Origin of the sequence: Lentzea sp. NPDC003310 (assembly GCF_040610935.1) — a bacterium.
Lineage (GTDB): Bacteria > Actinomycetota > Actinomycetes > Mycobacteriales > Pseudonocardiaceae > Lentzea.
Genome location: NZ_JBEXNC010000002.1, coordinates 1 through 57,671, shown reverse-complemented (window position 1 = coordinate 57,671; position 57,671 = coordinate 1). Strand labels below are relative to the sequence as shown.

The 57,671-nt window shown below is 69.6% G+C and carries 47 protein-coding genes, 1 pseudogene and 1 riboswitch (1 of these 49 running past the window's edge); of the genes and pseudogenes, 25 read left to right on the top strand and 23 right to left on the bottom strand.

The window, feature by feature from the left end; translation table 11 throughout:
• Positions 1-984, top strand: the 3' portion of a protein-coding gene (locus ABZX02_RS02905) for an acyl-CoA dehydrogenase family protein (RefSeq protein ID WP_355294408.1). 552 nt of this gene lie to the left of the window's left edge; 984 of the gene's 1,536 nt are visible here — the last part of the coding sequence; the start codon falls outside the window, past its left edge; it ends in the stop codon at positions 982-984.
• A 71-nt stretch (positions 985-1,055) separates the two neighbouring features.
• On the opposite strand, the gene ABZX02_RS02900 is transcribed toward ABZX02_RS02905, so the two are convergent.
• The 4 genes from ABZX02_RS02900 to ABZX02_RS02885 all read right to left on the bottom strand — a co-directional run bounded on the left by ABZX02_RS02900 (position 1,056) and on the right by ABZX02_RS02885 (position 6,646).
• Complete coding sequence (locus ABZX02_RS02900; protein WP_355294407.1) at positions 1,056-2,210, bottom strand: acyl-CoA dehydrogenase family protein; 1,155 nt, start codon at positions 2,208-2,210, stop codon at positions 1,056-1,058.
• A gap of 5 nt (positions 2,211-2,215) precedes the next feature.
• The gene (locus tag ABZX02_RS02895; RefSeq protein WP_355294406.1) at positions 2,216-4,129 is read right to left on the bottom strand and encodes an acetyl/propionyl/methylcrotonyl-CoA carboxylase subunit alpha; all 1,914 of its coding nucleotides are present in this window, start codon (positions 4,127-4,129) and stop codon (positions 2,216-2,218) included.
• 2 nt (positions 4,130-4,131) lie between these two features.
• Complete coding sequence (locus tag ABZX02_RS02890) at positions 4,132-5,721, bottom strand: carboxyl transferase domain-containing protein (RefSeq protein WP_355294405.1); 1,590 nt, start codon at positions 5,719-5,721, stop codon at positions 4,132-4,134.
• A 139-nt stretch (positions 5,722-5,860) separates the two neighbouring features.
• Positions 5,861-6,646 carry an SGNH/GDSL hydrolase family protein gene (locus ABZX02_RS02885; protein ID WP_355294404.1) on the bottom strand — a complete coding sequence of 262 codons (786 nt, stop codon included), beginning with the start codon at positions 6,644-6,646 and terminating at the stop codon, positions 5,861-5,863.
• A gap of 345 nt (positions 6,647-6,991) precedes the next feature.
• Between ABZX02_RS02885 and ABZX02_RS02880 the strand changes: the two genes are divergently transcribed.
• Positions 6,992-7,564, top strand: coding sequence for a TetR/AcrR family transcriptional regulator (locus ABZX02_RS02880; protein WP_355294403.1), 573 nt, complete (start codon positions 6,992-6,994; stop codon positions 7,562-7,564).
• On the opposite strand, the gene ABZX02_RS02875 is transcribed toward ABZX02_RS02880, so the two are convergent.
• The 3 genes from ABZX02_RS02875 to ABZX02_RS02865 are packed head-to-tail and all read right to left on the bottom strand — an operon-like array spanning position 7,561 to position 10,420.
• Positions 7,561-8,181 (bottom strand): response regulator transcription factor, encoded by a 621-nt coding sequence (locus tag ABZX02_RS02875; protein WP_355294402.1) that lies wholly within the window; start codon positions 8,179-8,181, stop codon positions 7,561-7,563. The genes ABZX02_RS02880 and ABZX02_RS02875 overlap by 4 nt on opposite strands.
• Positions 8,178-9,296 (bottom strand): sensor histidine kinase, encoded by a 1,119-nt coding sequence (locus ABZX02_RS02870; RefSeq protein WP_355294988.1) that lies wholly within the window; start codon positions 9,294-9,296, stop codon positions 8,178-8,180. Before ABZX02_RS02870 ends, ABZX02_RS02875 begins: the two co-directional genes overlap by 4 nt.
• 5 nt (positions 9,297-9,301) lie before the next feature.
• Positions 9,302-10,420, bottom strand: coding sequence for a DUF418 domain-containing protein (locus ABZX02_RS02865; protein WP_355294401.1), 1,119 nt, complete (start codon positions 10,418-10,420; stop codon positions 9,302-9,304).
• A 100-nt stretch (positions 10,421-10,520) separates the two neighbouring features.
• Between ABZX02_RS02865 and ABZX02_RS02860 the strand changes: the two genes are divergently transcribed.
• On the top strand, positions 10,521-12,545 hold the full coding sequence (locus ABZX02_RS02860) for a phospholipase A2 (protein WP_355294400.1): 2,025 nt from the start codon (positions 10,521-10,523) through the stop codon (positions 12,543-12,545).
• Here the strand turns inward: ABZX02_RS02860 and ABZX02_RS02855 are convergent.
• The 4 genes and pseudogenes from ABZX02_RS02855 to ABZX02_RS02840 form a co-directional block, all read right to left on the bottom strand.
• Positions 12,508-13,290: pseudogene (locus ABZX02_RS02855) on the bottom strand (acyltransferase family protein); the annotation flags it as partial. The gene ABZX02_RS02860 and the pseudogene ABZX02_RS02855 sit on opposite strands and share 38 nt — an antisense overlap.
• Positions 13,291-13,355: 65 nt before the next feature.
• Positions 13,356-14,066 carry an alpha/beta hydrolase gene (locus ABZX02_RS02850; RefSeq protein WP_355294399.1) on the bottom strand — a complete coding sequence of 237 codons (711 nt, stop codon included), beginning with the start codon at positions 14,064-14,066 and terminating at the stop codon, positions 13,356-13,358.
• Between the two features lie 52 nt (positions 14,067-14,118).
• Positions 14,119-14,772: a response regulator transcription factor gene (locus ABZX02_RS02845; RefSeq protein ID WP_355294398.1), complete on the bottom strand. Its 654-nt coding sequence runs from the start codon at positions 14,770-14,772 to the stop codon at positions 14,119-14,121.
• Entirely contained in the window at positions 14,769-15,887 is a 1,119-nt protein-coding gene (locus ABZX02_RS02840) for a histidine kinase (RefSeq protein WP_355294397.1), read from the bottom strand. The genes ABZX02_RS02845 and ABZX02_RS02840 overlap by 4 nt, the downstream gene beginning before the upstream one ends.
• A gap of 120 nt (positions 15,888-16,007) precedes the next feature.
• On the opposite strand from ABZX02_RS02840, the gene ABZX02_RS02835 reads away from it, so the two are divergent.
• Positions 16,008-16,514 carry a hypothetical protein gene (locus ABZX02_RS02835; protein WP_355294396.1) on the top strand — a complete coding sequence of 169 codons (507 nt, stop codon included), beginning with the start codon at positions 16,008-16,010 and terminating at the stop codon, positions 16,512-16,514.
• Here ABZX02_RS02835 and ABZX02_RS02830 read toward each other — a convergent pair.
• On the bottom strand, positions 16,486-17,613 hold the full coding sequence (locus tag ABZX02_RS02830; protein ID WP_355294395.1) for an erythromycin esterase family protein: 1,128 nt from the start codon (positions 17,611-17,613) through the stop codon (positions 16,486-16,488). The genes ABZX02_RS02835 and ABZX02_RS02830 overlap by 29 nt on opposite strands.
• A 79-nt stretch (positions 17,614-17,692) precedes the next feature.
• Here ABZX02_RS02830 and ABZX02_RS02825 point away from each other — a divergent pair, with 79 nt between their 5' ends.
• Entirely contained in the window at positions 17,693-18,373 is a 681-nt protein-coding gene (locus ABZX02_RS02825; RefSeq protein WP_355294394.1) for a TioE family transcriptional regulator, read from the top strand.
• Here the strand turns inward: ABZX02_RS02825 and ABZX02_RS02820 are convergent.
• Entirely contained in the window at positions 18,300-19,349 is a 1,050-nt protein-coding gene (locus tag ABZX02_RS02820) for a homoserine O-acetyltransferase (protein WP_355294393.1), read from the bottom strand. The genes ABZX02_RS02825 and ABZX02_RS02820 overlap by 74 nt on opposite strands.
• On the bottom strand, positions 19,349-20,635 hold the full coding sequence (locus ABZX02_RS02815; RefSeq protein WP_355294392.1) for a bifunctional o-acetylhomoserine/o-acetylserine sulfhydrylase: 1,287 nt from the start codon (positions 20,633-20,635) through the stop codon (positions 19,349-19,351). Before ABZX02_RS02815 ends, ABZX02_RS02820 begins: the two co-directional genes overlap by 1 nt.
• Positions 20,636-20,830: 195 nt before the next feature.
• Here ABZX02_RS02815 and ABZX02_RS02810 point away from each other — a divergent pair, with 195 nt between their 5' ends.
• Complete coding sequence (locus ABZX02_RS02810) at positions 20,831-21,838, top strand: Gfo/Idh/MocA family oxidoreductase (RefSeq protein ID WP_355294391.1); 1,008 nt, start codon at positions 20,831-20,833, stop codon at positions 21,836-21,838.
• On the opposite strand, the gene ABZX02_RS02805 is transcribed toward ABZX02_RS02810, so the two are convergent.
• Positions 21,835-22,512, bottom strand: a complete 678-nt coding sequence (locus tag ABZX02_RS02805) for an NUDIX domain-containing protein (protein WP_355294390.1) — start codon at positions 22,510-22,512, stop codon at positions 21,835-21,837. The two genes, ABZX02_RS02810 and ABZX02_RS02805, sit on opposite strands and share 4 nt — an antisense overlap.
• A 104-nt stretch (positions 22,513-22,616) precedes the next feature.
• On the opposite strand from ABZX02_RS02805, the gene ABZX02_RS02800 reads away from it, so the two are divergent.
• Positions 22,617-23,564 carry an SPFH domain-containing protein gene (locus ABZX02_RS02800; RefSeq protein WP_355294389.1) on the top strand — a complete coding sequence of 316 codons (948 nt, stop codon included), beginning with the start codon at positions 22,617-22,619 and terminating at the stop codon, positions 23,562-23,564.
• Positions 23,561-24,412 (top strand): hypothetical protein, encoded by an 852-nt coding sequence (locus tag ABZX02_RS02795; protein ID WP_355294388.1) that lies wholly within the window; start codon positions 23,561-23,563, stop codon positions 24,410-24,412. Before ABZX02_RS02800 ends, ABZX02_RS02795 begins: the two co-directional genes overlap by 4 nt.
• Here the strand turns inward: ABZX02_RS02795 and ABZX02_RS02790 are convergent.
• The gene (locus ABZX02_RS02790; protein WP_355294387.1) at positions 24,344-25,621 is read right to left on the bottom strand and encodes an MFS transporter; all 1,278 of its coding nucleotides are present in this window, start codon (positions 25,619-25,621) and stop codon (positions 24,344-24,346) included. The two genes, ABZX02_RS02795 and ABZX02_RS02790, sit on opposite strands and share 69 nt — an antisense overlap.
• Positions 25,622-25,708: 87 nt before the next feature.
• On the opposite strand from ABZX02_RS02790, the gene ABZX02_RS02785 reads away from it, so the two are divergent.
• The 3 genes from ABZX02_RS02785 (at position 25,709) to ABZX02_RS02775 (ending at position 29,018) form a co-directional block, all read left to right on the top strand.
• The gene (locus tag ABZX02_RS02785) at positions 25,709-26,578 is read left to right on the top strand and encodes an SGNH/GDSL hydrolase family protein (RefSeq protein ID WP_355294386.1); all 870 of its coding nucleotides are present in this window, start codon (positions 25,709-25,711) and stop codon (positions 26,576-26,578) included.
• A gap of 106 nt (positions 26,579-26,684) precedes the next feature.
• On the top strand, positions 26,685-27,050 hold the full coding sequence (locus ABZX02_RS02780) for an SSI family serine proteinase inhibitor (protein ID WP_355294385.1): 366 nt from the start codon (positions 26,685-26,687) through the stop codon (positions 27,048-27,050).
• A 90-nt stretch (positions 27,051-27,140) separates the two neighbouring features.
• A complete protein-coding gene (locus ABZX02_RS02775) occupies positions 27,141-29,018 on the top strand; it encodes an AarF/UbiB family protein (protein ID WP_355294384.1) in 1,878 nt (625 codons plus the stop codon).
• Here the strand turns inward: ABZX02_RS02775 and ABZX02_RS02770 are convergent.
• Positions 29,015-29,419 carry a hypothetical protein gene (locus tag ABZX02_RS02770; protein WP_355294383.1) on the bottom strand — a complete coding sequence of 135 codons (405 nt, stop codon included), beginning with the start codon at positions 29,417-29,419 and terminating at the stop codon, positions 29,015-29,017. The genes ABZX02_RS02775 and ABZX02_RS02770 overlap by 4 nt on opposite strands.
• Positions 29,420-29,489: 70 nt before the next feature.
• On the opposite strand from ABZX02_RS02770, the gene ABZX02_RS02765 reads away from it, so the two are divergent.
• The 3 genes from ABZX02_RS02765 to ABZX02_RS02755 all read left to right on the top strand — a co-directional run bounded on the left by ABZX02_RS02765 (position 29,490) and on the right by ABZX02_RS02755 (position 33,820).
• On the top strand, positions 29,490-30,140 hold the full coding sequence (locus tag ABZX02_RS02765; protein ID WP_355294382.1) for a VTT domain-containing protein: 651 nt from the start codon (positions 29,490-29,492) through the stop codon (positions 30,138-30,140).
• 491 nt (positions 30,141-30,631) lie between these two features.
• Entirely contained in the window at positions 30,632-33,388 is a 2,757-nt protein-coding gene (locus ABZX02_RS02760) for an LAGLIDADG family homing endonuclease (protein ID WP_355294381.1), read from the top strand.
• Positions 33,389-33,466: 78 nt separating this feature from the next.
• Positions 33,467-33,820: a helix-turn-helix domain-containing protein gene (locus ABZX02_RS02755; protein WP_355294380.1), complete on the top strand. Its 354-nt coding sequence runs from the start codon at positions 33,467-33,469 to the stop codon at positions 33,818-33,820.
• 1 nt (position 33,821) lies between these two features.
• Here ABZX02_RS02755 and ABZX02_RS02750 read toward each other — a convergent pair whose 3' ends face one another.
• Entirely contained in the window at positions 33,822-35,186 is a 1,365-nt protein-coding gene (locus ABZX02_RS02750; protein WP_355294379.1) for an L-serine ammonia-lyase, read from the bottom strand.
• A gap of 28 nt (positions 35,187-35,214) precedes the next feature.
• Positions 35,215-35,598, bottom strand: coding sequence for a glycine cleavage system protein GcvH (gene gcvH, locus ABZX02_RS02745; protein WP_355294378.1), 384 nt, complete (start codon positions 35,596-35,598; stop codon positions 35,215-35,217).
• 62 nt (positions 35,599-35,660) lie between these two features.
• Positions 35,661-35,754, bottom strand: a riboswitch (glycine riboswitch).
• Positions 35,755-35,979: 225 nt separating this feature from the next.
• Here gcvH and ald point away from each other — a divergent pair.
• Positions 35,980-37,092 (top strand): alanine dehydrogenase, encoded by a 1,113-nt coding sequence (ald, locus tag ABZX02_RS02740; RefSeq protein ID WP_355294377.1) that lies wholly within the window; start codon positions 35,980-35,982, stop codon positions 37,090-37,092.
• Between the two features lie 54 nt (positions 37,093-37,146).
• Here ald and ABZX02_RS02735 read toward each other — a convergent pair whose 3' ends face one another.
• Together ABZX02_RS02735 and ABZX02_RS02730 are read right to left on the bottom strand one after the other, a co-directional pair.
• Complete coding sequence (locus tag ABZX02_RS02735) at positions 37,147-37,827, bottom strand: TetR/AcrR family transcriptional regulator (RefSeq protein WP_355294376.1); 681 nt, start codon at positions 37,825-37,827, stop codon at positions 37,147-37,149.
• 9 nt (positions 37,828-37,836) lie between these two features.
• Positions 37,837-39,285, bottom strand: coding sequence for an MFS transporter (locus ABZX02_RS02730; protein WP_355294375.1), 1,449 nt, complete (start codon positions 39,283-39,285; stop codon positions 37,837-37,839).
• Between the two features lie 347 nt (positions 39,286-39,632).
• On the opposite strand from ABZX02_RS02730, the gene ABZX02_RS02725 reads away from it, so the two are divergent.
• The 9 genes from ABZX02_RS02725 to ABZX02_RS02685 all read left to right on the top strand — a co-directional run bounded on the left by ABZX02_RS02725 (position 39,633) and on the right by ABZX02_RS02685 (position 54,070).
• Positions 39,633-39,815, top strand: coding sequence for a hypothetical protein (locus ABZX02_RS02725; protein WP_045312139.1), 183 nt, complete (start codon positions 39,633-39,635; stop codon positions 39,813-39,815).
• Positions 39,815-40,252, top strand: coding sequence for a hypothetical protein (locus tag ABZX02_RS02720; protein WP_355294374.1), 438 nt, complete (start codon positions 39,815-39,817; stop codon positions 40,250-40,252). Before ABZX02_RS02725 ends, ABZX02_RS02720 begins: the two co-directional genes overlap by 1 nt.
• A gap of 22 nt (positions 40,253-40,274) precedes the next feature.
• The gene (locus ABZX02_RS02715) at positions 40,275-41,228 is read left to right on the top strand and encodes an ABC transporter ATP-binding protein (RefSeq protein WP_355294373.1); all 954 of its coding nucleotides are present in this window, start codon (positions 40,275-40,277) and stop codon (positions 41,226-41,228) included.
• Positions 41,228-42,103, top strand: a complete 876-nt coding sequence (locus tag ABZX02_RS02710) for a hypothetical protein (RefSeq protein WP_355294372.1) — start codon at positions 41,228-41,230, stop codon at positions 42,101-42,103. Before ABZX02_RS02715 ends, ABZX02_RS02710 begins: the two co-directional genes overlap by 1 nt.
• A gap of 26 nt (positions 42,104-42,129) precedes the next feature.
• Positions 42,130-45,876 carry an ABC transporter ATP-binding protein gene (locus ABZX02_RS02705; protein WP_355294371.1) on the top strand — a complete coding sequence of 1,249 codons (3,747 nt, stop codon included), beginning with the start codon at positions 42,130-42,132 and terminating at the stop codon, positions 45,874-45,876.
• A 317-nt stretch (positions 45,877-46,193) separates the two neighbouring features.
• A complete protein-coding gene (locus tag ABZX02_RS02700; protein ID WP_355294370.1) occupies positions 46,194-47,027 on the top strand; it encodes a hypothetical protein in 834 nt (277 codons plus the stop codon).
• A gap of 294 nt (positions 47,028-47,321) precedes the next feature.
• Positions 47,322-51,026, top strand: coding sequence for a multifunctional oxoglutarate decarboxylase/oxoglutarate dehydrogenase thiamine pyrophosphate-binding subunit/dihydrolipoyllysine-residue succinyltransferase subunit (locus tag ABZX02_RS02695; RefSeq protein ID WP_355294369.1), 3,705 nt, complete (start codon positions 47,322-47,324; stop codon positions 51,024-51,026).
• 81 nt (positions 51,027-51,107) lie between these two features.
• Entirely contained in the window at positions 51,108-51,287 is a 180-nt protein-coding gene (locus ABZX02_RS02690) for a DUF6104 family protein (protein WP_285643817.1), read from the top strand.
• A 53-nt stretch (positions 51,288-51,340) separates the two neighbouring features.
• Positions 51,341-54,070: an NACHT domain-containing protein gene (locus ABZX02_RS02685; RefSeq protein WP_355294368.1), complete on the top strand. Its 2,730-nt coding sequence runs from the start codon at positions 51,341-51,343 to the stop codon at positions 54,068-54,070.
• Positions 54,071-54,232: 162 nt separating this feature from the next.
• On the opposite strand, the gene ABZX02_RS02680 is transcribed toward ABZX02_RS02685, so the two are convergent.
• The gene (locus ABZX02_RS02680; RefSeq protein ID WP_355294367.1) at positions 54,233-55,225 is read right to left on the bottom strand and encodes an aldo/keto reductase; all 993 of its coding nucleotides are present in this window, start codon (positions 55,223-55,225) and stop codon (positions 54,233-54,235) included.
• 52 nt (positions 55,226-55,277) lie between these two features.
• On the bottom strand, positions 55,278-56,162 hold the full coding sequence (locus tag ABZX02_RS02675; RefSeq protein ID WP_355294366.1) for a hypothetical protein: 885 nt from the start codon (positions 56,160-56,162) through the stop codon (positions 55,278-55,280).
• A 178-nt stretch (positions 56,163-56,340) separates the two neighbouring features.
• Between ABZX02_RS02675 and ABZX02_RS02670 the strand changes: the two genes are divergently transcribed.
• The gene (locus ABZX02_RS02670) at positions 56,341-57,513 is read left to right on the top strand and encodes a S8 family peptidase (RefSeq protein ID WP_355294365.1); all 1,173 of its coding nucleotides are present in this window, start codon (positions 56,341-56,343) and stop codon (positions 57,511-57,513) included.
• The last annotated feature ends 158 nt before the right edge of the window (positions 57,514-57,671 follow it).

Below are 57,671 nucleotides of genomic sequence, written 5' to 3'. Positions count from 1 at the left end.
CCCGTCCCGGACGGGTACGTGCTGACCGGGCACAAGTGGTTCACCTCGGCACCGATGTCGGACGTCTTCCTGACCCTGGCCCAGGCCCCCGGCGGCCTCACGTGCTTCCTGGTGCCGCGGGTGCTCCCGGACGGCACGCGCAACCGGTTCTTCCTGCAGCGCCTGAAGGACAAGCTGGGCAACAAGTCCAACGCCTCCGCCGAGATCGAGTACGACGAGGCGTTCGCGCACCGCGTCGGCGACGAGGGCCGCGGCGTGAGGACGATCATCGAGATGGTCAACATGACCCGGCTCGACTGCGTCCTCGGCACGGCGGCGGGCATGCGCCTCGGCCTGCGCCAGGCGGCGCACCACGCCGCGCACCGCAAGGCGTTCGGCAGCTACCTGGTCGACCAGCCTGCCATGCGCAACGTGCTGGCGGACCTCGCGATCGAGTCGGAGGCGGCGACCACGACCGCCATGTGGCTCGCCCAGCACTGCCCCCGGCTCGCGCTCGCCGTCACGAAGTACTGGGTCTGCAAGCGCGGCCCGGTGCACGCGGCCGAGGCGCTGGAGTGCCTGGGCGGCAACGGCTACATCGAGGACAGCGGCATGCCGCGGCTCTTCCGCGAGTCGCCGCTGATGTCGATCTGGGAGGGCTCCGGCAACGTCGCCGCGCTCGACGTGCTGCGCGCGATGAAGAAGGAACCCGAGTCGGTGCAGGAGTTCCTCGCCGCCGTCAGCGGGGTGGACCGGCGCGTCGACAGGGCGTTGAACGAGCTGGGCACCGCGCTGTCCGATGTGGACGAGTCGCAGGCACGCCGGGTCGTCGAGAAGATGGCCCTGATCCTGCAGGGCGCGCTGCTGGTGAAGCACGGGCACCCCGCGGTCGCGGACGCGTTCCTCGGCTCACGGCTCGGCGGCGACTGGGGAGTCGCGTTCGGCACGCTCCCCAGGTCGACCGACTTCGCCTCGATCATCGACCGGGCCGTGCCGAAGGTCTAGGACCCGAGCGGGCGCGGCGGCGGAGCAGGCGGGTGTCCTGAGCTCAGGGCGTCGGACACCCGCCACGCCGTCTAGCTCAGGCCGAGCTCGCGGGCGATCAGCATCTTCTGCACCTCGGAGGTGCCCTCGCCGATCTCCAGGATCTTGGCGTCGCGGTAGAACCGGCCGACCGGGTACTCGTTCATGAAGCCGTAGCCGCCGAAGATCTGCGTGGCGTCGCGGGCGTTGTCCATCGCGGCTTCGGAGGAGACGAGCTTCGCGATGGCCGCCTGCTTCTTGAACGGCTCGCCGCGCAGCATCCTCGACGCCGCCTCGTAGTAGGCGAGGCGCGCGGTGTGCACGCGGGCCTCCATCTCGGCGATCTTGAACTGGATCGCCTGGTACGTCCCGATCTTGTTGCCGAACGTCTCGCGCTCGTGGGCGTAGCGCAGCGACTCGTCCACGCAGCCCTGGGCGAGGCCGACGGACAGCGCGGCGATGGCGACGCGGCCCTCGTCGAGCGTGCGCAGGAACTGGGCGAAGCCGCGGCCGCGGGTGCCGAGCAGGTTCGCGGCGGGCACCCGGCAGTCCTGGAAGGACAGTTCGCGGGTGTCGGAGGCGTTCCAGCCGACCTTGGAGTACTTCTTCGACACCGTGAAGCCCGGGGTGCCGGACGGGACGATGATCGAGGAGATCTCCTTGCGGCCGTCGGGCAGCGTGCCCGTGACGGCGGCGACGGTGACCAGGCCGGTGATGTCCGTGCCGGAGTTGGTGATGAACGCCTTGGTGCCGTTGATGACCCACTCGTCGCCGTCGAGGCGCGCGGTGGTGGTCAGGCCGCCCGCGTCGGAGCCGGAGCCGGGCTCGGTGAGGCCGAACGCGCCGAGCTTCTCGCCGGACGTCAGCGAGGGCAGCCACTCGGCCTTCTGCTCGTCGGTGCCGAAGCGGTAGATCGGCATGGCGCCCAGGGAGGTCGCGGCCTCGACCGTGATCGCGACGGACGAGTCGACGCGCGCGAGCTCCTCCAGCGTGACGCACAGGGCGAAGTAGTCGCCGCCCATGCCGCCGTGCTCCTCGGGGAACGGCAGGCCGAGCAGGCCCATCTGCCCCATCTTCGCGACGATCTCGTACGGGAACTCGCAGCGCTCGTAGAAGTCGCCGATGACCGGGGCGACCTCGTCGCGCGCGAACTCCTCGACGGTCTTGCGCAGGTCCTCGTACTCGCTCGGGAGCCTGAAGTCCAACATTGCGGTCACTCCTCGTGAGAGACGACGAGGGCCAGTACCTGGTCGAGTGCGACCTGCTGGCCTGCTTGCACGTTCACTTCGGCGAGCACGCCGTCGACCGGTGCGGTCACGGTGTGCTCCATCTTCATGGCCTCGACCACGAACAACGCTTGACCGGCGGTCACTTCCTCGCCCTGCTGCGCCCGCACGACGAGCACGGTGCCGGGCATCGGCGACTTCACCGGGCCACCGGAAGCCGCGGCACCGCCGGCCGCGCCCACCAGGAACTCCGCCTCGACCAACGCCCAGGAGGCGCCGTCGTGGCCCAGCCACAGGACGTCACCGTCGCGGGCCATCGCATAGCGGCGCGAGCCGACGAGCAGGTCGGCGCCTTCCCGACGTGCACGGGCACGAACCGGTTCTCCAGCGCCCACGACGACTTCCTCGCCGCGCACGCGCACGTCGACGTCGTTGATCCGCCACGTCGTCCAGGCGTGCTCGCCGACGCGCCAGCCGCCCGGCTGGTCCCACGGGTCGTCGCCGTGCGGCTGCAGCGAGCGCTCCAGGCCGGCCGCCACGTACACCTCGTCGGGGACCTCGGCGGACGTCAGCGCGTCCAGCTTCCGTTCGACGAGACCGGTGTCCAGGGCGCCCGCGCGCACGTCGGGATCGCGCAGGAGCGCCCTCAGGAACGGGATGTTCGTCGTGACGCCGAGCAGCACCATCTTGCCGAGCGCGTGGTCGAGCTTGCGCAGCGCCTCTTCGCGAGTGCGGCCGTGCGCGATCACCTTGGCGAGCATCGGGTCGTAGTCCGAGCCGACGACGAGTCCCTCGTACAGACCGGAGTCCACGCGGACGTCGGCCGGTTCGCTCAGCGCGAGCACGCGGCCGCCGGTCGGCAGGAAGCCGCGCGCCGGGTCCTCGGCGTAGACGCGTGCCTCGACCGAGTGCCCCGTCAGCTCAACGTCGAGGTCGAGCGGTTCGCCGGACGCCACGCGGAGCTGCCACTCGACCAGGTCGACGCCCGTGACCATCTCGGTCACCGGGTGCTCGACCTGCAGCCGGGTGTTCATCTCCATGAAGAAGTAGTCGCCCGAGGCACCGTCCACGATGAACTCGACGGTGCCCGCGCCGACGTAGCCGACGGACTTCGCGGCGTCGACGGCGGCGGAACCCATGGCCTCGCGCACTTCCGGCGTGAGGAACGGCGACGGCGCTTCCTCGATGATCTTCTGGTGGCGGCGCTGGAGGCTGCACTCGCGCTCACCGAGGTGGATCACGTTCCCGTGGCGGTCGCCGAGGACCTGGATCTCGATGTGGCGCGGGTTCGTGATGAACCGCTCGATCAGCAGCGTGTCGTCACCGAACGACCCGCGAGCTTCCCGCCGTGCCGACTCGATGGCCTCGCGCAGCGCCGATTCCTCGTGCACCAGCCGCATGCCCTTGCCGCCACCGCCTGCGGAAGGCTTGAGCAGCACGGGAAAACCGATCTCCAGGGCCGCTTCGACGATCTCGTCGTCGGACATGCCCGAGCGGGTGCGGCCCGGCACCACGGGCACGCCCGCCGCCGACACCGTCAGCTTCGCGCGGATCTTGTCGCCCATCGCGTCAATCGCCGACGCGGGCGGCCCGACGAACACGATCCCGGCCTCGTCGCAGGCCGCGGCGAACGCCGTGTTCTCGGCGAGGAAGCCGTAGCCGGGGTGGATCGCCTGCGCGCCCGTGGACACGGCGGCCGCGACGATCTTCTCGATGGACAGGTAGCTCTCGCGGGCCGCGGCGGGTCCGATCCGCACGGCCTCGTCGGCGAGCTTGACGTGCAACGCCTCGGCGTCCGCGTCGGAGTACACGGCGACGGAACGGATCCCGAGCGACCGCAGCGCGCGGATCACCCTGACCGCGATCTCCCCGCGGTTCGCCACCAGAACGCTGTCGAACATGATCACATCCGGAAGACGCCGTAGGAAACATCGTCGATGGGGGCGTTGGCCGCGCTGGACAACGCGAGGCCGAGCACCGTGCGCGTGTCGCGCGGGTCGATCACACCGTCGTCCCAGAGCCGCGCGGTCGAGTAGTACGGGTTGCCCTGGTCCTCGTACTGCTGGCGGATCGGCGCCTTGAACGCCTCTTCGTCCTCTGTGGACCACTCGTCGCCGAGCTGGTCGCGCCGCACGGTCGCGAGCACGGACGCCGCCTGCTCGCCGCCCATCACGGAGATGCGGGCGTTGGGCCACATCCAGAGGAACCGCGGCGAGTACGCCCGGCCGCACATCGAGTAGTTGCCGGCGCCGAACGAGCCGCCGATGATCACGGTGAACTTCGGGACGCGCGCACACGCCACCGCCGTCACCATCTTGGCGCCGTGCTTGGCGATGCCGCCCGCCTCGTACTCGCGGCCGACCATGAACCCGGTGATGTTCTGCAGGAAGACCAGCGGGATGGACCGCTTGTCGCACAGCTGGATGAAGTGCGCGCCCTTCACCGCCGACTCGCCGAACAGGATGCCGTTGTTCGCGACGATGCCGACCGGGTGGCCGTGGATGCGCGCGAAACCGGTGACGAGCGTCTGCCCGTACTCCTTCTTGAACTCCTGGAACTTCGAGCCGTCGACGATCCGCGCGATCACCTCGCGCACGTCGTAGGGCGTCCGGGAGTCCGTGGGCACGACGCCGTAGAGGTCGTCGGTGACCGCGGGCGGCTCGGACTTCGTGACGTCCCAGGGGCGTTGGGCGCGCGGGCCGAGAGTCGAGATGATCGAGCGCACCATCCTGAGCGCGTGCGCGTCGTTCTCCGCCAGGTGGTCGGTGACGCCGGACGTGCGCGAGTGCAGGTCGCCACCGCCGAGGTCTTCAGCCGACACGACCTCGCCGGTCGCGGCCTTCACCAGTGGCGGGCCGCCGAGGAAGATCGTGCCCTGGTTCCGCACGATGATCGCCTCGTCGCTCATCGCCGGCACGTACGCGCCACCGGCGGTGCACGAGCCGAGCACGGCCGCGATCTGCGGGATGCCGCGGGCGGACATCGTGGCCTGGTTGTAGAAGATCCGGCCGAAGTGCTCGCGGTCGGGGAACACGTCGTCCTGCCTCGGCAGGAACGCGCCGCCGGAGTCGACCAGGTAGACGCACGGGAGGTTGTTCTGCAGCGCCACTTCCTGCGCGCGCAGGTGCTTCTTGACCGTGATCGGGTAGTAGGTGCCGCCCTTGACCGTGGCGTCGTTCGCGACGATCACGCACTCCCGGCCGGACACGCGCCCGACACCCGTGATGATGCCCGCGGCGGGCGCCTCGTCGCCGTACATGCCGTTGGCGGCCAACGGCGACAGCTCGAGGAACGGCGAACCGGGGTCGACCAGCGTGTCGACGCGCTCGCGCGGCAGCAGCTTGCCGCGGTCGACGTGGCGCTGACGGGCCTTCTCGGGTCCGCCCAGCGCGGCGGCGGCCAGCTTGCTCCGCAGCTCGTCGACGAGCGCGGTGTGCTCCTTGGCGTAGCGGTCCGACGGCTCGGCTGCGCTGCGCAGGACAGGTGCGTCCATGCTCCCCAGACCTCAGGTTAGCGGGCGTTAACAAGGCCATGTTAACGCCCGCTCACCTAGCGGTCCACAGGAACGCCTCGAGAGTGACCCGAACGCAGGTCAAGCAGTGGTTCAGACACTCTCACGTTCCGGAATGGGTTCAGCCGACGACCGCCCGCAGAGCGGGCAGGTAGCCGCTCTGGTGACCGGCGCGGTTCGGGTGGTACGACTCGTCGACCGGCCAGCTCAGGCTGTTGAGCCACCAGCTCGACGAGCAGATCTCGTGCCCGGTGAACGCGCCGCGCACGTCGACGTAGGTGAAGCCGGCCGCACCCGCCCGCGCGCTGATCGTGTTGTGCAACGCGTCGCTGCCGGAGTTGATGGCCGCGCGCTTGGTGTCGCTCAGGCCGACGTTGCAGGAGCCCGGCACCTTGTAGATGCGCGGGTAGCCGAGCACGACCACGCGTGCCGACGGGGACTTCGACCTGATCGTGCCGTACACGTTGGTGAGCAGCCCGGGAAGGGTGTTGGCGGCGTAGGTCTTCGCCTGGTTCACCCGGTTGACGCAGTCCTGGTCCGAGCCGAACGTGCAGGTGGTGATGACGTCGGTGAAGCCGGCGTCGTTGCCGCCGACCTGCACGGTGATCAGGTTGGTGGCCGAGGTGAGGGTGTTCGACTGGGTCAGGACGTCCCCTGTTCGCGCACCGGAACAGGCCACGGACCTGAAGCTCGCGGGCGCTGTCGCCGCCGCGTACAGGGCCGGGTACGCGTACGGACCGCGCTTGCAGCCGCCGCTCGACCCGTCGTAGCTGCCGGTGCCGAGCCCGGACGCGTAGGAGTCGCCGAGCGCGACGTAGTTGATCGGGGCGGCGCTCGCGGGGTTGGCGAGTGCGATGACGGCCGCGGCGGCGGTGACCACCGAGGCGAGGAAGTGGGCAGGACGCATCGAAGACTCCCGAAGGGGCCGCAGGGGTGATGCAGTGCACAGCAATGGTTACTCACGGGTAAGAGCTGTGTGAAGTATTGGTCAATAGTCAACATTTGGAGCTCGTACCTGCGGAAATTCCACCCAACGGAGGACTGCGGGAGCCGGGCCGGCGTGCGACGCGGGTGCGCGGAGTGGGTGTGGGCGCGCGGCGGTTGGCCCGACTGGAGGAGCGGTGCTCCGATGGCGGCAGGGCCGGGTGACGAGCGGACGCGCCACGGCGGCGCGGTTGTCCGCCGCGAGCGCCGTGTCCGGCCGGGATTTTCTGGGACACGACGTCAGGTAAACGCCTGCTAACCTCCTTCCGTGGTCGAGAAACCCTCACGTCGGGACCAGATCCTCAACGCCGCGGCCGAACTCTTCGCGCGCCACGGCTTCCACGGCGTGGGCATCGACGACATCGGCGCGGCCGTGGGCATCTCCGGTCCCGCCCTCTACCGGCACTTCCGCAGCAAGGACGCGATGCTCGGCGAGATGCTGACGTCGATCTCCGAACGGCTGCTCGACGGCGGCCAGGCGCGCGTGGACGCTGCGTCGGACGCCGAGGAGGCGTTGCGCGAACTGGTCGGCTGGCACGTCGACTTCGCGCTCGACGACCCCGCGCTCATCACCGTGCAGATGCGCAACCTGGCGAACCTCACTGACCCGGACCGCCGGCGGGTGCGCGCGTTGCAGCGGCGCTACGTCGAGGTGTGGGTGGAGACGATCCGCCGCACCGTGCCGGACTTCGACGAGCCGACCGCCCGTGCCGCCGCGCACGCCGTGTTCGGGCTCATCAACTCCACGCCGCACAGCGCGCACCTCGACCGCGACCAGATGGCCGCGCTGTTGTCGCGGATGGCGCTGGCGAGCCTCACGCCCTCGGTGGTCGTCTCCTAGATCAACCCCCGCCGGAGCGCGGCCGACACGGCCGACGCCCGGTCCGGCACCTCCAGCTTCGCGTAGACGTGCTGCAGGTGCGTCTTCACCGTCGCCTCGCTGATGTGCAACGCCGAGGCCACCTCGCGGTTCGTCCTCCCAGCAGCTACCAGCGTCAGCACCTCGCGCTCGCGGCTGCTCAACGCCGACACGGGCACCGGCGTGCGCACGCGTCGCACGAGCCGCGCGGCCACCGACGGCGACAACACGGTCTCGTCACGCGCCGCCGCACGCACGGCGCGAAAGAGCTCCTCGCGCGGTGTGTCCTTGAGCAGGTAACCGATGGCTCCCGCCTCGATCGTCGGCAGGACGTCCGCGTCCGTGTCGTGGGTCGTCAGCACCAGCACGCGGGTTTCCGGTGCGCGCGAACGGATCTGCCGCACCAGGTCGGCACCGCTCGGGGCGGGCAGGCGCAGGTCGGTGACGGCCACGTCGGGACGCACGGCCGCGATCACGGTCAGCGCCTCGGTGCCGCTCGCCGCCTCGCCGACCACCTCGAAGTCGTCCTGCGTGCCGAGCATGCCGCGCAGGCCGTCGCGCACCACCGGGTGGTCGTCGACGACCACGACGCGGATCACCGGGCGTCCAGGGTGACGTTCACGGCGGTGCCGTGTCCCGCAGAGGACTCCACGGTCACCGTGCCTCCCAGCAGCGCCACCCGTTCCTCCATCGCGGTCAGGCCGAAGCCGCGCGCGGACGGGTCGAAGCCGGTGCCGTCGTCGACGACGTCCAGCACGACCAGGTCCTCCATGTACGACAGTGTGACGTCCACGCGGGACGCCCGAGCGTGCCTGCCCGCGTTGGCCAGCGCCTCCTGCGCCGCCCGCAGCACGGCCACCTCGGTCTCGGCGGACAGCGGGCGGGCGTCGCCGGTCACCGTGCACGTCGCGGGCACGCCGTGCTCCTCGCGCCACGCTGCCACGGCCCGTTCCACCGCCTCGCCGAGCCGTGCGTCGCGCAACGGGCCCGGCCGCAACGCCTCGATCGACCGGCGCACCTCGACGAGGCTGTCCCGCGCGAGCCGCCGGGCGGTGGCGATGCGGCCGCGCACCGGTTCCTCCGGACCCAGCTCCTCGGCGACCTCCAGCTGCGTCACGATGCCGGTGAGGCCCTGCGCGACCGTGTCGTGCATCTCGCGCGCCACCCGCGCCCGTTCCGCCAGCACCTGCAGCCGGGCGTTCTCGGCGGACAGCGCGGTGAGCCGCTCGTTCATCTCCCGGCGGCGGATCACCTCGCGCTCCATCACGCGGATGATCCAGCCGATCAGGACCGCCATCGGGGTGGTGACGCCGACGTTGACGAGCAGGGTCCCCACGACGTCGGTGCCCGGCGGCACCAGCCACAACCCGCTCACCACGACCACGCCCGCGTACGCGAGCCAGCCGGGCAGCGCGAGGAACGCGAGGCCGTAGCAGGCCGGTACGAAGATCGCGAACGCGCCGTCGTGCAGCAACAGCACGGCCGTCCCGGCGAGCACGCCGCCGAAGTACAGCAGCATCAGCCCGGTCCGGCGCTCCCACCACGACGGGTGCGCGATCACGAACCACCAGTGCCACCCCGCGAGCAAGGCCACCACGACCGGCGGCACCCACTCCACCGGCCGCGTCACCAGGTAGACGCCCGTCGCCACGGCCAGCAGGCCGTACGGCGCGAGCGCCCACACCAGGTTCCACCGGCGTTCCTGCTCGACCATGGACGTCACGCCGGTGAGCTTTGCAGCTTCCGCGCGCGCCGGAGCAGGGTCTCCGCCGGTCCGCGCACACCCCGGCGCCGCAGGAGGTCCGCCAGCAGCACCGAGACGAGCCACGTCGCCAGCGCCACCAGCGCGGTCGCCGCCGACCCGAGCACCGCCCCCAGCCCCAGGGTGTAGGGCGCGAACAGCAGCACGAACACGACCGACTGGAACAGGTAGCAGCTCAGCGACCGCTCCCCGCACGCCGCGACCGCCCGCACGACGGCACCGGACTCCCTGACCCGCAACGAGATCAACGCGATCAGCGCGGCGTACCCGAGTCCGCCCGCGACGCCGGTCACCGCGTGCAGCGCCGCGAGACCCCACAACCCGCCGGGCTCCCAGAAGTGCGCGACCGCGAGACCGCTGGGCAGCCCGCCGAGCACCGCCAGCGAGATCCCCCCGACGGCGACGGGCCGCAGCAACCGCCGGTGCCGGTCGGGAGCAGCCAGCACGTCGCGCCGGGCCGCCCACACGCCGACGAACGCCGCGGCACCGACCCCGACCAGCCCGAACGGGACGAGCAGCCACTCCAGGGGGCGCAGCGCCAGCGCGGCCAGCGGGTCCGCCGTCTCGAACGACAGGAAGAACGCCCGCTGCCCGTTCGGCGGCGTCGCGTAGGCCTGCCCCTGCACGAGCGCGGTCACCACGAGCCACAGAGCGGCGCTGACCAGCAACGTCCTGTCCTTCAACCGGCTCATCGCGATCACCGCGAAGCCGAGCAGCCCGTACAGGCCGAGCACGTCGCCGGGGAACAGCAGCAGCGCGTGGCAGAACCCGAACACGATCAGCCAGACGTTGCGCGACCTCGCCCGTTCCGGCGCCATGCGGGCGACGCCGTACGCGAACAGGAACGCGAACATCGGGTACGCGCGGGCGTCGACGAACGTCACGACGAACGCGCTGACCAGCCGGTCCAGCAGGTCCGTCTCGACGATGTGCTGCCGCACGCCGTAGGGGCGGTCGTAGAGGTAGACGGCCGAGTTGGCCAGCGCGATCAACGCGAGCATGCCGCCGCGGGCGAGGTCTGGTGTGAGCAGGCGCTTCATGATCCGAGCGTCGTAGCGGCGGGGGAAGCGCGGCATCGTCCGCATCATCGGCCCGCATCCGCCGATCGACGGATGGCGTGCGCCTGACCTGGCGAACTGGCGATCAGCCGAGACCCTTCCGTAACCTGACGCGCTAATGGGTGCGCGCAAACTCCTCCTCCGACTCCCGGCCTGGTTCCGGTTCACGGTGATCACGCTCGCGGTGTTCGTCTGCGGGGTCGTCGCCTCGCGTCCGGCCACCGGCGACAGCGGGATCCCGCCCAGTGCCGACGTGATCGCCGCGGCCAACGCCGTCGACGCGTTCGCGGCGCCGTCCCCGACACACGACCCGTACCTGAACCTGCCGTCGGACTTCGCGCGCGAGACCGGCCGCGACCCCCAGACCGTGACGGCACCGGACGGCACGCTCCGGGTCGTCGACGCCGGTGGCGGGTGCTCGGGTCCGGCCGGGGACACGGAGTGGGACTTCAGCGTCGCGTGCCGCGCGCACGACCTCGGCTACGACCTGCTGCGCTACGCCGACCACAAGGGCGACCCGCTCGGCCCGCAGGCCCGCAAGGCGCTGGACGACCGGCTCACCGAGGACCTGCACGCGCAGTGCCGGCTGAACCCGCGCGGCTCCGAGGGGAGCTGCCACGCGGTCGCCGAGACCTACGCGATGGGCCTGAAGTTCAACTCCTGGCGGCAGCGCTGGAGCGCGCCGGGCCACGAACCCGTGGTGGCGTGGGCGTTCGGCAGCGCGGTGGTGGTGTTCCTCCTGCTGGCCCGGCTGCACGGACGGCGCCGCGACCCCGACGAGTCGTTGCCGCCGGTGCTGGCCCACGCCGAGCAGGACCGGTACGCGACGTTCCTGCGCCTGTTCAGCCTCGCCCTGCTGGTGCTCGGCGAGACGGTGGCGACGCTCGCGCACCTGCACGGCTCCGGCACGCCGTGGCTGTGGGCGTTGCAGGCCGTGCCGTTGTTCTTCTTCGCGGGCGGGCACGCGAACCTGCGCAGCTGGCAGGCGCACCAGGGCGGCTTCGGCTGCTGGGTGTCGAGCCGGACGTCCTGGCTGCTGCGGCCCGTGCTCGCGTTCGTGCTGCTGTGGGTCGTGCTGTTCGCGGCGCTGAACCTGCTGGACGTGAAGGTCGACGCGTACAGCCGGTTGATCACGCACCCGTTGTGGTTCCTCGCGGTCTACCTGTTCGCCGTGGCCGCGACACCGGCGGCCGCGTGGCTGCACCGGCGCTACCGCCGCACCACGCCGTTCGTGCTGGCGCTGGTGACACTCGGCGTCGAGGTCGCGCGCACGTCGACGGACTGGCAGACGGGCGGGTACGCGAACCTGGTCGTCGGCGCCCTGCTGATGCAGCAGATCGGTTTCTTCTACGCGGACGGCACGCTGACCCGGCTCTCCCGCCGGCTGCTGGCCGCGCTGGGCGCGATCACGCTGCCGGCGCTGGTGTTCTTCAGCGACTACCCGCGTTCGATGATGGTGCTCGGCGTGGCCCAGGTGTGCCTCGCGCTGCTGGCCCGCGGCCGGCTCACCGCGTGGCTCGACGGCCGGTCGTGGCACGTCGTCGACTTCGCCCGCCGCGCGCCGATGACGGTGTACCTCGCGTACCTCGCCGGGGTCGGCGCGCTGGTCGGACTGCTCGGGCTGACGCAGGCGCCGGTCTGGCTGGTGGTCGCGCTGGTGCCGCTCATCCTGCTGTTCCACCGCTTCGAACGGCGCCTGGTCAAGGTGCGCAGGCTCGCGCACGAGTCGCACCGCACCCGGCTCGCGACCGCGATGGGCGTGTCGTTCGGGGTGCTCGGCGTGCTCGGGTTCGTGGTGAGCGGGTTCCTCGGCGACGGCGTGCTGGTGCTGCTGCCGGTCGACCCGCTGCAGAACCTGATCCACCTGCTGCTCGGCTGGTACCTGATCCACACCGCCCGCACCGGCAGCTGCGACACCCGGCTGCCGTGGCTGCTCACGGCACTGGCGTGCGTGCCGCCGATGCTGGCGCTGGACCCGGCTCCCCCGGTGGTGGCGCTGCACGCCGCGGCGATCGGCCTCGCAGTGCTCGGAGCCATCCCCAGGTCACGGCCGCGCACACCGGCAGCCACAGCACCCGCTGCCACACCCAGTCCGGATGATCTGGTGGCTGCTGGAGCCCCGGCAACGGCCCCCACGCGCTGAGCGTCAGCGCCACGGTGATCAGCGCGCTCTGGTGCGCCAGGAAGATCCCCAGTGCGCGCTTGTTCAGCCACACCACGGGTTTCGCCGTGCCGAGCCGGGTCAGCAGCGGTGCGATCGTGAGCACCAGGCCGATCTGCGCGAACGCCAGCGCGAGCGTCGCGTAGTTCGGCGGGTTGAGGTTCGAGACGGCCGCGCCGGGGATGCCGACGGCCGCCGGCGGGTAGCCGCCGAACGTCGTCAGCAGCGCGTACCCGAGCACGCCGAGGACCAGCAGCGGTGGCCCGGGAATCCGCCTGCGCGCCAGCGAGTGACCGAGCTGCCAGGCCGCCCACCACACCGCGTACGGGACGAAGAGCACGAGCACGACCGGGACGAGCACACCCCACGAGTACTCGTCCAGCCTGCGCACCAACGGTTTCATCGCCAGCAGCACCAGGTAGACGCCGAAGAACCACAGCGGCGTCGTGACCAGGAACCCGATGTTCCAGGCGGTGCCCTGGTCGACACCGCGCAGGACCAGTCCGAAGAGGACAGCGGCCCAGCAGCCGAGCATCAGCAGTGTCGGGACCGCGAGTTGCCGCAGCCTGGCGAAGAACGGCGTCGTCGAGTGCGCGGCCGCGTACCCGCCGGCGAAGAAAAACAGGCCGAGGGTCTGCAGCACCCACGAGACGGGGGTGAGCGACGGCAGGTGTTTCAACGGGCTGTCGACGTACATCCCGGTCGGGGTGTCGACCAGTGCGGTCACCAGCCAATGGCCGAGCACGACGGTGACGACGGCGAGAGCCCGCACGGCATCGATGAACGGATTCCTCACAGCTTCTCCCCAGAGTTCGCAACGATCCCCACGAGCGCCTTCAGCGTCTCGGTGCCGGGCTCGTAGTAGGTGTCGTGCTTGCCGCCCTCGAACCGCAGCACCGTGGCGCCGAAGTCGTCGGACGCCGGATCGGTGCCGTGCCCGAGGTCGAACAGCCGCGCGTTGGGCACGAACCGCATCCAGTCCTCGCTCGACCGCAGCGCCCACACGCGGGCGCTGGTCCCCAGTTCCGCTACGGAATCCGCGCGCACGCCGGGACTTCCGGTGAACACGACGTCCGCCACGTCGAGCTGGTGCGCGGCGAGCCCGACCACGACCGACCCGTAGCTGTGGCCGAAGACGTGGATCCGCCCCGGCGTGTCCAGCGCCCGCACGAAGTCGACGAGCGCGACCGCTCCCTGCCGTGCCAGCGACCCGGTCACCGCGTCCACGCCGAGGCCCTGCGGTGTCCGGTAGCCGAGCCACGCGATCACCGCGAGGTCGTCGCGGTGGGCTTGCTCGTAGAGGTTGCCGGCCATCCGCCCGACCGTCCGGTCGAACCGGTCGACGTCCACGTCGGAGCCGGGCACGACCACCACGACGTCGCGGGCGGTCGCGAGGTCGCCGACGACCGCGACCCGGCGGGCGACGTCGGTGCGCCACTGCGCGATCGACGGCGCGATCGACGGCAGGGCGATCAGCAGGAGGAACAGGACGGCTCGGCGCATGAATCGAAAGCTAGGGAGGTGACGACCACCGGATCGTCACCCCGCGGAGCCCTTACCCCGGTACCACGAGCCCACTCTCGTACGCGGCGATCACGGCCTGGGCGCGGTCGCGCAGCCCGAGCTTCATCAGCACCCGGCTCACGTGCGTCTTGACTGTCTGCTCGGCCAGCACCAGGTGCGCGGCGATCTCGGCGTTCGACAGGCCCTGCGCGATCAGCACGAGGATCTCGGTCTCGCGGTCGGTGAGCGCGCCGAGCTGGGCGGGCCGCACGCGTTCCGAACGCCGGGCCCGCACGAAGTCCTCGATCAGCCGCTTGGTGATCGACGGTGCGAGCAGCGCCTCGCCGGCCGCCACCACGCGCACGGCGTTGAGCAGCTCGCGGGCGGGCGCGTGCTTGAGCAGGAACCCGCTCGCCCCGGCCTGCAACGCCTCGTAGACGTAGTCGTCGAGGTCGAACGTGGTCAGCACGAGGACCTTCACCTCGTCGGAACCGTCCAGCAACAACCTCGTCGCCGTCAGACCGTCCATCTCGGGCATCCGGATGTCCATCAGCACGACGTCCGGTCTGACCGTACGCGCCAGTGCGACGCCCTGCACGCCGTTGCCCGCGGAGCCGACGACCTCGATGTCGTCCTGCGCGGCCAGCAACGCGGAGAAGCCCTCGCGCACCATCTCCTGGTCGTCCACCACGACCACCCTGATCACTTGTCCCCCAACGGAATTCTCGCCCGCACGACGAACCCGCCGTCCTCGGTCGACTTCACGGTCAACGTCCCGCCGTGCACGGCGACCCGTTCCCGCATGCCCACGATCCCCTGCCCGCTGCCGCCGCCGCGCGACGGACCTCCCGCGGTGTTGCGCACCAGCACGTCCAGCCGGTCGCCGTCGCGGCGCACGTGGACGGACGCCTTCGAGCCGGGCGCGTGCCTGGTGGCGTTCGTGAGCGCCTCCTGCACGATCCGGTAGGCGGTGAGGCCGACCGCCTCCGGCACGTCGTCCACGTCCACCTCGGCCTCGTCGCCGGGCCTCGCCAGCTCCGGGATGCGGCTGATGCCCGGCTGCGGTTCGCGTTGCGGGGCCTCGCCGTTCGTCCGCAGCACGCCGAGCAGCCGTTGCATGTCGGTGATCGCCTCGCGCGCGGCCTCGCCCAGCTCGGCGAACTCCTTCTCGGCTTCCTCGTTCAACCCCTTGAGGCGGTAGGGCGCGGTCTCACACCTGACCACCACCATCGACATGTGGTGTGCCACCACGTCGTGCATCTCGCGCGCGATCCGGGCACGTTCCTCCAGCGCGGCCTTGGCGTCGCGTTCCTCCTCGAGCTCCTTCTCCGCCCTGCCGCGCGCGCCGACGAGGTAGACGACCGTGCAGATGATCGGCGTGAACAGCGCCATGTCCGCGTGCTGGGGCTCGGAGGCCACGACCACGGCCATGCTGATCACCGTGGCGGTGATCACGATCGGCCGCGAGTAGAAGGCGGCCACCGCCACGAGGAGCGGGATCGCGGTCCAGTACTGGAACAGCGCACCGCCCTCGCCCGCGCACAGCAGGCTCACGGGGAGGAAGCCGAGCGCCGCCAGCCGCCAGGCGTACAGCGGCGACCGGATCAGCAGGACGTACGGGAGCACCGTGGCGAGGAAGACCACCACCCACCAGCCGTCCGAGTCCTGCTGGCGCACGTAACCAGCACTGGCGACGACCGCCCACACGAAGGCGTAGATGATCAGCGCGGCGTGCACCGGAACGCGCCACCGGCCGAGCGGCCTGGCGAGCACTCGGGTGCGATCGGAACCGAGAACGGTTCGGTACAACGCGCGGAACACCAGCCGATGCTAGGCGGATCCGGGAAATCGCACATTGACCTGCGGAGTGACATACCGAGGTATGACTCTGATCAAGATGGGGCATTGCGAATGCGTGACACCGCGCGGTAGGCAGTACCTGTGAGACCACCACAGGATCCAGATCGCTGGTCACGGCTGACGGCCGTGGCCGGTGAGGCGCTGGCTGCCGCCAGGGCCGGGGAAGACGCTGTGGCGGTGGACCTCGTGACCGGGTACCTGAGCGGGTCGCCCGAAGGCAACGAGGAGATCCGTGAGCTCGTGCTGCTGCTCTTCGCGGAGTGCAGCAGCATGGTCAGCGCGCTCGGTTCCGGCGGCGCCACCCCGGTGAAGATGCAGGTCTTCGACGAGGAGGGCAACGAGGTCCAGATCGACGACGCGGACCCGCCCGTCCGCACGGCGATCCGCGCGTTGCTGGCCGAGGTGCACGGGGACCAGGACGCGGCGTCGGAGCAGATCGAGATCGCGCTGGCCAACGGCCAGCCGCAGGAGCTCGCGACGGTCGTCTTGCAAGCCCTGCGGTGGACGTTGAAGCTGGCGATCGAGTGCGAGACGCGCGACCTGCCCGTCGCGCCGTGGATCACGGCGTCCTTGGACGACCAACCCTGACGTGGAGCAGAGCGTCCACACCGTCCATCAGGTGCTGGTCGAGCGGGAAGTACGCCATCGCCAGCATCGGATCGGCGCCGGTGTCGGTGCGCCGCACGCCCTCAGGCTTGTCGGCGGTGATGCCCCAGGTCGTGAACCGGCTCTGCAACCGGCCTTCGAGGGTGGCTTTGTCCGGTTCGCCCAGTCCGATCGAGTCGTTGCGGCCGAGCGTGCCGCCGATCACGGTGTACTGGTCGCCGAGCAGCGGCGCCACGAGCGCGCCCGCCGAGAACCACTCGACCCGTTCGCCGGCCATCTCCATCGAGGAGTTGGTGCGCTGCAGGTGGGCGTTGTGCGCGAACACGAACGTCGGTCCGTTCGCGGCCTCCGCGCGCCGGATCTCCAGCAGGTTGCGGGCCATCACGCCGTCGCGCATCTGGCACAGGCGGGTGAGGCGCACGCCCAGCGGGTTCGGCTCGGCGGCCTCCCGGTGGTACCGGAGCAGGCTCAGCCCGGCCGTCAGGTAGGTCTCGGCGCGCGCCCACGCCTCGTCGGTGCTCCTGCACTCGTGCAGCCGCCGGAGCATGCCCGTGCCGATCTCGCGCAGCCGGACGGCCTCCTCCGACTGCCCCGGTGACTGGTCGGCGTACAGGATCGCCTCGTCGCGGCTCCACCGCTCGTCGTCGATCGTGAGGTCGACGTCCTCGCCCAGGTGGTCGCGGGCGTGTTCGAGGTACGGGCGCGGGCTGGGCGCGCTGGCGGTCTCGGTCTGGAAGTCGAAGCCGTGGAACGACAGGCGGTCGTGCGGCGCTTTGTCCGCGTTGTACTCGCGCATCCACTGGACGAGCTCGCGGTTGGCGGGCCAGTTCTCGCCGAACGTGTGGGAGAAGCCCTCCTTCAGGACCGTGTCGAGGTCGCCGGGGCCGCCGTGCACGTAGTCGTTGACCAGCAGACCCCTGATCCGGCAGCTCTCCAGGGCGATCGAGCGGAAGCCCAGGCCCGCGAGCTGCTCGAACAGCTCGTTGCGGACCCAGGTGTGGGCGTGCTCGAGGTGGGTGGGCTCCCCGAAGCCGAGGAGCTCGGTGAAGGGGCTGATGAACTCGCGGATGTCCTGGCTCATGTGGTTCAACCGTAACATTGAAAGCTCTGTTGAGACTTTGCCGCGAACCTGCCTGTTTACGGCCACTAGAGTCTCAACCGTGCGCCCAGCTGACCTCGCCCGCGAGCACGGCCTGTCGACCCAGGCGGTGCGCAACTACGAGGAGTCTGGGTTCCTCCCGCCCGCCGACCGCACGGACGCGGGCTACCGCGTCTACACCGAGGTACACGCGGCCGCGTTGCGCGCGTTCGTCGCGCTGGTCCCCGCCTTCGGGCACGCCACCGCCGGGCAGATCATGAACGCGGTCCACGACGACGCGCTGGACGACGTGCTCAGGCGGATCGACCGCGGCCACGAGCAGCTGCTGCGCGACCGCGCGACGCTCGACTCGGTCAGCAGGGCCGTGCAGGACCTCGCGGACTTCGAACCGGTGCCGGAGCCGCGCTCGATCGGCGAGCTGGCGCGGCGCCTCGGCGTGACGCCGGCGACGATCCGCGCGTGGGAGGAGGCCGGAATCCTCGTGCCGGCCAGGGAAGCGACGGGCTACCGCGTGTTCCGCGCCGAGGACGTCCGCGACGCCGAGCTCGCCCACCTGCTGCGCCGCGGCGGCTACCCGTTGGCGCGCATCGCCCTGGTGGTCGAGCAGATCCGCACGGCGGGCGGCACCGACACGCTGGGTGCCGCCCTCGCCGACTGGCGCTCCCGCCTCACCGCGCGGGGCTTGGCGATGCTGGCCGCGTCCGCCCGCCTGCACGAGTACCTGGCGGCACGAGCTCCCTGACGAGCGCGCCGACCTGGTCGCTCTCGATGAGGAACGCGTCGTGCCCGTGCGGCGACTCGATCACCCGCAGGCCGTCCGCTCCACGGATGCCCGCGGCGAGTTCCTCCTGCTGCGCCAACGGGTACAGCCGGTCCGAGTCGACGCCCGCGACGATCGTGCGCGCGGTGACCTTCTTCAGCGCCGCGGGGACGCCACCACGCCGGTAGCCGACGTCGTGCGAGTTCATCGCCTCCGTCAGCGTGACGTAGCTCGCCGCGTCGAACCGCCGGGTCAGCTTCGCCGCGTGATGGTCCAAGTAGGACTCCACGGCGAACCGCCCGTCACCCTGCTCCTGCCTGCCGAACCGCGCCTGCAGCTCCTGCTCGCTGCGGTAGCTGATGTGCGCGATCCGCCGCGCGATCCCCAGTCCCTCCAGGGGATCGGCCTTGATCGCGTGCAGCTGCGCGGACGCCAGCGCGATCTGCTCGGCCGACGCCGCGGCCGTGGTCGCCAGCAACAGCAACGAGTCCACCCGGTCCGGGGCGCTCACCGCCCACTCGACCGCGCGCATGCCGCCCATCGACCCGCCGAGCACCGCGGCCCAGCGCCCGATGCCGAGGTAGTCGGCGAGGTGCGCCTCGGCCGCGACCTGGTCGCGGATGGTGAGCGCGGGGAAACCGGGGTACTGCCAGGGCCCGGTGCTGCCCTGGCAGCCGCCCAGCACGTTCGGCGCCACCACGAAGAACCCGTCGAGCGGCTTTTCCGGTCCCACCAGGGAGTCCCACCAGCCCGGCGTGGGGTGACCCGGCTCCACGCCCCCGGCGACATGGCTGTCCCCGGTGAGGGCGTGGAGCACGAGCACCGCGTTGGAGGCCTCCGCGTTCAAGGTCCCCCACGTCTCGTACGCGAGCTGGAAACCCGGCAGGTCCCCGAACGGTTCGGCGTGGCTGAACCACTTCCGCCGACCGTTCGGATCGCCGAACCGCCAGCCGCCCACTACAACTCGGACTTCGCCGCGGTGAAGCCCGCCTCCAGGTCCGCCTTGAGGTCCTCGAGCCCCTCCAGGCCGACCGAGAGCCGCACGAGACCGGGCGAGACACCCGTGACGAGCTGCTCCTCCGGCGTGAGCTGGCTGTGCGTGGTCGACGCCGGGTGCACGATCAGCGAGCGCACGTCCCCGATGTTCACCAGCTGGCTGAACAGGCTGGTGCCGTCGACGAACGCCCGTCCGGCCTCGACGCCGCCGCGCAGCTCGAAGCTCACGACCGCGCCGGCACCCTTGGGCAGGTACTTCTGGGCGTTGGCGTGGAACGGCGACGACGGCAGGCCCGCGTAGTGGACCTTCTCGACCTCGTCGCGGCCCTCCAGCCACTCGGCCAGCGCCTGCGCGTTCTGCACGTGCCGCTCGATCCGCAGCGACAGCGTCTCGATGCCCTGGATGACGAGGAAGCTGGTCAGCGGCGCGATGGCCGCACCCGTGTCCCGCAGACCCTGCACGCGCAGCTTCGCGGCGAACGCGCCGTGCCCGAGCACCGGCCAGTACCGCAGACCGTTGTAGCTGGGGTCGGGCTCGTGGAAGTCGGGGAACTTCTCGGCGCCGTACTCGAACTTGCCGCCGTCCACGACCACACCGGCGATCGCCGTGCCGTGCCCGCCGAGGTACTTGGTGGCGGAGTGCACGACGATGTCCGCCCCGTGCTCCAACGGCCGCAGCAGGTACGGCGTGGGCACGGTGTTGTCGACGATCAGCGGCACCTGGTTCGCGTGCGCGACCCCGGCCACGCCCTCGATGTCCAGCACGTGGGAACGCGGGTTGGCGAGCGTCTCCGCGAAGAACAGCTTGGTGTTGGGCCGGACCGCCGCCTGCCAGGCGTCGAGGTCGTCGGGATCGTCCACGAAGGACACTTCGATGCCGAGCTTGGGCAGCGTGTAGTGGAACAGGTTGTACGTGCCGCCGTAGAGCGAGGCGCTGGAGACCAGGTGGTCACCGGACCGCGCGAGGTTCAGGATCGCGGCGGTCTCCGCGGCCGACCCGGAGGCGAAGGCGACCGCCGCCACGCCTCCTTCGAGCGCGGCGACCCGCTGCTCCAGCACGTCCTGGGTGGGGTTGTTGATGCGCGTGTAGATGTTGCCGGGCTCGGCCAGCGAGAACAGGTCCGCGCCGTGCTGCGTGTCCCGGAAGACGTAGGAGGTGGTCTGGTAGATCGGCGTGGCGCGGGCGCCGGTGGCCGGGTCGGGCGCGGCGCCCGCGTGGATCTGAGCGGTTTCGAAGGACCAGGACATGGCTGTGCTCCAGAGCGTTCGTTGATGCGAGGGGGGTTGGGGATCAACGAGAGCGACGACAGGCCATGCTGGTGACGCGCACGAAGTCGACGTGGCGTCGGCTCACCAGCAACGTGGTCATGGTTGACGAACGTAGGGGTCCGGACGGCCCCACCGACAGCCCGTCCACCAGGTGAGAACGCTTAGGCTGATCGCATGCGCACAGCTCTGGTCGGCTACGGACTTGGTGGGGCGGCGTTCCACGCCCCGTTCATCGAGGCGACGGAAGGCCTCGACCTCTCCGCCGTGGTGACGTCGAACCCGAAGCGCCAGGCCGAGGTGGCGGCCCGCTACCCGAACGCCCGCCTGCTGTCCTCTCTGGACGAAGTCTGGACCGGCGCGTTCGACCTCGTGGTGATCACCACCCCGAACCGGTTCCACGCCACCCACGCCCGCCAGGTGCTCGAGCACGGCATCAACGTGGTGGTCGACAAGCCGTTCGCGGGTTCGGCCATGGAGGCGCGGGCGCTCGCGTCGATCGCCTCGTCCAAGGGCCTGATGCTCGTGCCGTTCCACAACCGCCGCTGGGACGGCGACTTCCTGACGGTCCAGCGCCTGCTGGCCGAGAACGCGCTGGGCGCCGTGCACCGGTTCGAGTCCCGCTTCGAGCGCTACCGGCCGGAGATCAAGTCGTCCTGGAAGGAGTCCGGCGACCCGGCGGACCTCGGCAGCATCCTGTTCGACCTGGGCACGCACCTGGTGGACCAGTCGGTGGCGCTGTTCGGCCGCCCGACCGCGGTGCACGCGGAGATCGCCACGGTCCGTCCCGGCGCGAAGGCCGACGACGACGTGTTCCTGGCGCTGACCCACGAGGGCGGCGTGCGCTCCCACCTGTGGATGAGCGCGCTGGCCGCCGACCTCGGCCCGCGCTTCCGCGTGTTGGGCCACGACGCCGCGTACGTGAAGTACGGCATGGACCCGCAGGAGGAGCGGCTGAAGGCGGGCGAGGCACCGGCCGGTCCCGGCTGGGGCGAGGAGCCGGAGTCGGCCTGGGGCACGCTGCGCGGCGAACCCCTGCGCACCGAGGCGGGCGCCTACCAGGACTTCTACGCGTCGGTGGCGGCCGGCGTGGCGCCCGTGTCGCCGCACGACGCGGTGACGGGCCTCGAGGTGATCGAGGCGGCCAAGCTGTCGGCCGCCACCGGCGCCTCGGTTCGCCTCTAGGGACGCACCAGCGGCGGGAACAGCACCTCCGCCGCACCCCGCCGGAACAGCGCAGCCGGACGTCCCCCGTCCCGGCTCGTGCTCTCCCCCGTCGGCGTCAGCAACCCGGCGACCCCCGTGACCTTCCGGTGGAAGTTGCGGGGGTCGAGCGCGACCCCCCAGACGATCTCGTACACCCGCCGCAGCTCGGCCACCGTGAACTCCGCCCCGCAGAACTCGGTCCCCAGCGGCGTGTACTCGAGCTTGGCCCGCGCCCGCTCCACCCCGTCGCCGAGGATCCGCGCGTGGTCGAACGCCAGCGCGCCGACCTCGTCCACCGGCACCCAGGACGCGGCCGCGGCGTCGGAGCCGGCCACGGGCACCGGCAGGTCGGGCGCCAGCGCCAGGTAGGCCACCGACACCACCCTCATCCGCGGGTCCCGCTTCGGTTCGCCGTAGGTGCCGAGCTGCTCCAGGTGCAGGCCGGACACACCGGTCTCCTCGGCGAGCTCCCGCCCGGCCGCGGCGTCCACGGCCTCGGCGACGCGCACGAACCCGCCGGGCAGCGCCCACCGCCCCTTGAACGGCGCCTCCCCCCTGCGCACCAGCAGCGCGCACAGGGCGTCCGCCCGCACGGTCAGCACCACGAGGTCGACCGTGACCGCGAAGGGAGGGAAATCACTTGGCGAGTACACGCCTCGAAGTATAGGCTTATCGTCAGATGGACGACAAGCACGCGATCGGGGGGTCGAGCGCTTGTCGTCCATCCCCGATCCCCACTGACGAGGAGCACTTCCCGATGGCCGACATCAGCACCTACCCCGGACTCCGCCACCTCAGGGGCGCCCCGACCGTCCACGTGCGACACGTGCGCAAGGGCGCGGTCGTCCACGAGGGAACGGGGCTGAGCTTCTGGTTCCGCCCGAGGACCGCGGTGCTGAGCGAGGTGCCGGTGGACGACCGGGAGCTCCCGATGCTCTTCCACGCGAGAACCCGGGACTACCAGGACGTGACGGTCCAGCTGACCATCACCTACCGCTGCACCGACCCGGAGACGGCCACGGCGCGCATCGACTTCTCGATCGACCCCGACACCGGCACCTGGCGGCAGGACCCGTTGAGCCAGATCGCCAACACCCTCACCGAGAGCACGCAGCAGCACGCCCTCAAGACGCTCGGCGGCCTCGACCTGGAGACCGCCATCAAGACCGGCGTCGAACGGGTCAAGGAGGCCGTCGCCGGCAACCTGACCGCTGCCCACATCGGCCTCGAGATCATCGACGTCCGCGTGGTCGCGATCCGCCCGGACGCCGACATGGAGAAGGCGCTGCAGACGACCATCCGCGAGAAGGTCCAGCAGGAGGCCGACAAGGCCACCTACGAACGCCGCGCCATCGCAGTCGAGCGCGAGCGGGCGATCAGCGAGAACGAGCTGCAGAACCAGATCGAGCTCGCGAAGCGCGAAGAGCTCCTGGTGGTGCAACGCGGTGCGAACGCGTTGAAGAAGGCCGAGGACCACGCGCGGGCGAGCCGCGTCGCCGACGACGCCAAGGCCGACGGCATCCGCAAGCTCGCGGAAGCCGAGGCAGCGGGCGAGAAGGCGCGTCTCGAGGCCTACCGCGACGTGCCGCAGGCGACGCTGCTCGCGTTGGCGGCCAAGGAACTCGCGGGCAACCTGCCCGAGATCGGCAGCATCACCCTGACGCCGGACGTCATCCAGCCGATCCTGCAGCGGCTCGCGCGATGAGCCTCGCCCCGCGAATTGTGCTGGTGCACCGCCGCACCGAGCTGACAGAGTTGCTGGCACGACACGGGACGCGAGGGCAGGTCGAGTTCTTCCTCAAGTCCCGCAACAGAACCCTGGACGAGGTGGTGGAGCGTGACCAGCAGGCCCGGAGGGCGTTGGGAGACGTCGGCGCCGCGATCCCGCTGGACTGGCGCCGCGGCGTCGTCGAGCGGGAAGACCTGTCGCGGTTCCTGTTCGCGCCCGAGGACGTCGTCGTCATCGTCGGTCAGGACGGACTGGTCGCCAACGTCGCCAAGTACCTCGACGGCCAGCCCGTGATCGGCATCAACCCCGACCGGGGCGTGCTCGCGAAGCACGCCCCCTCCGACGCCGCGGAACTGTTGCACAGCACGGGGAACACCGAGGACCGCACGATGGTCGAGGCCCGGTCGGACGACGGCCAGGTCCTCTGCGCGCTCAACGAGGTCTACGTCGGCCACCCGAGCCACCAGACGAGCCGCTACCGGGTGGAGGGCGAACGCCAGGCGTCGTCCGGAATCCTCGTCGGCACCGGCACCGGCGCCACGGGCTGGTGCAGCTCGGCCCACCGCGAGCGCAGGAGCCCGCTCGCCCTCCCCGCGCCGACCGAGCACCGGCTGGTCTGGTTCGTCCGCGAGGCCTGGCCGTCGCCGACCACCGGCATCGAGCACACCGAGGGCGAGATCACCGACGCGCCGCTGGAGATCGACGTGGAGTCGGACGGCCTGGTGGCGTTCGGCGACGGCATCGAGAGCGACGCGCTACGACTGGGCTGGGGTCAGCGGCTGAGCATCGGGCTCGCCGCCCGCCGGCTCCGCCTCGTGCGCTGACCCGATCACCAGCAGGCACGCGCCGGACAGCACGGCGCCCGCGATCAGGTAGAGCGCGACGGCCCAGGTTCCGGTGCGCAGCAACGACTGCGCGACCAGCGGCGCGAGCCCGCCACCGAGCACCGCGCCGAGCTGGAAGCTCAACGCCACCCCGGTGTAGCGCACGCGCGTGCGGAAGAGCTCGGCGAAGTAGGCCGCGGACGGCCCGAACAACGCGGCCGAGCCCACGAACCCGAGCACCATCGCGAACGTGAACCAGCCCGAGTCCGTGAGCCAGAACAGCGGGAACGCGAACGCGGCCTGGAAGATCGCCCCGCCGAACATCACCGGCAACCGGCCGATCCGGTCCGACAGCCACGCGAACGCGGGCACCGCCACCACCTGCGCCAGCGATCCCACGACCGTCGCGATCAGCAGGTCGTCGGCGGAGATCTTCAACGCCGTGCGCCCGTACCCGATCATGAACACGCTCAGCACGTAGATGAAGATCGTGAAGCCGAGGTTGACGCCGGCGCCCAGCAGCACGACGCGCCACCGGTCCCGCAGCACCTCCGCGATCGGCAGCCGTGCCTTGTCCACGCGGGCGAACCGCGGCGACTCGGCGACGCGCAGCCGGATGTAGAGCCCGATCCCGACCAGCACGACCGAGAACAGGAACGGCAACCGCCAGCCCCAGCTCAGGAAGTCCGGACCGGACGCGCGCGACGACACGTACATCGCGAGGTTCGCGAGCACCAGTCCGACCGGCGACCCGATGAACACCCAGCTGCCGTACCAGCCCCACCGCCCCGGCGGCGCGTGCTCGACGGCCATCAGCGACGCGCCGCCCTGTTCGCCGCCCATGAAGAAGCCCTGCACGAGCCGCAGCAGCACGAGCAGCACCGGCGCGAGGATGCCGACCTGGGCGTAGGTCGGCAGCAGGCCGATCATCGCCGTCGAGACACCCGTGACCGTCAACGTGATCACCAGCATCGCGCGGCGCCCGACCCGGTCGCCCAGGTGCCCGATCACCGCGCCGCCGAGCGGCCGGGCGAGGAAGCCCGCGCCGAACGTCGCGAACGCGAGCAGCACGCCGACGCGCGAGTCGAACTGCGGGAAGAAGATCTTGTCGAACACCAGCGCGGACGCCGTGCCGTAGAGCAGGAAGTCGTACAGCTCGATCGTGTTGCCGACAGCCGAAGCCACCGCCGCCCTGCGCGCCCCCGTCATCGTTCCAGCCTGGTCGAGGGATTGACACTGCGCAATGGTCCGGTCACCCTTCGTCCTACGTTCCTACTCTTCAGTAACGAGGTAGCAATGACGCGCCGAGTGACTGTTGTCTCCCTGCTCGCGGCCCTGTTCGCGGCCCTGCTGGCACCGCACGCCAGCGCCGCCCCGAAGTACCGGAACTACGTCTCGCTCGGCGACTCGTTCGTGTCGGGACCGTTCATCCCGCTGCAGCGGCTCGATCCGCTGAGCTGCTTCAAGTCCACCCAGAACTACCCGTCGGTGCTCGCGCGGTCGTTGGGCGTCGCGAACTTCACCGACATCTCCTGCGGTGGTGCGCAGACCAAGGACATGGCCGGCGTCCAGTCCGGCATCCCCGGCCAGTCCGTCACGCAGTTCTCCGCCCTGAAGGCCGACACGGACCTCGTCACCGTCTCCATCGGAGGCAACGACATCGGGTTCTCCGACATCATCCTGACCTGCGCCGGCAAGAGCGTGCTCGACCCGAACGGCGCTCCCTGCAAGGCGAACTACGGCGACTCGCTGACCCAGCGCGTCGACGCCACCGCGCCCAAGGTGGCCGCCGTGCTCGCGGGCATCAAGCAGCGCAGCCCGAAGGCGAAGATCGTCGTCGTCGGCTACCTGCGCATCCTGCCGTCCTCCGGCGGCTGCTGGCCGATCGTGCCGATCTCGCGCGGCGACGTGCCGTACCTCGACGGCGTGCAGAAGCAGCTCAACGGAATGCTCGGCGCCCAGGCGAAGGCGGCCGGTGCCACGTTCGTGAACCCCTACGACATCAGTTCCGGTCGCGATACGTGCGCGGCACCGTGGGACAAGTGGGTCGAGGGCATCATCCCGACGAGTCTCGCGTTCCCGGTTCACCCGAATGCCAAAGGCATGGCAGCGGTGGGTAAGCAGGTGGCCGCCGCGCTCGCCGGGACGGAACTGAGCGGCGTCTAGTTGCACGCTCTTCCGGCGGTTTACACGATCCGGTGCTTACCGCTCAGTTGGTTGGAATTCGAGGTCCTTGCCGCGCCACAGTGTTGGCATGGCAAGGACCCGAATCTTGTTTGCCTGTCTCGCGCTCGCCGCCCCGCTCTTCCCGGCGACAGCGCAGGCGGCACCCCTGCTCCCCGCATCCGGCCTGGTGCTGTCGGTGCAACCGGAGATGGGCACGCTCAGCACCACGCAGCTGAACTGCGAACCCGCAGGCGGACTGCACAAGCACGCCCAGCAGGCGTGCGACCAGCTCATGCCCGTCGAAGGCGACTTCCGCAGACTGCGGGACACCGGCGCGATGTGCACGATGGAGCTGAACCCGACCAAGGCCACGTTGCGCGGCAAGTGGCGCACCAAGCGGATCGACTTCCAGCAGGTGTTCTCGAACCCGTGCGTGCTGCGCGCGTACACCGGCAAGGTCTTCGACTTCTGATCCTCCCGACCGCGCCACCGGCGTTCCAGCGCACCGCCGTCGTGCTGGAACGCCGGTGGCGTTCAGGTTCCTGCGCCTAGAGTGCGGACCATGGGGGACTTCCTGGTCTACACGATCGGCTTCCCGATCACGTTCCTGCTGCTCGTCCTGGGCATGTCCCTGGCAGCACGGCGAATTCTCGGCCTGCGCGTCGGCCTGGTCCGCACCGCGCTCGCGTGCCTGCTCGCGATGGCCGTGGCGCAGGGCGTCTTCGGCGAGACCACCGCCGAGCCGTCCGCCGCACTGGTGACGGTCCAACTCGGACTGTCCATCCTCGCCGTGATCGCGGTGCTGGCGTTCGCCGAGGTCATCGTGCCGACCGGCTCGATCCCGCCGCCCACCGAGTGGTGGGGCGTGCTGCGCCGCCGGATCGCGCGCACCCGGCGGTACTCGCGCATCACGGCGATCGCGGTCCGCCACGGACTCGGGCCGTACCTGCGCGGCCGGGAGCGCACCGACACCGGGCTGGCGCGGTCGTTGCGGCTCGCGCTGCAGGACGCCGGCGTGACGTTCGTGAAGCTCGGACAGGTGCTGTCGACGCGCGCCGACCTGCTGCCGCAGGACTTCGTCGACGAGCTGAGCCTGTTGCAGGACAAGGTGCCCGCGGCGAAGTGGGAGCAGGTCAGGGCGGTGCTCGACGCCGAGGTGGGCCTCGGCGCGTTCCGCGAGGTCGATCCCGAACCGCTCGCGGCGGCGTCGATCGCGCAGGTCCACCGCGCCGTGCTGGCCTCCGGCGCCGAGGTCGTCGTGAAGGTGCAACGCCCGGACGTGCGGGCGACCGCCGAGGGCGACCTGGACATCGTCACGCGGCTCGCCGAGAAGCTGCAGCGCACGCGGTGGGGCTCGGCGCTGGGCGTCCGCGACCTGGCGGCCGGGTTCGCGGCGGCGTTGCGCGAGGAGCTCGACTTCCGGATCGAGGCGCGCAACCTCGCGGCCGTGGCGGCGGCGTCGGACTCGACGGTCGGCCTGCCGCACGTTCACCTGTCGACCTCGCGCGTGCTCGTCATGGACCGCCTCGACGGTGTCCCGCTGCGCGGCGCCGCCCAGGACGAGGGCCTCGCCCGGACGCTGCTGCGGTTCGTGCTGCGCCAGGTGATGCTCGACGGCGTCTTCCACGCCGACCCGCACCCCGGCAACGTGCTGCTGCTCACCGACGGCCGCCTGGGCCTGCTCGACTTCGGCTCGGTCGGCCGGATCGACTCCGCGCTGCGCTCGGCGCTGCAACGGCTGCTGCTCGCGATCGACCGCAGCGACCCGGCCGGCCTCACCGACGCGTTGCTGGAGCTGACCTCACGCCCCGAGGACATCGACGAACAGCGACTCGAACGCGCCCTCGGGCAGTTCATGGCCCGCCACCTCGGCGCGGGCATGCGCCCGGACGTGGAGATGTTCGGCGACCTGTTCCTGATCGTGTCGCGTTTCGGCCTGAGCATCCCGCCGGAGATCGCGGCGGTGTTCCGGGCCCTCGCGACCCTGGAGGGCACGCTCGCGGTGCTCGCGCCGGGCTTCAACATCGTCGTGGAGTCGCGGTCGTTCGCCACCGAGCAGATCTCCGAACGGCTCACGCCGGAGTCGGTCCAGCGGACCATGGCCGAGGAGCTGCAGGCCGTGCTGCCGATGCTGCGCCGGCTGCCGCGGCGGATCGACCGGATCACCGGCGCGGTGGAGCAGGGCCGCCTCAGCATGTCGATGCGCCTCTTCGCGGACGAACGCGACAGGTCGTTCATCACCGGCCTGCTGCACCAGCTGATGCTGACCGCGCTGGGCGCGACGGCCGGGGTGATGGCGGTGCTGCTGCTCGGCTCGTCCGGCGGGCCGCGGATCTCGTCCGACGTCGGGCTGCACCAGGTGCTCGGCTACAACCTGCTGATCATCGCGGTGCTGCTGGGCCTTCGGGTCGTCGTGACGGTGCTGAGGCCGAGGTCCTAGAACTGCCTGCGGTACACGGACACGTCGTCGCGCCACACGCCGAACACGTCCGGCGCGGACTGGACGACCGTCATCTCGTTGAGGTGCCCGAGCACCCGCCAGGCGCGCGCAACCGCTTGCGCGCCCGCGTACGCGATGGTGCAGAACCGGCGCGGCTCGACGACCGTCCGCACGCGGTCGACGTGGCCGACGCTCATCGGCGTGTCCTGCCAGAGGTCCAATGTGTACCCGGTGCGGATGGGGTCGCCGGACCCCAGCACGCCCTCGATGCTCACCACCAGCCGGTCGTTCTCGAGCCTCAGGTCGTAGTGACCACTGCGCGGCGGGGTGCCGCCGGTGTATGCGGAGCGTGCCGGGTCGAGCACCCAGTGCCCCAGAAAAGGCACGAGATCGTCACTCATGAGTGTCCCTTCGCGGAACCTGCGCCACTGGCGGATTGTCCGGCGGATCGACGTGGGCGACCATCACCCGATGAGTTATGAGACGGGCGTCCGGTGGAAGTGGATACCGGCCGTCGTGCTCGGCTTCGTGCTGCTGAGCTGGATCGTGTTCGAGGCACTCGACCTCATCGACTTCGACGGTGTCGTGACGTGGGTGCGCGGCATCGACCCGGCGTGGGCGGCGGTGGCGATCTTCGCCCTGCTCGTCGTGGACGTGCTGCTGCCCGTGCCGTCCACTCCGCTCATCGTGCTGGCGGGAACGGCACTCGGCCTGCCCCTCGGGCTGGCACTCGCGGTCATCGGATCCCTGGGTTCCTCTGCCGCAGGGTACGCCCTGGGGCGGTTCGCGGGGCCGTGGCTGGTGCGCCGGGTGGTGACCATCGAGGAGCTGACCGAGATGCGGCGCTGGGGCCGCCAGTTCGGGCCGTGGTTCTTCGGCGTGGCACGCGGCATCCCGATGATGGCGGAGACCGTGTCCGTGTCCGCCGGCGTCTCCCGCGTGTCTTTCCGGACCTTCATGTCGTTCACGCTCATCGGCACCCTGCCGATTTGCGCCGCCTACGTGTTCGCGGGGTCCAAGGCGGACACCGTGGAACAGATCGTGATGATCAGCGCGGTCGGATTCCTGCTCACCGTCGGCCTCTTCTACCTCCTTCGCCGGCTCGTGAAGACGGCGCCGTAGAAAAACCCGTTGCGCGCCGTGGTTGTATTAATGGGCGCCCGGTGCGCAGCGGAGGGTTACTTCGGTGATTACTCAGGTTCAACTCCTGAGGCCGGTCTCGGCCGGTCTCGCTCACCCCGGTGAGCACGTCACCTTCCGCGATTTGATCTCGGGCGTCCACAACTCCACATTCCGCCGGAATTAATTCACTGGCGCGGTGTGGTTGCATAGAAATCGCACCCGGTGCGAAGCCAACGGATACTTCGTCTTCAAAACGCAACTGTGCCGTTGGCGGCTTGATCTCGGGAGCGCACAACTCCACACGTGTCCGGTGCGAAGCAGAGGGTTACTTCCACTGTTAATGGGCGGGTTGCGGGTTCGAATCCCGCCAGGCGGGCAACCGGCTGTAGCTCAATCTGGCAGAGCAGCAACGTACCTTCCGCGACCTTGATCTCGGACACGTGTGGGGTCTGTGGGCTCCCCTTTTGTTTTCTTCGAGGGGGAAAGAGCCGATGGCGAAGTTCAACATCTTCCGCGCACGTCCGGCGGGCACCAGCCCGGTCGCCACGGCGCCCGTTCCGACCGACGTCACCCACGAGGGCGGCGACGGCTACGCGCGCGACACCAGGTCCGAGCTGTTCCTGCTCGCCGTGGCGAACATGGGCGGCGAGGCCACCTTCTACGAGTCCGCCGACCAGCGCGACAGCCGCTTCGCGCAGCTCGTCCACACCGCGGCGCTGTCCGATCCCGAGTGGACCGCGCGCCTGCTCGCGTGGCTGCGGGGCGAGGCGAACATGCGCACCGCGTCGCTCGTGGGCGCGGCCGAGTTCGTCCACGCGCGCCTGCTCTTCGAGTCGAGCGCCGGCGTCACCAACCGCGCCGTCGTGGACTCGGTGCTGCAGCGGGCGGACGAGCCGGGCGAGCTCCTCGCGTACTGGACCAGCAGGTACGGCCGCAGCGTCCCGAAGCCGATCAAGCGCGGCATCGCCGACGCCGTCCGCCGCCTCTACAACGAGCGCGCCGTCGCCAAGTGGGACAGCGACGCCCGCGGCTTCCGCATGGCCGACGTGCTGAACCTCGCGCACCCCTCGCCCGTCGCACCGTGGCAGGGCGCGCTGTTCCAGCACGTCCTGGACGTGCGCCGGTCCTCGGACACCCCCGTGCCCGCCGACCTGCGCGTTCTCGCGGCGCGCCGGGAGCTCATGGCGTGGCCGGTGGAGCAGCGGCGTGCGCTCTTCTCGCGTCCGGACGCGGTCGAGGTGCTGCGGTCGGCGGGGATGACGTGGGAGTCGGTGGCCGGGTGGCTGCAGGGGCCGCTCACGCGTGAGGTGTGGGAGGCGCTCGCGCCGTCCATGGGGTACATGGCCTGCCTCGCCGAGGGCACCCCGGTCTGGCTCGCCGACGGCACCACCGCGCCGATCGAGGAGGTCGTCGCCCGTCGGCTGCCGGTTCTCTCGTACGACAAGGCGTGGGACACCCGCCCGGTCAAGTACGGCGCGAACCAGGGGCCGCGCGACCACTCGGTGGGCACCCTCGTCCCGACCGTTCCGTCGGCCTGGCTCGACACCGGCATCCGGCCTGTCCTGTCCATCCGGTTCGCGTCCGGCCGCGTGGTCGATGCCACGACGGACCACCGGTGGATTCGACAGCGACGTGCCGGGCGCCAGGCGTGGGAGTGGACGACGTCCGCCGAACTCCGACCAGGTGACCGCATCCCTGCGCCGCTCACGGCCGGCTACTTCGGTGACGAGGGCGATGCGTGGGACGGGTACTTCGTCGGCGCGATGCTCGGCGACGGCGGCATGACGGCGCTGACCCCCGAGTTCCACGGAGATCCTGACGACGGCGCGGTCGCTTTCCTACGTGAATACGCGGCGAAGCACGGTTGCGGCGTCACCGAGACCGCGAACGGGAAGATCGTTCGACTGCGGTTCCCGTTCAAGCAGTGGAAGCGCAACCCGCTGACGGAGGTCCTGCGCGCCTACGACGTGTGGGGCAAGCGGTGCGAGGTCAAGGCACTGCCCACCCGGCCGTTCAGCCGCGAGTTCTGGATCGGTGCGCTCTCCGGGCTGATCGACACGGACGGCTGCGTGCGTGAGCGCGTCAACGCGAAGGGCACGGTCCACGGCGCGGTCGAGTACGGGACGGTGTCCCGCCGACTGGCGGAGCAGGTCTCGGACGCGTTGCTGCGGCTCGGTGTCACCAACATCGTCCGCGAGCGCTCGGTACGTGTGGGCACCGGACACATCCAGGGCCGGCACCCGATCCACATCGTCGAGGTGAACCGCGCCACCGCTCTGGTTCGGCTCGCGGAACTACTGGACCTGCGCATCGGGTACAAGGCCGCAAAGCTCGCACGACTCGCGGAACTGCTGGCGCACGTGGCGCCCGCGCACAGTGAAATGCACGGCTACGACGAAGCGGTCGCACTGGACCGGATCGTGTCGATCGAGGATGGAGGTGAGCGCCCGACCTACTGCGTGACGGTGGAGCCGTCGAACGTCTTCGTGGCGGCAGGTCTGGTCACCGGCAACTGCCTCCGAAACCTCAGGAACTTCGACGAGGCCGGCATGTCCGACGAGGCAGCGGCAGCCGTCGCGGCACGTCTGGCCGACCCCGGCCAGGTAGCGCGCTCGCGGCAGTTCCCGTTCCGCTTCCTCTCCGCGTACGAGGCGGCACCGACCCTGCGCTGGGGCTACGCCCTGGACCAGGCGCTGCAGCTGTCGCTGCGGAACCTGCCCGCACTGCCGGGCCGCTCGCTGGTCCTCGTCGACACCTCGGGGTCGATGACGGGCCTCGGCTTCTCGGCCCGCTCGAAGGTCAGCCCGGTGAAGGCCGCGGCGATCTTCGGCGTCGCCCTGGGCGCGAAGGGCGAGCAGGTCGACGTGGTCGGGTTCGCGGACGGCACGTTCCGGCACGACGTCAAGCAGGGCTCGTCGGTCCTGCGCGGGGTGGAGCGGTTCCTGCAGAGGGTCGGCGAGGTCGGGCACGGCACCGACATCATCGGGTCGCTCAAGCGCTCCTACCGGGGGCACGACCGCGTGTTCATCATCTCGGACATGCAGACGATCTCCGGGCCGTACGGGCAGGGCGTCTCGGACGTCGTGCCGGCGCACGTGCCGGTCTACGGGTTCAACCTGAACGGGTACCAGCGCGCGGCGTACGCCACCGGCACGGCCGGTCGTCACGAGTTCGGCGGCCTGTCCGACGCGACGTTCCGGGCCATCCCCCTGCTCGAGGCGGGCCGGAACGCGGACTGGCCGTTCTGACGGTGTGAGAGCTCTCCCTGACGTGGAGAGCTCTCACACTTACTATCAGTTAGCGTTTTGACCAGCTATGATGCCGTCATGGACTACAACGTGTTCGCGAAGGCGTGCCCGTCACGTCCCACGCTGGAGCACGTCACGGGCAGGTGGGGCGGCCTCACGCTGGGCGTGCTCGTGGACGGCCCGCTGAGGTTCAACGAACTGCGCCGCCGCGTCGACGGGGTCAGCGAGAAGATGCTGTCCCAGACGTTGCAGGCGCTCGAACGCGACGGGCTCGTGCACCGGGAAGCCCAGAACACGAACCCGCCGCGTGTCGACTACAGCCTGACGCCGCTCGGGCGCGAGACGGCGGACAGGCTGCTCGCGCTCATCCAACTGCTGGAGGCGCGCATGCCCGAGGTGCTGGCGGCGCAGGCCGCCTACGACGCTCGCTGAGTCAGCACTCGATCACGTTCACGGCGAGTCCGCCGCGAGCGGTTTCCTTGTACTTCACCGACATGTCCTTGCCGGTGTCGCGCATGGTCTTGATGACCTTGTCGAGCGACACGAAGTGCGAGCCGTCGCCCCGCAACGCCATCCGCACCGCCGTGATGGCCTTGATGGACGCGACGGCGTTGCGCTCGATGCACGGGATCTGCACCAGGCCGCCGATCGGGTCGCACGTGAGGCCCAGGTTGTGCTCCATGGCGATCTCGGCGGCGTTCTCGACCTGTTCCGGGGTGCCGCCGAGCACCTCGGCCAGGCCGCCCGCGGCCATCGAGCAGGCCGAGCCGACCTCGCCCTGGCAGCCGACCTCGGCGCCGGAGATCGAGGCGTTCTCCTTGAACAGCACGCCGATCGCGCCCGCCGTGAGCAGGAACCTGACCACGCCGTCGTCGTTCGCTCCCGGCACGAACTTCGTGTAGTAGTGCAGGACCGCCGGGACGATGCCGGCCGCGCCGTTGGTCGGCGCGGTGACGACGCGGCCGCCCGCCGCGTTCTCCTCGTTGACCGCGAGCGCGAAGAGCGTGACCCAGTCCATGACCCGCAGCGGGTCGGTGACGAAGTGCTCGCTCTCCAAGCGCTTGCGCATCTCGGCGGCGCGGCGGCGGACCTTCAGGCCGCCGGGCAGGGTGCCGTGCTCGGTGCAGCCGCGTTCGACGCACTCCTGCATGACGTGCCAGATGTGCAGGAGTCCTTCCCGCACCTCGGTTTCCGTGCGCCACGACAGCTCGTTGGCCATCATGATCTCGCTGATCGACAGGCCGGTCTCGCGGCAGCGCGCGAGGAGCTGGTCGCCGGTCAGGAACGGGTGCGGCAACGGCGTGGTGTCCGGCTTGATCCGGTCGGTGCCGCTCGCGTTCTCGTCGACGACGAAGCCGCCGCCGATCGAGTAGTAGACGGCGTGCTCGACCGGCTTGCCGCCGCTGAACGCCTCGAAGCTCATCCCGTTGGGGTGCAACGGGAGTGACTTGCGGCGGTGCATGACGAGGTCGCGGTCGTGCGTGAAGCCGATCTCGTGCGTGCCGCCGAGCTTCAGCCGGCCGCCGGAGATGATCTCCTCGACGCGTTCCGCCGCGACGGACGGGTCGACCTCCTCGGGGAGGTTGCCCTCCAGGCCGAGGAACACGGCCTTGGGGCTGCCGTGGCCGTGCCCGGTGGCGCCGAGCGAGCCGAACAGCTGGACGTGCACGCGGTCCACTGTGGACAGGCGGTCGCCGAGCTTGTCGACGAACATCGCGGCCGCGCGCATCGGGCCGACGGTGTGGGAGCTCGACGGTCCGATGCCGACGGAGAACAGGTCGAAAACGCTGATCGCCACTGATCAGTCCTTCGTGGTGGTGGGGCGGTCAGTCAGTGTTGGTGAGCTCGGCGTACTTCGCCGCGGTGAGCAGGTTCTCCGCCGAGTCGACGCGGACCTTGAACAGCCAGCCCTCGCCGTACGGGTCGCTGTTGACGATCGCCGGGTCCTGGACGACGGCGTCGTTGACCTCGATGACCTCGCCGGTGACGGGCGAGAACAGGTCACTGACGGACTTGGTGGACTCGAGCTCGCCGCAGACGGCGTTGGTGACGACCTTGGCACCGACCTCGGGCAGCTGCACGTACACGATGTCGCCGAGGGCGTCGGCGGCGTACTCGGTGATTCCGCAGGTCAGCGGGTCCTGGGTACCCGGCGTCCAGTCGACCCACTCGTGCTCGACGGTGTAGAGCAGGTTGTCGGGGAACTCCACGGCGACTCCTCTGGCTGTGACGGATGCAGGAAACTTGCGCCCCCTCCGCCGTGCAGAGTTGCCTACCCCGAGTGGTCTTGCTGCCTGAGAGTGTGCGGGAGCTTGCCCCTTCGGCGCCCCGACTGCGCTCGTCGAGGTCTCTCCCACGCGGGTTCTGGCGCTCGCGCGCCGCGGCCGGTGTTCAGTTGTCCGGGCCGAACGCTATGTGCGGCCCCCGCCGAGTGTCAACGCGAGACCGTCGAGTGGAACGCGAACCACGCTCAGGTCGCTCTGTCCCAAGTGAACAATCGCGGGGTGCCCGGATAGTGCGATCCGCACAGTGACATGACCTTCCGACTGCCCCACATTGTGAGATGTCGGCCACCGAACGGAGGAGTCATCGTGCGGATCGCAGTTCCCCGCGAGATCAAGAACCACGAGTACCGCGTCGCTCTCACCCCTGCCGGTGCGCACGAGCTGACGAGCCGCGGGCACGACGTGTTCGTCGAGCAGGGCGCCGGTCTGGGCTCCGCGATCACCGACGAGGAGTACCTCGCCGCGGGCGCGAAGATCCTCGCGTCGGCCGACGACGTCTGGGCCGAGGGTGACATGGTCCTCAAGGTCAAGGAGCCGATCGCGGAGGAGTACCCCCGCCTGCGCGCCGGCCAGACCCTCTTCACGTACCTGCACCTCGCCGCCGACAAGCCGCTGACCGAGGCGCTGCTCGCGTCCGGCACGACGGCCATCGCGTACGAGACCGTGCAGCTGCCGAACCGCGCGCTGCCGCTGCTCGCCCCGATGTCCGAGGTCGCGGGCAGGCTCGCCCCGCAGGTCGGCGCGTTCATCCTGATGAAGCCCTCCGGCGGCCGCGGCGTGCTGCCCGGTGGCGTCCCCGGTGTCGCCCCGGCCCGCGTGGTCGTGATCGGCGGCGGCGTGGCGGGCATCAACGCCGCCACGATCGCCGTCGGCATGGGCGCGGACGTGCAGATCCTCGACACCAACGTCGACCGCCTGCGCCAGATCGACGCCCAGTTCCAGGGCCGCCTGCGCACGCTCGCGTCGAACTCGTTCGCGATCGAGCAGGCCGTCCGCGAGGCCGACCTGGTCATCGGCGCCGTGCTCGTCCCCGGTGCCGCCGCGCCGAAGCTGGTCTCGAACGCGCTGGTCGCCGAGATGAAGCCGGGCTCGGTGCTCGTCGACATCGCGATCGACCAGGGCGGTTGCTTCGAGGACTCGCGCGCCACCACGCACGCCGAGCCGACCTACGAGGTCCACAACTCGGTGTTCTACTGCGTCGCGAACATGCCGGGCGCCGTGCCGCGCACCTCGACCTACGCGCTGACCAACGTGACGCTGCCGTACGCGGTCGCGCTGGCCGACAAGGGCTGGGAGAAGGCGCTCAAGGACGACCGTTCGCTCGCCCTGGGCCTCAACGCGCACGCCGGCAAGCTGACCAACGGCCCGGTGGCCGAGGCGACCGGCCTGCCGCACACGCCGCTCGAGTCCGTGATCTGAAAGCCAACTGAATGAGGAAGCCCCCGCACGCGTGAATCGCTGCGGGGGTTTCGCCTATCTGAGGGCGGCGACGCGCGCCTTGATGCCGTCGATCACGCAGTCCAGCCCGAACTCGAACTGCCCCTCGAGCGTCCAGATCTCCTGCACGTCCAGCATCTTCACGTAGTTCGGGTGCTTCTCCCGGTGCAGGTCGGCGATCTTCGCCAGGTCGGGCGGGGGCGAGTCCATCCCACCGCGGGCGACGAAGTTGACCTCCGCGATCGAGTACCCCACGGCGAAGCTGGAGATCGTCGAGATCGACTGCGCCGCCGCGCCCAGCGACAGGCCGGCCCCCAGCATGGTCGTGAGCATCGCGTCGCTCATCGCCACGGCCTTGGGGCCGATGCTGTTGAACTCGCCCTGACCGCGGATCCACCACGGGTGCTTGTGCGCGAGATGACGCATCGCGTGCATCATCCCGCGCACCGCCGTCTCCCAGTCGTCGTCCGGGCCCGGCAGCGGGAACTCGCCGTAGACCTCGTCGAGGCAGAGCTCGATCAGCGCGTCCTTCGTCGGCACGTGCCAGTACAGCGACATGGGCGCCGCGCCGAGCGCCGCCGCGAGCTTGCGCATGGACAGCTTCGCCAGGCCGTCGGCGTCCAGCATCTCCATCGCCTTGCGGACGATGGCCTCCCGGCTCAGGCCGAGGGGCTGGCCGCTGCCGGGCCTGGGCTTGCCGAACCACACGCTCTCCACATCGCGATCCTAGGCACGCCGCAGCAACACGCTGGCCACAACACCTCCCATAAACACGGCGACCGCGCCGATCACGAGGCTCACGCTCATGCCGTTCGAGAACGCCTCCCGCACGACCGCGACGTCCGCGCCGCTGTGCAGCGCCTCGCTCAACGACCGGCCGGGAACGCCGTCCGGCAGCGAGGCCACGAATCGCGCCGACAGAAGTGCGCCGAGCACCGCGATGCCGAACGAGGAACCCAGTTCCGTCAACGTGCCCGACAACCCGGACGCGATGCCGGCGCGTTCCGGCGGGATCGAACCCATCAGCGCGTTCACCGCGACCGGTTGCGACACCCCGACTCCGACGCCGATGAGGACCAGGCCGGCGAGCGTCGGCGGGTAGGTCTCGCCGATCGACAGCAGCAGCACACCGGCCGCGACGACCGTCATGCCGAGCAGCATCGCGCGGCCCGCACCGAGCTTGACGACGAGCTGTCCCAGCGTGTTGCTGGTGACGAGCAACGCGATCGCCATCGGCGCCACGCGCACGCCGGCCTCCAGCGGGCTGTAGCCGAGCACGCCCTGGAGGTGCTGCGTCAGCAGGAAGAGCGAGCCGGCCATGCCGAACGCGGCCAGCACACCCGAGGCGACCGCGCCGGTGAACCGCCGGTTCCGGAAGAACCCGAGGTCGAGCATCGGGTCGGCGGTGTGCCGTTCCCACAGGGCGAACCCGGTCATGGCGACCAGGCCGATCGTGACCGGCACGCCGAACTCGGCCGAGCCGAACCCGTGCTCCGGCACCTCGATCACCGCGTACACGATCGACACCATGCCGACGATCGACAGCACCGAGCCGAGCACGTCGGGCCTGCGCACGGTCGGGTCCTTCGACTCCGGCACCAGGAACGCGACGGCGGCGATCGCGAGCAGCGCCACCGGCACGTTGATCAGGAACACCGAGCCCCACCAGAAGTGCTTGATCAGCGCGCCGCCGATCACCGGCCCCGCTGCGAACCCGAGACTCGTGACGGCGGCCCAGATGCCGATGGCCTTGGGGCGCTCCTTGTCGTCGAACAACTGCATGAGCACGGCGAGCGTGCCCGGCATCAGCACGGCGGCGCCGATGCCCATGAAGCCGCGGGCCGCGATCAACGCCTCGGACGACCCCGCGTACGCCGCCACCGCGCTGCCCGTGCCGAACAGCACCAGGCCGGCCAGCAGAGCGCGCTTGCGGCCGAACCTGTCGCTCAACGAGCCCGTCGTGAGCAGCAGACCCGCCAGTGCGAGCGAGTAGGCGTTGATCATCCACTGGATGTCGGCGGTGCTCGCGTCCAAGCCCGTGGAGATGGACGGGATCGCCACGTTGAGCACGGTGTTGTCCAGCACCACGACCATCACGGACAGGCACAGCACGCCGAGCACGGCCCAGCGTTGCGGGTGCGGGTGCACCACGGCCTTCTCGGTCGTCGAAGTCATCGTTCCTCCCCCTTACGGTGTACGAGGAACTTACAGCGTACGAGACCGCAGGGCGCAAGCGGTTTTCGCTCGGAACAGAAGAGGAACAGACGGGGAGAAAAGAAAGGGCGGCCGCGCTCAACCAGCCTGGGGGTCACTGGGAGCGGGGCCGCCGTCACCAAATATAGCGGGCTTTGGCCGAGCGCGCCCAGCACCCCCGCCGAAACGCGACCCAAAAGTTTCCCCGAGTGGACCACTGCCCGTGTCCGGCCCGTCCAGCAAACGAGTGAATTCCCGATCGCGCGGTGCGGCGAGCAGGGGCTTCGGCCGATGAAGACGGAGTCGGGTGTCCCTCGAAGGGAGATTCCATGGCTGAACCACAGGGATGGATCCACTGCCACGACCCGTTCGGTCGTGACAGGTCGATGACCGTTCTGGTGGAGAACGACCGGGTCCTGCTGGTCACGCCACCGGGCGAGACCGCTGTGATGTCCGCCACCCAGACCCGCCGGTTGGGCTCTCTGCTCGACCAGGCCACGGCGAAGATGTGATGGACGAGACCCTGCGCGACGCGGTGCTGCAACGCCTGGCACTGCTGGACAAGGTCGCGGAGCACGGTGAGGCCGAGGCGCTGGTCCCGTTGGCCCGAGCGGAGATCCACCGCCTCGCGGACGGCTGGCGGCTCCTGCTCACGGTCCACCAGCCCGACGAGGACGGCCGCTGCAAGGCCTGTCCCGGCTGGCTGCGCCGCCGCCGGTGGCCTTGCCAGATCTGGAACATGGCGCACCAGCACCTGATCGGCGAGGGCCTGCCGCACCGCGAACGGCGGCGGCCGTTGCGCAACCCCTTCACTCGATCAGGTGTTATCGAACTGCCGGAGGAGACACCGGCCGAGATGACCACCGAGCTGCCGATCTTGACCGCCGAACACCCGGTGGTGCACCGCGCACCCGTCGTGACTCGTCCCAAGCACGCCTTGCCGGACTGATCCATCAGGCAGGATGGGCCGCATGCATGACGGCAGCGGCCTCATCGCGGTGCAGAACCTGACCAAGCAGTTCGGTCCGGTGACCGCGGTGCAGAACCTGAGCTTCACCGTGTCACCCGGCAGCGTGACGGGCTTCCTCGGCCCGAACGGCGCCGGCAAGACGACGACCCTGCGAATGCTGCTGGGGCTCGTGAAGCCGACGAGCGGCACGGCGACGATCAACGGGAGGCCGTTCCACCAGCTCGGTCACCCCGCCCGCGTGGTGGGCGCGGTGCTGGAGGCGCAGGGCTTCCACCCGAACCGGACGGCGCGCAACCACCTGCGCGTCTACGCGGCGGCGATCGGCGTTCCGGACGCGCAGGCCGACCAGGTCCTCGGACTGGTCGGCCTCTCCGGTGCCGCCGACCGCAACGTCGGCGGGTTCTCGCTGGGCATGAAGCAGCGGATGGCCGTCGCCACCGCGCTGCTCGGCGACCCGCAGGTGCTCGTCCTCGACGAACCGGCGAACGGCCTCGACCCCGAGGGCATCGCGTGGCTGCGGAACTTCCTGCAGTCGTTCGCGCGCATGGGCCGCACCGTGCTGATCTCCAGCCACCTGCTGGCCGAGGTCGAGCAGACCGTGGACCAGGTCGTGATCGTCTCGCGCGGGCAGACGATGTACTACGGCCCGCTGGACCACCTGCGCCAGCAGCAACAGCGCCGCGTCTTCGTGCAGCCGTCGGACATCGGCGCGCTCGCGACGGCGTTGCAGGCGGAGGGCGTCCACGGCCTCGAACAGCTGCCGGACGGCCGTCTCGCGGTGTCCGGAGTGGACTCCAAGCACGTCGCGGACGCCGCGTTGCGCGCGGGCGTGTCCGTGTACGGCATCCAGGAGGAGCAGGCCGACCTGGAGCAGATCTTCTTCCGGCTCACCAGCGGCCAGTACGCCGCGCCCGCGCCGGCTCCGTACCAGCAGCAACAGGGTGGTTGGGCCTGATGGGCAACCTCGTGCAGGCAGAGCTCCGCAAGACCACGACGACCACGCTGTGGTGGGCGCTGCTCATCCCGACCGTGCTGATCGCGCTGGGCGGCGGGCTGCTGTCCGGTCTGCTCGGCCAGTCGTTCGTCGAGGTCTTCTCCTCGTCGGAGGCGGAGCAGCTCTCGGACGCGCTCGGCGTGACGCCGGACCAGTGGAAGTTCGGCGTGCTCGGCATCGGCCGGACGATCAACCTGGCCACGCTGTTCCCGTTGATCTTCGGTGCGCTGGCGGTGGCGAACGAGGTCGGCTCGCGCACGATCACGACGACGTTCCTCACGGCGCCGTCGCGGGTGCACGCGATGGCGGCCAAGCTGATGGTCTACGCGCTGTGGGGCGCGATCTACGGCCTGGCGATCATCGGGTTCACCGCGCTCGGCATCGTGCTCACCAGCAAGTCCGGCCAGATGCCCGACGCGGGCGGCTGGGCGATGCTCGCGCTGGTCTGCGTGCTGGCCTCGATCCTCATGACGATGTTCGGCGTCGGCCTCGGGGCGCTGATCTCGAACTCCGCCGGCGTGGTCGTGCTGCTGATCATGTACTTCCTGGTGATCGAGAACGCGCTGCAGCTCGGCCTGCGCATCGCGGGCGTGCCGGAGACCGCGGTCGGGTTCCTGCCGAACGGGTCGGTGAACGGGCTGACCGGGTCCGTCGCGGTCGACCTGTTCCTGGCCGACGCGGGCGTCATCCCCGACGAGGGCGTCTACTGGCTGCGGGTCGTCGCGGGTGCCGGTGGCGCGCAGGCGTGGTGGCTGTCGGGCCTGATCTTCCTGGCCTGGGTCGGCGCCGCGTTCGGTGGCGGCTGGGCGCGCATGACCCAGAAGGACATCACCTGACCTGCGGTAACTGACGTCACGATTTTATGTCGGACCCCGAACGTACTGTGGGTCCCGTGACGAAGGGCTGGATCCGCCGACTGACCGCAGCGTGCTGGCAGCACCCCCGACTGGTGGTGTTGTCGGTGCTCGCCGCGGTCGTCGGCGTGGGTCTGCAGGCGGCGGGGCCGTTGCTGCTCAAGACGGCGATCGACGACTCGACGGCGGGCCGCACCGACCGGTTGTGGCCGTTGATGGTGGCGTTGATCGTGCTGGAGCTGCTGACGTTCGGGTCGGCGTTCTCGCGGCGGTACCTGGGCGGGCGGCTGGCGCTGAGCGTGCAGCACGACCTGAGGCTGGGTGTGTTCTCGTCGGTGCAGCGGCTCGACGGCGCGAAGCAGGACGAGCTGCGCACCGGGCAGATCGTGTCGCGGTCGATCACCGACCTGCAGCTGGTGCAGTCGTTGCTGATGATGGCGCCGCTGGCCATCGGCACGGTGGTGTTCGCGGTGGCCGCGCTGGCGGCGATGATCTACCTGTCGATCCCGCTGACGATCATCGCGGTGATCGTGCTGCCGCTGGTGGCGTGGCTCGCCGGGCGCACCAGGCTGACGCTGTTCCCCGCCACGTGGTCGGCGCAGCAGCGGGCGGCCGACCTGGCGCAGCACGTCGAGGAGACCGTCACCGGCGTCCGCGTGGTGAAGGGCTTCGGCCAGGAGGCGCGCGAGGTGGCCCGGCTGGAGAAGCACGCGAAGTCCCTGTTCGCGGAACGGATGCGGGCCGCGCGGTTGTCGTCGAAGCCGCTCGCCACGGTGACGGCGCTGCCGTTGCTCGGGCAGGTGGCGGTGCTGGGGCTGGGCGGCTGGCTCGCGTTGCACGGGCAGGTCACGCTGGGCACGTTCCTCGCGTTCACGACGTACGTGGCGAACCTGGTGGGGCCGACGCGGTTGCTGTCGAGCCTGATGGTGTCCGCGCAGCTCGCGCGGGCCGGCGTGGAGCGGGTCTACGAGCTGATCGACTCGCAGCCGGACGTGACGGACGGTCCCGGCGAGGTGCCGGACGGTCCGCTCGGGGTCTCGTTCTCGGACGTGACGTTCGGGTACGCGCGCAGCGAGCCGGTGCTGCGGGACTTCACGATCTCGGTCGCGCCGGGCGAGACGCTCGCGCTGGTGGGCACGGCGGGGTCGGGCAAGTCGACGGTGTCGTTGCTGCTGCCGCGGTTCTACGACGTGCACGCGGGTGCGGTGCGGGTCGGTGGCGCGGACGTGCGGACGCTGAAGCTGGAGTCGTTGCGCGGCGCGGTGGGCGTGGTGTTCGAGGAGGCGTTCCTCTTCTCCGACACGGTGTTCGCGAACATCGCGTACGGGCGTCCGGACTCCTCGCGCGAGGAGGTGGAGCGCGCCGCGAAGGCGGCGGAGGCGCACGACTTCATCGAGGCGCTGCCGCTCGGCTACGACACGGTGGTGGGAGAACGGGGTCTCACGCTGTCCGGTGGGCAGCGCCAGCGCGTCGCCCTGGCCCGCGCGCTGCTGTCCGATCCGCGCATCCTCGTGCTGGACGACGCGACGTCCGCGGTGGACAACGCGACCGAGGCGGCCATCCACGCGACGCTCGCGTCGGTCACGGCCGACCGCACGACGCTGCTGGTGGCGCACCGCCGGTCGACCCTCTCGCTGGCCGACCGCATCGCGGTGCTGGACGCGGGCCGCGTGGTCGACATCGGCACGCACGACGAACTGACCGCGCGCTGTTCCCTGTACCGCGACCTGCTGGCGGGGCCTGGCGAGGCGATCGAGTCCGCCGCACCGGTCACGGCCGGCGAACTGTGGCCCGAGGTGTCGCAGCAGGACCTCGACGACCAGCTGATCGCCGAGGCGAAGACGTCGTCGCCGGCCTCGGTCCCGTCCAGCAGGCGCGGCGGAGGGGGCGGAGGTGCCGCCGGCGGCGGGAGCATGGCCGCGCTGGCGGGTGGCCCGCCCACACCCGAGTTGCTGGCGCAGGTCCGGGCGTTGCCGCCGGCCACCGAGGTGCCAGTGCTGCACAACGACCCGCAGGCGCCCGATCCCGGGTTCCGGCTGGCCCGGCTGCTGAGTCCGGTCCGCTGGGCGCTCGGCGGCGTGGCGGCGCTGGTGGTGCTGGACGCGCTCGTCGGCATGGGCATGCCGTCGCTCGTGCGGTTCGGCATCGACGGCGGCGTGGTCGGTGGTGCCGAGTCGGCGCTGTGGCAGGCCGTGGCCCTGGGCGTCGGCCTGGTCGTGGCCGGCTGGCTGACCACGGCGGGCAGCACGATCTTCGCGGCCCGCCTGGGCGAGCGCCTGCTCTACCTGCTGCGCGTCCGCAGCTACGCCCACCTGCAGCGCCTCGGCCTCGACTACTACGAGCGCGAGATGGCCGGCCGCATCATGACGAGGATGACGACGGACGTCGACGCCCTCTCGACGTTCCTGCAGACCGGCCTCGTCACCGCCGTGATCAGCCTGATCACCGTCCTCGGCATCACCGCGGCCCTGGTCGTCACCGACGCCTCGCTGGCCCTGATCGCCCTGTCGGTGCTGCCGGTCCTGGCCGTGGCGACAGTGGTCTTCCAACGCCTCTCGTCCACCGCGTACGCCGAGGCCCGCGAACGGGTCAGCGCCGTGAACGCCGACCTGCAGGAGAACGTCTCGGGCCTGCGCGTCTCCCAGGCCTACACCAGGGAACGCCGCTCGGCCGAGGCGTTCGCCGAGCGCAGCGACGCCTACCGCCGCACCCGCATGCGGGCCCAGCGCTACATCGCCACGTACTTCCCTTTCGTGGCAATGCTCTCCGGCGTGGCCCAGGCCGTCGTCCTGGCCGTGGGCGCGCACCGAGTGGCGACCGGCAGCCTCACACCGGGCGTCCTGCTGGCGTTCCTGCTGTACCTGGGCCTGTTCTTCAGCCCGATCCAGCAGCTCTCCGGCGTCTTCGACGGCTACCAACAGGCGAGGGTGGGCCTGCGCCGGATCGGCGACCTGCTCCGCACCCCCAGCACCGTCGAACCCCCGTCCACCCCGACCCCGGTCCCACCCCGCCTGCGAGGCGAGGTGGAGCTCCGCAACGTCTCCTTCACCTACGCGGGCGCCGACACCCCGGCCATCGACGACGTGACCCTCCACGTGACCCCAGGAGAAACCGTCGCCCTGGTGGGCGAGACGGGCGCGGGCAAGTCGACGCTGGTCAAGCTGATCGCCCGCTTCTACGACGCCACCGAGGGCACGGTCCTGGTCGACGGCGTGGACATCCGCACCTACGACCTCTCGGCCTACCGCCAACGCCTCGGCGTGGTCCCGCAGGAGGCCCACCTGTTCGGCGGCGACCTGGCCACCAACGTCGCCTACGGCCGCCCCACAGCAACAGAACACGAGATCCAGGCAGCCACCGAGGCTGTGGGCGCCCTCCCGATGGTCGCCACCCTCCAGAACGGCTTCCGCCAGCCGGTGGGCGAACGAGGCAACCACCTCTCCGCAGGCCAACGCCAACTGGTCGCCCTGGCCAGAGCAGAGCTGGTCAACCCGGACCTCTTACTCCTCGACGAGGCGACAGCAGCCCTGGACCCGGCCACCGAATCAGCGGTGCTGGCAGCCAGCGACCACCTGACAGGCGCCAGAACCACCTTCGTGGTCGCCCACCGCTTAGCCACGGCGGCAAGGGCAGACCGCATCGTCGTCCTGGCAAACGGCCGAGTGGTCGAGCAGGGCACGCACGCCGCCCTGCTGGCGTCGAACGGCACCTACGCCCGCCTCTGGCACCACGGCAACACCCCAGAAGCAGCCTGACCACACACCGACAAGGCAGGCCGCCGCCCCGCGCGGCGGCCGGCGATCGCCCACGCTCTCGACCGCCTCCCACATCCGCGCTCCGCTTCCCTCCTCACCGGGCTACGCGACACCCGGCAGCCGCCCTCTCCTCACGGCCCTGGCAGCCCTCTGTTCACCCCCAACAGCTACCCCCGCTCCCCACCTGGCCACCTCACCTCGTCCCGCACCCCTCGCCGGCTCAACCCACGCGTCCCGCACAGCGCTCCCTCCCGCCGTCCCCACCCCTCCCCGTCCCGTAGAAACCACCTCCGAGCCGCCTAGGTCGAAGGAGCCCCATGCCGTCTCGCCCCTCGCTCCTCTACGTCTCCAACCTCGCCTACCCCGCCAGAGGCCGCCGCTACTGCGACGAGGACATCCACCTGACCGCGGACCTGAGGCAGCACTTCGACCTGGCCATCTGTCACCCGGAGGACGCCGCGGCCCTGATGCGGGCCCACGACGTCGTGGTGGTCCGCAACAGCGGCCCGATCAGCGACTACGCCCCCGCCTACCACCACTTCCGCGACCAGGCGGAGGCCACGGGTCAGCGCGTCTACAACCCCCTCACCGGCAAGGGCGACATGGCCGGCAAGCAGTACCTGGTCGATCTGACGACGGCGGGTTTCCCGGTCATCCCGACGGTCGACGACCCGAACCACCTCGACCGCCTTCCGCCCGCGGCCGAGTACGTCGTGAAACCCAAAGCCGGCGCCGACTCGCACGGTCTGGAGTTCGTGCCCGAAAACGATTTACGACGCGTCCTCGCCGAGAAAGCGGGCGACGACCTCCTGGTACAGCCCAAGATCGATTTCGAGTACGAGGTCTCGTTCTACTTCGTGGACCACGACTTCCAGTACGCGCTCAACGCGCCCGACCCGGCGCGGCGCTGGGAACTCGTGCCGTACGAAGCGAGCCGTGCAGACCTGGAATTCGCGCAGCGGTTCATCGACTGGAACACCCTGGACCACGGCATTCAGCGCGTCGACGCCTGCCGCACGCGCCAGGGTGACCTGCTGCTGGTCGAGCTGGAGGACCTGAACCCGTACCTGTCGCTGGACCGGACACCTGAGGTCACGAGAACGCGGTTCGTCGAGGCGATGGCGGCTTCGATCCGGCGTTCACTGGGCTGAACAAGATCAATCCGCAGGGCGAACGCGGTGTACCTATCGTGAACTGATCGGTGCGCTCGGTGCGTATGCCCGTCCAACAGCTCAGCGAGCATTACCCGAAAGGGAGGCGACGTAGTGAGACGCACATCAAGAATTGCTCAACTGCGGGTGACGACGGGCCCGTCCTGATCGATCCTGTGACAGAGCACTCCTTGCCAGGTGCCTCCAGCGTGTGAAGGCCCGTGCGAGGGGGACTAACCTGACTACCGCATGAGTCACCACCAAGAGCGAGATGGATAGAGGCGAGCGCCAGCCGTGTCCAGCAGCAGTCCTGCGTCACAATTCGGGCCGAACGAGTGGCTCGTCGAGGAGATGTACGAGCAGTTCCTCGCGGACCCTTCATCCGTAGACCCGGCATGGCATGACTTCTTTGCCGACTACAAGCGTGCGGGCGGCAACGGCAGTGCCGCCGCCACGGCCAGCGCGGGTGGCGGCAGCGCCACCACGACCGCGACCGTGACGCCGCCGGCCGCCGACACCGGCAAGCCCGCGCCCGCCGCCGCCCCCAAGCCGGCCGCCGCGCCGCAGCCCGCGAAGCCCGCGGCGTCCTCCCTGCCGTCGACCGGCAAGCCGGCGCCGCAGCAGGCCGCGAAGGCCGCCCCGGTCACGCCGAGCGCGCAGCCCGAGCAGAAGCAGCTGCGCGGTGCCGCCGCCGCGATCGCGAAGAACATGGAGCTGTCGCTCACCGTTCCGACCGCGACCAGCGTGCGCGCCGTGCCCGCCAAGCTGCTGGCCGACAACCGCATCGTCATCAACAACCACCTGAAGCGGACGCGCGGCGGGAAGGTCTCCTTCACGCACGTCATCGGCTACGCGGTCGTCCGGGCGCTGCAGGCGTTCCCGAACATGAACCGCCACTTCGCCGAGGAGAACGGCAAGCCGTTCGTCGTCACGCCGGAGCACGTCAACTTCGGTCTGGCGATCGACCTGCCCGGCAAGGACGGCAGCCGCACGCTGGTCGTCGCGTCGGTCAAGGGCTGCGAGAACATGACGTTCACGCAGTTCTGGCAGGCCTACGAGGACCTGATCCGCAAGGCCCGCGCCGGGTCGCTGACCGCGGACGACTTCTCCGGCACCACGATCTCGCTGACCAACCCCGGCACGATCGGCACGAACCACTCGGTGCCGCGACTGCAGGCCGGTCAGGGCGCGATCATCGGCGTCGGCGCCATGGAGTACCCCGCGCACTTCCAGGGCACCAGCGAGCAGGCGCTCACCGACATGGGCGTCAGCAAGATCATCACGCTGACCAGCACGTACGACCACCGCATCATCCAGGGTGCGGAGTCGGGCGAGTTCCTCAAGCGCGTGCACCAGCTGCTGCTCGGCGAGGACGGCTTCTACGACGAGATCTTCGCGTCGCTGCGCCTGCCCTACGAGCCGATCCGCTGGGTCGCGGACATCCCCGAGGGCGCCGTCGACAAGACCGCGCGCGTCATCGAGCTGATCGACGCGTTCCGCACGCGCGGTCACCTGATGGCCGACACGGACCCGCTGAACTACCGCCAGCGCTCCCACGCCGACCTGGACGTGCTCAGCCACGGCCTGACGCTGTGGGACCTCGACCGCGAGTTCCCGGTCGGCGGTTTCGCGGGCAAGGAGCGGATGAAGCTTCGCGACATCCTGGGCGTGCTGCGCAACTCGTACTGCCGCACCGTCGGCGTCGAGTACATGCACATCCTCGAGCCCGAGGAGCGCCGCTGGATCCAGGAGCGCGTCGAGGTTCCGCACGAGAAGCCGCCGGCCACCGTGCAGAAGTACATCCTCAGCAAGCTGAACGCCGCCGAGGCCTTCGAGACGTTCCTGCAGACCAAGTACGTCGGCCAGAAGCGCTTCTCGCTGGAGGGCGGCGAGACCGTCATCCCGCTGCTCGACGCGGTGCTCGACAAGGCCGCCGAGCACGAGCTCGACGAGGTCGTCATCGGCATGCCGCACCGCGGCCGCCTCAACGTCCTCGCGAACATCGTCGGCAAGCCGATCTCGCAGATCTTCCGCGAGTTCGAGGGCAACCTCGACCCCGGTCAGGCGCACGGCTCCGGCGACGTGAAGTACCACCTCGGTGCCGAGGGCAAGTACTTCCGCATGTTCGGCGACGGCGAGACCAAGGTGTCGCTGACGGCCAACCCGTCGCACCTCGAGGCCGTCGACCCGGTCCTCGAAGGCATCGTGCGCGCCAAGCAGGACCTGATCGACAAGGGTGGCGAGTTCTTCCCCGTCCTGCCGGTCGCCCTGCACGGTGACGCGGCGTTCGCGGGTCAGGGCGTCGTCGCCGAGACGCTGAACCTGGCGCTCGTGCGCGGCTACCGCACCGGTGGCACCGTGCACATCGTCGTGAACAACCAGGTCGGCTTCACCACGGCGCCGGAGCACTCGCGGTCCTCGAAGTACTCGACCGACGTCGCGAAGATGATCGGTTCGCCGGTCTTCCACGTGAACGGCGACGACCCCGAGGCCTGCTACTGGGTCGCGAAGCTGGCCGTCGAGTACCGCCAGGCGTTCCACAAGGACGTCGTGATCGACATGGTCTGCTACCGCCGCCGCGGCCACAACGAGGGCGACGACCCCTCGATGACGCAGCCGGCGATGTACGACGTGATCGACCAGAAGCGCTCGGTGCGCAAGACCTACACCGAGTCCCTGATCGGCCGCGGCGACATCACGGTCGAAGAGGCCGAGAAGGCGCTGCAGGACTTCTCCAGCCAGCTGGAGCACGTCTTCAACGAGGTCCGCGAGCTCGAGAAGCACCCGGTGACGGTCAGCCCGTCCGTGGAGGCCGAGCAGCAGATCCCGGCGAAGCTGCCCACGGGCATCACCCGCGAGGTGCTGGAGCACATCGCGGACGCCCACGTGAACCTGCCGGAGGGCTTCACGCCGCACGCGCGCGTCAAGCCGGTGCTCGACCGCCGCGCCAAGATGGCGCGCGAGGGCGGCATCGACTGGGCGTTCGCCGAGCTGCTCGCCTTCGGCTCGCTCGCGATCGAGGGCCGCAACATCCGCCTGGCCGGCCAGGACTCGCGCCGCGGCACGTTCGTGCAGCGCCACGCGACCCTGATCGACCGCAAGACGGGCGACGACTACACGCCGCTGCAGAACCTGTCGCCGGACCAGGGCAAGTTCATGGTCTACGACTCGGTGCTGTCGGAGTTCGCCGCGCTCGGCTTCGAGTACGGCTACTCGGTCGCGAACCCGCAGGCGCTGGTCCTGTGGGAGGCGCAGTTCGGTGACTTCGTCAACGGCGCGCAGCCGATCATCGACGAGTTCATCTCGTCCGGTGAGGCGAAGTGGGGTCAGCGTTCCGACGTCGTGATCCTGCTGCCGCACGGCCACGAGGGCCAGGGCCCCGACCACACGTCGGGCCGCATCGAGCGCTGGCTGCAGCTGTGCGCCGAGGGCTCCATGACCGTCGCCGTCCCGTCGACCCCGGCGAACTACTTCCACCTGCTCCGCCGCCACGCCCTCGACGGCGTCGACCGGCCGCTCGTGGTGTTCACGCCGAAGTCGATGCTGCGCCTCAAGGCCGCGGTGTCCGGCACGGACGAGTTCATCAACGACCGCTTCCACTCGGTGATGGACGACCCGACCATCAAGGACCCGAACGCGGTCACGAAGGTCCTGCTGTGCAGCGGCAAGATCTCCTACGAGCTGCACGCCGAGCGCGAGAAGCGCGGCACGGGCGACGTGGCGATCGTGCGCGTCGAGCAGCTCTACCCGGTCCCGGCCCGCAAGCTGACCGAGACCCTGGAGCGCTACCCGAACGCGAAGGACGTCCGCTGGGTCCAGGAGGAGCCGGCGAACCAGGGCGCGTGGCCGTTCTACGGCCTGGCCCTGCCGGAGCTCCTGCCGGAGCACCTGGGCACCGTCCGCCGCGTGTCGCGCCGCCCGATGGCCGCCCCGTCGGCCGGTTCGAGCAAGGTGCACGAGGTCGAGCAGCGCGAGATCATCACCCGCGCGTTCGAGTAGGCCAGTACGTGAACTGACGAGCCGCCGGATTCCCCAGGGGTCCGGCGGCTCGTTTTTCGAGCCACCACAGGAGTTCTGCGCATGTACCACACCGATCGCGGCATCGAGGAGCTGGAGAAGCGGCGCGGCGAGGAGGAGGTCTCCTTCGCCTGGCTGGCCGACAAGCTGCGCGAGTTCGTCGACGCCAACCCGGAGTTCGAGACGCCGATCGAGCGCTTCGCGACGTTCCTGGCCCGCGATGACGACGACTTCGAGGACTGACACGTCCAGTGGAATAACGTCACGGACAGACCGCCAATCGCGATGTCCGATGCATGGGCAAGATCTTGGGACTCGCCAGCGCCGCCATCGCACCGCCGGCTGCTGCCTTCGCCTTGCTGCAAAACTGGGCGAAGGCGCACCCATGGCTCGCTGTCGCCGCATTTGTAGGCTACGAGGTTCTTCTCTGGAGCATCGCGCTCATCGCCAAAGTGCTCAGCGGCACCGCAGACGAGTTGGGTGCCCGATGGAAGACTCGACTCGCGAACTGGATAGACCAAGGTCTCTTGCGGAAGCTGTCTGGTTTCCGCCGCCGCTATCTGAGGGCGGTGCTCGGCAGCCTCCGCTACATCGATCTGAAAGGCCTCGCCACCGTCGGGTTCTACACCCCACAACTGGACGAAGTCTTCGTTGACGTCAGCCTGGTCTACAGTGATCCTTCGGCTGTACCGGCAGGCGTGATTGAACGGCCTCAGGTGGAGCCTACTCAACCTTTCGTCGGCGACCTGATCGACAAGCCGGCGCCAGCCATACCGGTCGTAGTCGAGCGGCCGCACGTCGATCCCACCCGTCGGTTCATAGGTGATCTGATCGACAAACCGGAACCCGTGGTGCTAGCAGTGATCGGCGCACCTGGTTGCGGCAAGACCACGCTTCTGCGCCACACCGCGTTGCTCATTTGCCGCAAACGCCGCCGCAAGCGTCGAATCCCGGTATTGCTGTACCTGCGCGACCATGTCACTGCGATTATGAACGACGTTCCATTGCCTGACCTCGTACACGTTGACGCGCCTACCGGTTGGTTCTCTCTAAAGTTACGTGCTGGAGCGTGTGTTGTACTGCTCGACGGCTTGGACGAGGTCGCAGATGCCGTAACCCGTCGACTGGTCGCAGATTGGGTTGAGCGCCAGATCTCGTCATACTCCTTGAACGACTTCGTGATCACGTCCCGCCCACACGGCTACCATTCAGCGCCGATCCAGGGTGCCGGTGTCGTACAGGTACGCGGTTTCTCCGACGAACAAGTAACAAGATTCGCACACAGTTGGTACCTCGCCTTTGAACAGCGCAGCACCGGCGAAAAGAATGCGGATGTCAGTCGGCGCGCTGCCGAGGAAGCAGACGACCTACTGGAACGCTTGCATCACAATCCCATGTTGTACGAGCTGACCGCGAACCCGCTTCTGCTCACCATGATCGCAAATGTCCACAAGTTCCGCGGCGCGCTCCCCGGAAGCCGAGTCGACCTGTACAGCGAGATTTGCCAGGTGTTGCTGTGGAGACGCCAAGAAGCGAAAAAACTCGCCTCTGAACTCACCGGCGACCAAAAAATGTCTCTACTGAGCGGCTTGGCTTACACGATGACGCGTAAGCACGTCCGCGACTTCGACCGAACGGACGTTCTAACCGAATTCCGCCCCTTCTTACGCCGCATGGCTCCCGGCAGGACCGAGGAGGACTTTCTCGCAGAGATGACATCGAGCGGCTTGTTGGTCGAGCGAGAGCACGCAACGTATTCGTTCGCGCACTTGACGTTCCAAGAGTTTCTTTCAGCGCACCACATCCGCGACAAGCACCTAGCCCATGTTCTGGTTGAACGCATCGACGACGTCTGGTGGAGGGAGACCACTCTCCTGTACGTGGCTCGTGCGAACGCAGATCCGATCGTCGAGGCTTGCCTGGAAGCAAATACTGTCGTTGCCCTCTCATTGGCATTTGACTGCGCCGAGCAAGCCAGCGAGCTGGCAGCAAACCTCCGATCACACCTTGACCGTTTGCTAGAGACAGTCTTCCGCAGCAATAATGCTCACTCACCGATTCGCAGGCTCATGGTCAACGTCGTCGTCACACGCCACGTCCGCAAGCTTGTGCGTACCATTGAGGGAACTCGCCTCAATGCGGAGCCTGTCAACGCCGGGATCTACAGCCTATTCCGCGAGTCCTACCCCTATCGCGCCCCGGACGCAGTGCCCGCTCGCCTCGACGAACCAGTTGTTGGCGTGCGAGCGGATGACGCCCGCGCGTTTGTTGAATGGGTTAACGACATCACTGGCAGCGAGCCGGGTTTCCGTCTACCACTGATCTCCGAACTTGAGAATTCAAGGGTCGCGCGGAAACTTGGCAGACTTCAGGCGTGGACTGCGGACTCACAAAACTCAGCCTGGCCGAAAAACCCCGATACTTACAGAATTCCAGCAGAACTGCTCTACCAAGATATTTATTCAGACCTGACAAAGCTACCAGAGATAGCCGCCATCTGCGAGCAGATCAAAATTGCAAGCCTGGGTGGACGCTTCGCCACACGCTTGCCGAGGCCATCGACCCTACGAGTACTGAGCCTGTCTCTTTTCACAACAAGCGGATACGAAGACGCAGTTGGTCACGCACTATTCCAAGTGATCTACTATTCACCTGAGACCCCGGAACTGTTTCGACAGCGCTTCATCGAGGTTGTAAGTCGCCTCAACGAGGATCGCACTTATGCAGTGCCTCCCGACGAAATATCGGCACTAGTCGAAAAGGTTCGCAAAACACCAATGACTCAATGGGGATCACGAACCCGTTTTCCTTTCATCGACGAGTGCCTCGCGGTGTTCTGGCGCAGGAAGCCACTCGACCCCATGCTGGCGGCTGAGCTGCGCCTGGCGGCCATGTGTTTGTCGATGGAGACAGACGAGACTCATCGAGCGGTCTTCCGGAGGATCGCTGCTGGCATTTGTTGGCTGGAACGTCGCGCCCAGGGCAAGATCAACGCGGCCGAGACCATCCTGCTCGCAGCCAACTGACGAACGCTCATTCTCGATACCAGGTCGCTCCATCACCATTTGGCGTCCTGAAAGTCTCGCGTCAGAGAGCGATCATGACCGAAGGCAAAGGCTTCGGAGGATCGCCGTCGGCGCGAGGCGACTTGCACAGCGCACCGACGGCGGGTGATCTACGACCGGGGACTACCAGGCGTAGGCCTCCGGCGCAGGCTTCGACCCGTTCGGCCCCGGCGCCGGGAACAACTCGTCCAACTTCGCCAACACATCCGCGTCCAGCTTCAACTCGGCGGCACGCAACGAGTTGTCCAACTGCTCCCCGGTCCGCGGCCCGATGATCGGCGCGGTGACCCCGTCCTGGTGCAGCAACCAAGCCAGTCCGACGTTGGCCGGGTCCTCCCCCAGATCGGCGCACAGCTTCTCGTACGCCTCAACGGACTCCTGGTGCCGCGACAGCACCTTCTGCTGGTGCTCGGCCAACGACCGCGACGCGGCGCCCTCGCGCTGCTTGCGCAGCACACCGCCCAGAAGCCCGCCCTGCAGCGGCGACCACGGGATCACGCCCAGGCCGTAGTGGCGGGCGGCGGGCAGGACTTCGAGCTCCACCCAGCGGTTCATCAGGTTGTAGATCGACTGCTCCGACACCAGCCCGAGGAAGCCGCGGGTGCGCGCGGCCTCGGCGGCCTGGGCGATGTGCCAGCCGGCGAAGTTCGACGAGCCGAAGTAGATGACCTTGCCCTGCTGCCGCAGGACGGAGAACGCCTCCCAGATCTCGTCCCACGGCGTGTCCCGGTCGACGTGGTGCATCTGGTAGAGGTCGATGTAGTCGGTCTGCATGCGCTTCAACGAAGCGTCACAGGCGCGGCGGATGTTCAGGGCCGACAGCTTGGTCTCGTTCGGCCAGTCGCCCATGCTGCCGTACAGCTTGGTGGCGATGACGGTGCGTTCGCGACGGGTGCCGCCCTGCGCGAACCAGCGGCCGATGATGTTCTCGGTGACGCCCTCGCCCTTCTTCCAGCCGTAGACGTTGGCCGTGTCGAAGAAGTTCAGGCCGTGTTCGTGGGCGCGGTCCATGATCGCGTGGCTGTCGGCCTCGGAGGTCTCGGGACCGAAGTTCATCGTGCCGAGGCACAGGCGGGAGACGGACAGGCCACTGCGACCGAGCTGGGTGTACTCCATGCCATTCACCCTGCCTCCAAAAAACCGCTGTCGCCACGTGGAGCTGCTCCAGCTACTCCCATTCCCACCTGATGCCGTGGACGTGGCCCGCCTGGGCCTCGTGCACCACCATGTGCGTCGAGGCGGTGGTGCCGATCCAGAGTTCACCGGTGCCGACCACTGGAGCGTCGGGGGCGGAGCGGGTGAAGCTGGTGCAGCGCACCGGAACGGCGTCCGGGTGGAACTCCACCTCCAGGACGTACTCACGCAGCGCGCGGACGAACGTGCGGTCGGCCGACGAGCTGTCGGCGCCCGGAGAGGCCGTCATCCGCAGGTCGATCAACGCCGTGTCGCCCGCGCGCAGCACGCGGTCGAGGATGACCTCGGCGACGATCAGCTTGTTCTCCTCGTCGCGGCGGACGCGGCCGATGCGGCACGACTTGAGGGCGATGATGTCGCCCGCGGACAGGTCGGTCTCGTCGGCGGTCTTCGAGACGAGGATGCGGTCGACGCCGTCGTCGAAGGCCTCGATCACCGCGCTGGAGCGCATCTCCACCTCGCGGCGGTCCGGGCCGATCACCACCAGGTCCCGCACGGCCAGGTACTTCGCCGGTGCGGCGGTCAGCTGGTCCACGCGGGAGATGGCGCGGCCCAGGTCGAGCGCCGCCTCCTGCCAGATGCCCTCCAGGGCGGCCACCCGTTCGACCCAGCGGCCGCGGGGGCGTCGCTCGCCCAACTGGCCCGTCAACGTGCCCGGGTCGACCCCCAGGACCTCTTCGAGCACGGCCACGGCGTGCAGCGACTCCGGGCGTTCGGGACGGCTGCGGCCGCGGCGCCAGTACGACAGCGTCGACAGGCTCACCTGCACGCCGCGCGCCTCCAGGTGGTGCTGGATCCGCTCCAGGCTGAGGCCGCTCGCCTCCACCGCCCGCGTCAGCTCGTCAGCGAAACCCGCCACTCCCCAATGCTACGGGCAGTGATCAAATCCGGCCCGGCCAACCACGACGTGTGCCTGAAAACGGTTTACAACACAGTTTTGACAGTATTGACTTTTGAAGTTTCGAACCTGTTATCCGAAGCACATGTCGAGTTAGTTTCTTGGTGTTCCCCAGTTCATTCCCTGCCAGGAGGAACCCATGGCTCTTCGGCGTCATGTCGCCATCGCGGCGGCATTGGGCATCGCTTCCACGGCGATGTGGACGCCCTCCGCGATCGCTGAGGAAGCGGTGCTGCCCGGCGCCGGCGTCCAGGCGGTCGAGGGCAGCTACATCGTGGTCCTGAAGGACGGCGCGCGCACCCCTGCCAGCGCGTTGGCGTCCCGCTACCAGGGCACCGTCAAGCACACCTACAGCGCCGCGCTGAACGGGTTCTCGGTCACCGGGATGTCCGAACGCCAGGCTCGCCGCCTCGCGGCCGACCCGGACGTGCAATTCGTCGAACGGAACACGTTCGCCACGATCCAGGCGACGCAGACCAACCCTGTGTGGGGTCTCGACCGGATCGACCAGGCGAACCTGCCGCTCAGCAAGTCCTACACCTACCCGAACACCGCGTCGAACGTGACGGCGTACGTTCTCGACACCGGAATCAGGAAAACGCATTCCGAATTCGAGGGCCGCGCTACCGACGGTTATGACTTCATCGACAACGACTCCGTCGCGCAGGACTGCCAGGGCCACGGCACGCACGTCGCCGGCACGGTCGGTGGCAAGACCTACGGCGTCGCGAAGAAGGCCAAGCTCGTCGGCGTCCGCGTCCTCGACTGCAACGGCAGCGGCGCGTGGGACGGCATCATCCGCGGCATCGACTGGGTGACGGCCAACGGCAAGAAGCCCGCCGTCGTCAACATGAGCCTCGGTGGCAGCGGCACGAACAGCTCGCTGGAGAACGCGGTCCGCCGCTCGATCAGCGCGGGCTTCACCTACGTCCTCGCGGGCGGCAACAGCGGCCAGGACGCCTGCAACTTCACCCCGGCCCGCACGCCGGAGGCGATCACGGTGGGCGCGTCCGACCGTGCGGACAAGCGGTCGATCTGGACCGCCGGCTCGTCGAACTGGGGCAGGTGCCTCGACATCTGGGCTCCGGGCAGCGACATCGTCTCCGCCTCGCACAGCACGGACACCGGCACGCGGTCCATGGGCGGCACGTCGATGGCCTCCCCGCACGTGGCCGGAGCGGCCGCGCTCTACCTGAGCGCGAACCCGTCCGCGACGCCCGCCCAGGTGCGCAGCGCCCTGGTCGGCGCCGCCACGCCGAACAAGCTGACCGACATCAGGACGGGTTCGCCGAACCTGCTCCTGAAGGTCTAGGAACCTGCCGTCGCCGCCCCCCTGCAGCGGCGACGGCCATCCTGGGCGCCCTTGATGCCACGGCCGAATGCGGCTCGGCCAGAGCATCGTTCCGACTGGGGGCGCTTGCGGTGGGGGTGGGTGTTGGGGCTATTCGCCAGACCCCCCCACTCCCAAGA

Excerpts from the sequence above, each read along its gene's own strand:
- ABZX02_RS02900 (WP_355294407.1), bottom strand. The coding sequence starts at position 2,210 with ATGTTGGACTTCAGGCTCCCGAGCGAGTACGAGGACCTGCGCAAGACC.
- ABZX02_RS02895 (WP_355294406.1), bottom strand. The coding sequence starts at position 4,129 with ATGTTCGACAGCGTTCTGGTGGCGAACCGCGGGGAGATCGCGGTCAGG.
- ABZX02_RS02890 (WP_355294405.1), bottom strand. The coding sequence starts at position 5,721 with ATGGACGCACCTGTCCTGCGCAGCGCAGCCGAGCCGTCGGACCGCTAC.
- ABZX02_RS02885 (WP_355294404.1), bottom strand. The coding sequence starts at position 6,646 with ATGCGTCCTGCCCACTTCCTCGCCTCGGTGGTCACCGCCGCCGCGGCC.
- ABZX02_RS02870 (WP_355294988.1), bottom strand. The coding sequence starts at position 9,296 with ATGGTCGAGCAGGAACGCCGGTGGAACCTGGTGTGGGCGCTCGCGCCG.
- ABZX02_RS02865 (WP_355294401.1), bottom strand. The coding sequence starts at position 10,420 with ATGCCGCGCTTCCCCCGCCGCTACGACGCTCGGATCATGAAGCGCCTG.
- ABZX02_RS02860 (WP_355294400.1), top strand. The coding sequence starts at position 10,521 with ATGGGTGCGCGCAAACTCCTCCTCCGACTCCCGGCCTGGTTCCGGTTC.
- ABZX02_RS02850 (WP_355294399.1), bottom strand. The coding sequence starts at position 14,066 with ATGCGCCGAGCCGTCCTGTTCCTCCTGCTGATCGCCCTGCCGTCGATC.
- ABZX02_RS02830 (WP_355294395.1), bottom strand. The coding sequence starts at position 17,613 with ATGAGCCAGGACATCCGCGAGTTCATCAGCCCCTTCACCGAGCTCCTC.
- ABZX02_RS02815 (WP_355294392.1), bottom strand. The coding sequence starts at position 20,635 with ATGTCCTGGTCCTTCGAAACCGCTCAGATCCACGCGGGCGCCGCGCCC.
- ABZX02_RS02810 (WP_355294391.1), top strand. The coding sequence starts at position 20,831 with ATGCGCACAGCTCTGGTCGGCTACGGACTTGGTGGGGCGGCGTTCCAC.
- ABZX02_RS02800 (WP_355294389.1), top strand. The coding sequence starts at position 22,617 with ATGGCCGACATCAGCACCTACCCCGGACTCCGCCACCTCAGGGGCGCC.
- ABZX02_RS02795 (WP_355294388.1), top strand. The coding sequence starts at position 23,561 with ATGAGCCTCGCCCCGCGAATTGTGCTGGTGCACCGCCGCACCGAGCTG.
- ABZX02_RS02790 (WP_355294387.1), bottom strand. The coding sequence starts at position 25,621 with ATGACGGGGGCGCGCAGGGCGGCGGTGGCTTCGGCTGTCGGCAACACG.
- ABZX02_RS02785 (WP_355294386.1), top strand. The coding sequence starts at position 25,709 with ATGACGCGCCGAGTGACTGTTGTCTCCCTGCTCGCGGCCCTGTTCGCG.
- ABZX02_RS02775 (WP_355294384.1), top strand. The coding sequence starts at position 27,141 with ATGGGGGACTTCCTGGTCTACACGATCGGCTTCCCGATCACGTTCCTG.
- ABZX02_RS02770 (WP_355294383.1), bottom strand. The coding sequence starts at position 29,419 with ATGAGTGACGATCTCGTGCCTTTTCTGGGGCACTGGGTGCTCGACCCG.
- ABZX02_RS02765 (WP_355294382.1), top strand. The coding sequence starts at position 29,490 with ATGAGTTATGAGACGGGCGTCCGGTGGAAGTGGATACCGGCCGTCGTG.
- ABZX02_RS02760 (WP_355294381.1), top strand. The coding sequence starts at position 30,632 with ATGGCGAAGTTCAACATCTTCCGCGCACGTCCGGCGGGCACCAGCCCG.
- ABZX02_RS02755 (WP_355294380.1), top strand. The coding sequence starts at position 33,467 with ATGGACTACAACGTGTTCGCGAAGGCGTGCCCGTCACGTCCCACGCTG.
- ABZX02_RS02730 (WP_355294375.1), bottom strand. The coding sequence starts at position 39,285 with ATGACTTCGACGACCGAGAAGGCCGTGGTGCACCCGCACCCGCAACGC.
- ABZX02_RS02725 (WP_045312139.1), top strand. The coding sequence starts at position 39,633 with ATGGCTGAACCACAGGGATGGATCCACTGCCACGACCCGTTCGGTCGT.
- ABZX02_RS02720 (WP_355294374.1), top strand. The coding sequence starts at position 39,815 with ATGGACGAGACCCTGCGCGACGCGGTGCTGCAACGCCTGGCACTGCTG.
- ABZX02_RS02715 (WP_355294373.1), top strand. The coding sequence starts at position 40,275 with ATGCATGACGGCAGCGGCCTCATCGCGGTGCAGAACCTGACCAAGCAG.
- ABZX02_RS02710 (WP_355294372.1), top strand. The coding sequence starts at position 41,228 with ATGGGCAACCTCGTGCAGGCAGAGCTCCGCAAGACCACGACGACCACG.
- ABZX02_RS02705 (WP_355294371.1), top strand. The coding sequence starts at position 42,130 with ATGTCGGACCCCGAACGTACTGTGGGTCCCGTGACGAAGGGCTGGATC.
- ABZX02_RS02700 (WP_355294370.1), top strand. The coding sequence starts at position 46,194 with ATGCCGTCTCGCCCCTCGCTCCTCTACGTCTCCAACCTCGCCTACCCC.
- ABZX02_RS02690 (WP_285643817.1), top strand. The coding sequence starts at position 51,108 with ATGTACCACACCGATCGCGGCATCGAGGAGCTGGAGAAGCGGCGCGGC.
- ABZX02_RS02685 (WP_355294368.1), top strand. The coding sequence starts at position 51,341 with ATGGGCAAGATCTTGGGACTCGCCAGCGCCGCCATCGCACCGCCGGCT.
- ABZX02_RS02680 (WP_355294367.1), bottom strand. The coding sequence starts at position 55,225 with ATGGAGTACACCCAGCTCGGTCGCAGTGGCCTGTCCGTCTCCCGCCTG.
- ABZX02_RS02670 (WP_355294365.1), top strand. The coding sequence starts at position 56,341 with ATGGCTCTTCGGCGTCATGTCGCCATCGCGGCGGCATTGGGCATCGCT.